At 68.4% G+C, this 57671-nt stretch carries 45 protein-coding genes and 2 tRNA genes (1 of these 47 running past the window's edge); 30 read left to right on the forward strand and 17 right to left on the reverse strand.

Annotation, left to right across the window (positions count from 1 at the left end):
* Together AC1MFL_RS15175 and hemL are read left to right on the forward strand one after the other, a co-directional pair.
* Positions 1 to 497, forward strand: the final stretch of a protein-coding gene (locus AC1MFL_RS15175; protein WP_479810770.1) for an LLM class flavin-dependent oxidoreductase. It extends 607 nt beyond the left edge of the window; the window shows 497 of its 1104 coding nt (coding positions 608-1104); the start codon falls outside the window, past its left edge; it ends in the stop codon at positions 495 to 497.
* A 41-nt stretch (positions 498 to 538) separates the two neighbouring features.
* Positions 539 to 1870 (forward strand): glutamate-1-semialdehyde 2,1-aminomutase, encoded by a 1332-nt coding sequence (hemL, locus tag AC1MFL_RS15180; RefSeq protein ID WP_479810772.1) that lies wholly within the window; start codon positions 539 to 541, stop codon positions 1868 to 1870.
* A 105-nt stretch (positions 1871 to 1975) separates the two neighbouring features.
* Here the strand turns inward: hemL and AC1MFL_RS15185 are convergent, their stop codons facing one another.
* The 4 genes from AC1MFL_RS15185 to AC1MFL_RS15200 form a co-directional block, all read right to left on the reverse strand.
* Complete coding sequence (locus tag AC1MFL_RS15185; protein WP_479810774.1) at positions 1976 to 2713, reverse strand: amino acid ABC transporter ATP-binding protein; 738 nt, start codon at positions 2711 to 2713, stop codon at positions 1976 to 1978.
* Positions 2710 to 3474: an amino acid ABC transporter permease gene (locus AC1MFL_RS15190; RefSeq protein WP_226761739.1), complete on the reverse strand. Its 765-nt coding sequence runs from the start codon at positions 3472 to 3474 to the stop codon at positions 2710 to 2712. Before AC1MFL_RS15190 ends, AC1MFL_RS15185 begins: the two co-directional genes overlap by 4 nt.
* 3 nt (positions 3475 to 3477) lie before the next feature.
* Positions 3478 to 4413 carry an ABC transporter substrate-binding protein gene (locus AC1MFL_RS15195; protein ID WP_479815494.1) on the reverse strand — a complete coding sequence of 312 codons (936 nt, stop codon included), beginning with the start codon at positions 4411 to 4413 and terminating at the stop codon, positions 3478 to 3480.
* A gap of 369 nt (positions 4414 to 4782) precedes the next feature.
* Entirely contained in the window at positions 4783 to 5493 is a 711-nt protein-coding gene (locus AC1MFL_RS15200; protein ID WP_301230736.1) for a 3'-5' exonuclease, read from the reverse strand.
* A gap of 216 nt (positions 5494 to 5709) precedes the next feature.
* On the opposite strand from AC1MFL_RS15200, the gene AC1MFL_RS15205 reads away from it, so the two are divergent.
* From AC1MFL_RS15205 to AC1MFL_RS15215, 3 genes are all read left to right on the forward strand, one after another.
* The gene (locus AC1MFL_RS15205) at positions 5710 to 6126 is read left to right on the forward strand and encodes an MGMT family protein (protein ID WP_479810777.1); all 417 of its coding nucleotides are present in this window, start codon (positions 5710 to 5712) and stop codon (positions 6124 to 6126) included.
* Positions 6123 to 9509, forward strand: a complete 3387-nt coding sequence (locus AC1MFL_RS15210; RefSeq protein WP_479810779.1) for an ATP-dependent helicase — start codon at positions 6123 to 6125, stop codon at positions 9507 to 9509. Before AC1MFL_RS15205 ends, AC1MFL_RS15210 begins: the two co-directional genes overlap by 4 nt.
* Positions 9510 to 9643: 134 nt before the next feature.
* Positions 9644 to 13078: an ATP-dependent helicase gene (locus AC1MFL_RS15215; RefSeq protein ID WP_479815496.1), complete on the forward strand. Its 3435-nt coding sequence runs from the start codon at positions 9644 to 9646 to the stop codon at positions 13076 to 13078.
* Here AC1MFL_RS15215 and AC1MFL_RS15220 read toward each other — a convergent pair.
* Positions 13075 to 14493, reverse strand: a complete 1419-nt coding sequence (locus AC1MFL_RS15220) for a macrolide 2'-phosphotransferase (RefSeq protein WP_479810781.1) — start codon at positions 14491 to 14493, stop codon at positions 13075 to 13077. The two genes, AC1MFL_RS15215 and AC1MFL_RS15220, sit on opposite strands and share 4 nt — an antisense overlap.
* A 308-nt stretch (positions 14494 to 14801) precedes the next feature.
* Between AC1MFL_RS15220 and nudC the strand changes: the two genes are divergently transcribed.
* The 3 genes from nudC (at position 14802) to AC1MFL_RS15235 (ending at position 18755) form a co-directional block, all read left to right on the forward strand.
* Positions 14802 to 15821, forward strand: coding sequence for an NAD(+) diphosphatase (gene nudC / locus AC1MFL_RS15225; RefSeq protein WP_479810783.1), 1020 nt, complete (start codon positions 14802 to 14804; stop codon positions 15819 to 15821).
* A gap of 199 nt (positions 15822 to 16020) precedes the next feature.
* Entirely contained in the window at positions 16021 to 18111 is a 2091-nt protein-coding gene (locus AC1MFL_RS15230) for an ATP-dependent DNA helicase UvrD2 (RefSeq protein ID WP_479815498.1), read from the forward strand.
* The gene (locus AC1MFL_RS15235) at positions 18111 to 18755 is read left to right on the forward strand and encodes a M48 metallopeptidase family protein (protein WP_479810785.1); all 645 of its coding nucleotides are present in this window, start codon (positions 18111 to 18113) and stop codon (positions 18753 to 18755) included. The genes AC1MFL_RS15230 and AC1MFL_RS15235 overlap by 1 nt, the downstream gene beginning before the upstream one ends.
* 54 nt (positions 18756 to 18809) lie before the next feature.
* Here AC1MFL_RS15235 and AC1MFL_RS15240 read toward each other — a convergent pair whose 3' ends face one another.
* The gene (locus AC1MFL_RS15240) at positions 18810 to 20285 is read right to left on the reverse strand and encodes a zinc-dependent metalloprotease (protein WP_479810787.1); all 1476 of its coding nucleotides are present in this window, start codon (positions 20283 to 20285) and stop codon (positions 18810 to 18812) included.
* 237 nt (positions 20286 to 20522) lie between these two features.
* Between AC1MFL_RS15240 and AC1MFL_RS15245 the strand changes: the two genes are divergently transcribed.
* The 4 genes from AC1MFL_RS15245 to AC1MFL_RS15260 all read left to right on the forward strand — a co-directional run bounded on the left by AC1MFL_RS15245 (position 20523) and on the right by AC1MFL_RS15260 (position 25334).
* Positions 20523 to 21671: a YlbL family protein gene (locus tag AC1MFL_RS15245; RefSeq protein WP_479810789.1), complete on the forward strand. Its 1149-nt coding sequence runs from the start codon at positions 20523 to 20525 to the stop codon at positions 21669 to 21671.
* 171 nt (positions 21672 to 21842) lie between these two features.
* Positions 21843 to 24848, forward strand: a complete 3006-nt coding sequence (locus AC1MFL_RS15250; protein ID WP_479810791.1) for a UPF0182 family membrane protein — start codon at positions 21843 to 21845, stop codon at positions 24846 to 24848.
* A 191-nt stretch (positions 24849 to 25039) separates the two neighbouring features.
* A tRNA-Met gene (locus tag AC1MFL_RS15255) sits at positions 25040 to 25113 on the forward strand.
* 147 nt (positions 25114 to 25260) lie between these two features.
* Positions 25261 to 25334: transfer RNA gene (locus AC1MFL_RS15260), tRNA-Met, on the forward strand.
* Between the two features lie 154 nt (positions 25335 to 25488).
* On the opposite strand, the gene AC1MFL_RS15265 is transcribed toward AC1MFL_RS15260, so the two are convergent.
* The 3 genes from AC1MFL_RS15265 to AC1MFL_RS15275 all read right to left on the reverse strand — a co-directional run bounded on the left by AC1MFL_RS15265 (position 25489) and on the right by AC1MFL_RS15275 (position 30064).
* Entirely contained in the window at positions 25489 to 26928 is a 1440-nt protein-coding gene (locus tag AC1MFL_RS15265) for a cryptochrome/photolyase family protein (RefSeq protein WP_479810793.1), read from the reverse strand.
* A gap of 155 nt (positions 26929 to 27083) precedes the next feature.
* Positions 27084 to 27869, reverse strand: a complete 786-nt coding sequence (locus tag AC1MFL_RS15270; protein WP_479810795.1) for a PspA/IM30 family protein — start codon at positions 27867 to 27869, stop codon at positions 27084 to 27086.
* Between the two features lie 140 nt (positions 27870 to 28009).
* On the reverse strand, positions 28010 to 30064 hold the full coding sequence (locus AC1MFL_RS15275) for a TPM domain-containing protein (protein WP_479810797.1): 2055 nt from the start codon (positions 30062 to 30064) through the stop codon (positions 28010 to 28012).
* 296 nt (positions 30065 to 30360) lie between these two features.
* On the opposite strand from AC1MFL_RS15275, the gene AC1MFL_RS15280 reads away from it, so the two are divergent.
* From AC1MFL_RS15280 to AC1MFL_RS15305, 6 genes are all read left to right on the forward strand, one after another.
* Positions 30361 to 31947, forward strand: coding sequence for a S1C family serine protease (locus AC1MFL_RS15280; RefSeq protein ID WP_479810799.1), 1587 nt, complete (start codon positions 30361 to 30363; stop codon positions 31945 to 31947).
* Positions 31948 to 32240: 293 nt separating this feature from the next.
* Positions 32241 to 33041, forward strand: a complete 801-nt coding sequence (locus tag AC1MFL_RS15285; protein ID WP_479815500.1) for an electron transfer flavoprotein subunit beta/FixA family protein — start codon at positions 32241 to 32243, stop codon at positions 33039 to 33041.
* Between the two features lie 14 nt (positions 33042 to 33055).
* Complete coding sequence (locus tag AC1MFL_RS15290) at positions 33056 to 34027, forward strand: electron transfer flavoprotein subunit alpha/FixB family protein (protein ID WP_479810801.1); 972 nt, start codon at positions 33056 to 33058, stop codon at positions 34025 to 34027.
* A 4-nt stretch (positions 34028 to 34031) separates the two neighbouring features.
* On the forward strand, positions 34032 to 34811 hold the full coding sequence (locus AC1MFL_RS15295; RefSeq protein WP_479810803.1) for a PIG-L deacetylase family protein: 780 nt from the start codon (positions 34032 to 34034) through the stop codon (positions 34809 to 34811).
* Positions 34812 to 34885: 74 nt separating this feature from the next.
* Positions 34886 to 35416 (forward strand): gluconokinase, encoded by a 531-nt coding sequence (locus AC1MFL_RS15300; RefSeq protein ID WP_479810804.1) that lies wholly within the window; start codon positions 34886 to 34888, stop codon positions 35414 to 35416.
* Between the two features lie 64 nt (positions 35417 to 35480).
* The gene (locus AC1MFL_RS15305) at positions 35481 to 36875 is read left to right on the forward strand and encodes a GntT/GntP/DsdX family permease (RefSeq protein WP_479815501.1); all 1395 of its coding nucleotides are present in this window, start codon (positions 35481 to 35483) and stop codon (positions 36873 to 36875) included.
* A 129-nt stretch (positions 36876 to 37004) separates the two neighbouring features.
* Here AC1MFL_RS15305 and AC1MFL_RS15310 read toward each other — a convergent pair whose 3' ends face one another.
* The 4 genes from AC1MFL_RS15310 to AC1MFL_RS15325 all read right to left on the reverse strand — a co-directional run bounded on the left by AC1MFL_RS15310 (position 37005) and on the right by AC1MFL_RS15325 (position 40178).
* Positions 37005 to 37886 carry an anti-sigma factor gene (locus AC1MFL_RS15310; RefSeq protein ID WP_479810806.1) on the reverse strand — a complete coding sequence of 294 codons (882 nt, stop codon included), beginning with the start codon at positions 37884 to 37886 and terminating at the stop codon, positions 37005 to 37007.
* A gap of 10 nt (positions 37887 to 37896) precedes the next feature.
* On the reverse strand, positions 37897 to 38502 hold the full coding sequence (gene sigK / locus AC1MFL_RS15315; RefSeq protein ID WP_479810807.1) for an ECF RNA polymerase sigma factor SigK: 606 nt from the start codon (positions 38500 to 38502) through the stop codon (positions 37897 to 37899).
* A 230-nt stretch (positions 38503 to 38732) separates the two neighbouring features.
* Entirely contained in the window at positions 38733 to 39200 is a 468-nt protein-coding gene (locus AC1MFL_RS15320; RefSeq protein ID WP_479810809.1) for a tRNA (cytidine(34)-2'-O)-methyltransferase, read from the reverse strand.
* A 21-nt stretch (positions 39201 to 39221) separates the two neighbouring features.
* Positions 39222 to 40178: a J domain-containing protein gene (locus tag AC1MFL_RS15325; protein WP_479810811.1), complete on the reverse strand. Its 957-nt coding sequence runs from the start codon at positions 40176 to 40178 to the stop codon at positions 39222 to 39224.
* Positions 40179 to 40303: 125 nt separating this feature from the next.
* Between AC1MFL_RS15325 and AC1MFL_RS15330 the strand changes: the two genes are divergently transcribed.
* Together AC1MFL_RS15330 and AC1MFL_RS15335 are read left to right on the forward strand one after the other, a co-directional pair.
* Entirely contained in the window at positions 40304 to 41206 is a 903-nt protein-coding gene (locus tag AC1MFL_RS15330) for a diacylglycerol/lipid kinase family protein (protein ID WP_479810813.1), read from the forward strand.
* Positions 41207 to 41433: 227 nt separating this feature from the next.
* The gene (locus AC1MFL_RS15335) at positions 41434 to 42099 is read left to right on the forward strand and encodes a hypothetical protein (protein WP_479810815.1); all 666 of its coding nucleotides are present in this window, start codon (positions 41434 to 41436) and stop codon (positions 42097 to 42099) included.
* Between the two features lie 125 nt (positions 42100 to 42224).
* On the opposite strand, the gene AC1MFL_RS15340 is transcribed toward AC1MFL_RS15335, so the two are convergent.
* A complete protein-coding gene (locus AC1MFL_RS15340) occupies positions 42225 to 42638 on the reverse strand; it encodes a hypothetical protein (RefSeq protein WP_479810817.1) in 414 nt (137 codons plus the stop codon).
* Positions 42639 to 42727: 89 nt separating this feature from the next.
* Here AC1MFL_RS15340 and AC1MFL_RS15345 point away from each other — a divergent pair, with 89 nt between their 5' ends.
* Entirely contained in the window at positions 42728 to 43477 is a 750-nt protein-coding gene (locus tag AC1MFL_RS15345) for a helix-turn-helix transcriptional regulator (protein WP_479810819.1), read from the forward strand.
* 90 nt (positions 43478 to 43567) lie between these two features.
* On the opposite strand, the gene AC1MFL_RS15350 is transcribed toward AC1MFL_RS15345, so the two are convergent.
* Positions 43568 to 44464: a DMT family transporter gene (locus AC1MFL_RS15350; protein WP_479810821.1), complete on the reverse strand. Its 897-nt coding sequence runs from the start codon at positions 44462 to 44464 to the stop codon at positions 43568 to 43570.
* Between the two features lie 50 nt (positions 44465 to 44514).
* Here AC1MFL_RS15350 and AC1MFL_RS15355 point away from each other — a divergent pair, with 50 nt between their 5' ends.
* Positions 44515 to 45747 carry a cysteine desulfurase family protein gene (locus tag AC1MFL_RS15355; RefSeq protein WP_479810823.1) on the forward strand — a complete coding sequence of 411 codons (1233 nt, stop codon included), beginning with the start codon at positions 44515 to 44517 and terminating at the stop codon, positions 45745 to 45747.
* A gap of 21 nt (positions 45748 to 45768) precedes the next feature.
* On the opposite strand, the gene AC1MFL_RS15360 is transcribed toward AC1MFL_RS15355, so the two are convergent.
* Complete coding sequence (locus tag AC1MFL_RS15360) at positions 45769 to 47013, reverse strand: NAD(P)/FAD-dependent oxidoreductase (RefSeq protein ID WP_479810825.1); 1245 nt, start codon at positions 47011 to 47013, stop codon at positions 45769 to 45771.
* Positions 47014 to 47267: 254 nt separating this feature from the next.
* Here AC1MFL_RS15360 and mnmA point away from each other — a divergent pair, with 254 nt between their 5' ends.
* The 7 genes from mnmA (at position 47268) to AC1MFL_RS15395 (ending at position 55987) form a co-directional block, all read left to right on the forward strand.
* Complete coding sequence (mnmA, locus tag AC1MFL_RS15365) at positions 47268 to 48416, forward strand: tRNA 2-thiouridine(34) synthase MnmA (RefSeq protein ID WP_479815503.1); 1149 nt, start codon at positions 47268 to 47270, stop codon at positions 48414 to 48416.
* A 321-nt stretch (positions 48417 to 48737) separates the two neighbouring features.
* Complete coding sequence (locus tag AC1MFL_RS15370) at positions 48738 to 50366, forward strand: ABC transporter substrate-binding protein (RefSeq protein ID WP_479810827.1); 1629 nt, start codon at positions 48738 to 48740, stop codon at positions 50364 to 50366.
* A gap of 133 nt (positions 50367 to 50499) precedes the next feature.
* A complete protein-coding gene (locus tag AC1MFL_RS15375; protein ID WP_479810829.1) occupies positions 50500 to 51591 on the forward strand; it encodes an ABC transporter permease in 1092 nt (363 codons plus the stop codon).
* 2 nt (positions 51592 to 51593) lie between these two features.
* Positions 51594 to 52616 (forward strand): ABC transporter permease, encoded by a 1023-nt coding sequence (locus tag AC1MFL_RS15380; RefSeq protein WP_479810831.1) that lies wholly within the window; start codon positions 51594 to 51596, stop codon positions 52614 to 52616.
* A complete protein-coding gene (locus tag AC1MFL_RS15385) occupies positions 52613 to 54328 on the forward strand; it encodes an ABC transporter ATP-binding protein (RefSeq protein ID WP_479810833.1) in 1716 nt (571 codons plus the stop codon). Before AC1MFL_RS15380 ends, AC1MFL_RS15385 begins: the two co-directional genes overlap by 4 nt.
* A gap of 151 nt (positions 54329 to 54479) precedes the next feature.
* Complete coding sequence (locus tag AC1MFL_RS15390) at positions 54480 to 54941, forward strand: chorismate mutase (RefSeq protein ID WP_479810835.1); 462 nt, start codon at positions 54480 to 54482, stop codon at positions 54939 to 54941.
* A gap of 2 nt (positions 54942 to 54943) precedes the next feature.
* Positions 54944 to 55987 carry a uroporphyrinogen decarboxylase/cobalamine-independent methonine synthase family protein gene (locus AC1MFL_RS15395; RefSeq protein ID WP_479810837.1) on the forward strand — a complete coding sequence of 348 codons (1044 nt, stop codon included), beginning with the start codon at positions 54944 to 54946 and terminating at the stop codon, positions 55985 to 55987.
* A 44-nt stretch (positions 55988 to 56031) separates the two neighbouring features.
* Here the strand turns inward: AC1MFL_RS15395 and AC1MFL_RS15400 are convergent, their stop codons facing one another.
* A complete protein-coding gene (locus tag AC1MFL_RS15400) occupies positions 56032 to 56745 on the reverse strand; it encodes a DUF4166 domain-containing protein (protein ID WP_479810839.1) in 714 nt (237 codons plus the stop codon).
* 184 nt (positions 56746 to 56929) lie between these two features.
* On the opposite strand from AC1MFL_RS15400, the gene mtrA reads away from it, so the two are divergent.
* Positions 56930 to 57604, forward strand: coding sequence for an MtrAB system response regulator MtrA (gene mtrA, locus AC1MFL_RS15405; RefSeq protein ID WP_479810841.1), 675 nt, complete (start codon positions 56930 to 56932; stop codon positions 57602 to 57604).
* Positions 57605 to 57671 lie beyond the last annotated feature (67 nt).

Genomic DNA, 57671 nt, shown 5'->3' on the forward strand with positions numbered 1-57671 from the left:
CGGAGTCGGTGCTGCGCTGCGCCGAATACGGCTACCCGATTATCTTCGCCATCATCGGCGGACAGCCGCGGTCCTTTGGCCCGCTCGCGAACCTCTACCGTGAGGCGATGGCAAAATACGGCCACCCGATGCAGCAGATGGCCACGCATTCACCGGGCCACATTGCCGGCACTGACGAGGAGGCGCGGGAGGAGTTCTTCCCGCACTGGCTCGGCCAGCGGAACCTCATCGGCGCGGAGCGCGGCTGGGGCCCGGGCAACCGCGCCGAGTTCGACGCCATGTGCAGCCCCGAGGGTGCCCTCTACGTCGGATCCCCGGACACCGTTGCCGCGAAGATCGCCCTGCTGAAGCGGCACCTCGGCGTGGACCGCTTTGACCTGAAGTACAGCAACGGCACCCTGCCGCACAAGGCCATGATGCGTTCGATTGAGCTGTTCGGCACCGAGGTGGCCCCCCGGGTTGCCAGCCTGCTGGCCGGGGCTGCGCCGCTCCGTTGAAGGCGACTGACCCATTGAATGCGACTGAAAGAATAGGAACCATGACTTCCAGCCACCCTCGCAACGAGGAACTCTTCGACCGTGCCCGCATGCTGATGCCGGGCGGGGTCAACTCGCCGGTCCGTGCGTTCGGCTCCGTCGGCGGGACCCCGCGTTTTATGGTCTCCGCGAAAGGCCCCTACCTGACCGACGCCGACGGCGCCGAGTACGTCGACCTCGTCTGCTCCTGGGGCCCGGCGCTGCTGGGGCATGCCCATCCGGCGGTCCTCGCCGCCGTTCACGCCGCCGTCGACCGCGGGCTCTCCTTTGGCGCCTCGACGCCGGATGAGGCCAACCTCGCGGCGATCGTCCAGGAGCGGGTCCCCGCCGCCGAACGCGTCCGGATGGTCTCCACCGGCACCGAGGCGACCATGACCGCGGTCCGGCTGGCCCGCGGTTTCACCGGCCGGAACCTCATCATCAAGTTCGCCGGCTGCTACCACGGCCACCTCGACGGCCTCCTCGCCGCCGCAGGCTCCGGCCTGGCGACCCTGGCGCTGCCCGGCTCGGCCGGCGTCACCGCCGCGACGGCCGCCGAGACCCTCGTGCTGCCCTACAACGACCTCGCCGCCGTCGAGGCCGCCTTCGCCAAGCACGGAGCGAACATCGCCGCCGTCATCACCGAGGCCGCCCCCGCCAACATGGGTGTGGTGACCCCGGGAGAAGGCTTCAACGCCGGCCTGTCGCGCATCACCCGGGAGCACGGCGCCCTGCTGATCCTCGACGAGGTCCTCACCGGCTTCCGTACCGGGTACTCAGGCTACTGGGGACTCACCGGCGGGGCGGCCGACGCTGCCCAGCCGTGGACCCCGGACCTGCTGACGTTCGGCAAGGTCATCGGCGGCGGGATGCCGACGGCGGCCCTCGCCGGCCGGGCGGAGGTCATGGACTACCTCGCGCCGCTGGGCCCGGTCTACCAGGCGGGCACGCTGTCCGGCAACCCGGTGGCGATGGCCGCCGGCGTCGCGACGCTGACCCACGCCACTCCCGAGGTCTACTCCTTCGTGGATGCCCGGGCACTGGAGCTCTCCACGGCCCTGTCCTCCGCGCTGGAGGCGGAGGGGGTGGACCACTCGATCCAGCGTGCCGGAAACCTGTTCTCGGTCGCGTTCGGTACCTCCGTCCGGGGCGTGCACAACTACGACGACGCCCAGGGCCAGGAAGTCTTCCGCTACGCGCCGTTCTTCCACTCCATGCTGGACTCCGGCGTCTACCTGCCGCCGTCGGTCTTTGAAGCCTGGTTCCTGTCCGCCGCGCATGACGACGCCGCAATGAACCGGATCTTCGACGCCCTGCCCGCCGCCGCGAAGGCCGCAGCCGCCGCGACGGCCTAGCGCCGGACGCCGCAACTGCACGCCGGCCGTTCCGGCGTCGTTGTTAAACACTTGGGGCACCCGCCGCGGCGGGTGCCCCAAGTGTTTAAGCTGCAGGTCTGAAGACTAGAGGACGTCCGAGAGGAAACCCCGGAGCCGTTCCGTCTGCGGATTCGTGAAGAGCTGTTCCGGCGGGCCGGACTCCACGACGACGCCGGCGTCCATGAACGTCACGGTGTCCGAGACGTTGCGGGAGAAGCCCATCTCGTGCGTCACCACCACCATGGTCATGCCGCCCTTGGCGAGGTCGGCCATCAGCGCAAGCACACCCTTGACGAGCTCCGGATCGAGGGCCGAGGTGGCCTCGTCGAAGAACATCACTTCCGGCTTCATGGCCAGCGCCCGCGCAATCGCCACGCGCTGCTGCTGCCCGCCGGAGAGGTTGGCCGGGCGGGCGTCCGCCTTGTGTTTGAGCCCGACGAGGTCGAGCTGCTCCAGGGCTTCGGCCCGGGCCTGCTCGGCCGGGAGTTTGCGCAGCTTGCGCAGCGCGAGGGAGACGTTGTCCACCACGGTCTTGTGCGGGAACAGGTTGAACTGCTGGAACACCATGCCGATGCGCTGGCGCAGCTCATCCGGGTTGTCTTTCAGCACCGAGCGGCCATCCAGCAGGATGTCTCCCTGGTCCGGTTCGATCAGGCGGTTCATCACGCGCAACAGCGTGGACTTGCCGGAGCCGGAGGGGCCGATCACCGAGGCGGTGGTGCCCTTCTCGACGTGGAGGTCGATGCCGCGGAGGACGTGATTGGTGCCGAAGGACAGGTGCAGGTTTTTGCCGGTCAGCGAGCCGGAGGCGAAGTCGCTCATGGCTGGGCTCCCTTCCCGATCAGGGCTGCGGCGTCGTCCGGCTGCTTCTTCTCCGGACGGCCGGTGCGCAGGCGGTTGTCGATGTAGTTGACCAGGTGCGTGAGGGGGACCGTCAGCACGAGGTACATTGCTGCGGCAGCGATCAGCGGGGAGAGGTTTCCCGTGTTGGCTGCAGCGTCGTTGCCGATGCGGAAGATCTCCCGCTGGCTGGCGAGCAGGCCCAGCAGGTAGATCAGGGACGAGTCCTTGATCAGCGAGATGAACTGGTTGACCAGGGCCGGGAGCACCCGGCGGATGCCCTGCGGGATCACCACAAGGCGCATGGAGGAGTTGTAGCTGAAGCCCAGGGCCCGGGAGGCCTCGAGCTGTCCCTTTTCCACGCTCTGGATGCCTGACCGGAAGATCTCCCCGATGTACGCCGACGCCATAAGCGTCAGCGCCAGGATGCCGAGCGGGAACGGGTTCGTGGATCCGGTCAGTTGCCGGATCACGGGTCCGAGGCCGATCCCGATCAGCAGGATGACAACGATCGCGGGGACGCCGCGGAAAATATCCGTGTAGATCCTGGACAGCACCCGGAGCGGGGTGCTGCGGGACGTGCCCATGATGGCCAGGACCATGCCCAGGATGCACCCGAGCACGCCGGAGGAGACCGCAAGGATCAGCGTATTGGGCAGGCCGACCGTGAGCATGTTCGGGATGACAGCTGCCATCGCCTCCCAGTCAAAGAAGGTCTTTGCGAGTTGATCGAGTGCATCCATGGACTAGGACTTCGGGACGGTGACAGCCTTGGAACCCGGGGACCACGTGGCCGGGGTTTCGCGGTCCGGGTACCATTCCTTGGTCAGCTTGGACCAGGTGCCGTCGGCAATTACGGCGTCCAGGCCGGAGTTCAGCGCGTCAATGAGCGGCTGGTTTTCCTTGTTGACGGCGTAGGCGGTGAAGTTCTGGGTGTTGACTACGGACTCGGCGATGACCGTGCCGTCGCCTTCCTTGACCTGGCCGGTGGCCTGCTGGGACGGAGCGACCCAGGCGTCGACCTGGCCGTTCTTCAGGTTCGCGTAGGCCGTGTTGTAGTCCTCAAAGCGGACAGGCTCGATCTGCAGCGTGTTGGTGACGTAGTCGTCCTGCACGGTGCCCTGGACGACCGCGATGCGGGTGTCCTTGGTCAGGTCCTTGAAGCCCTTGATCTTGTCGTCCTTCTTGGCGACAACCGCCATGAAGCCGAAGTCATAGCCGTTGGTGAATCCCACGGTCTTGCGGCGGGCGTCCGTGGTGGAGATCGAGGAAGATCCCAGGTCGAACTGCTTGTTCTGGACCTGGGAGAGCAGGGAAGCGAAGCCGGTCGATTTGAACTCAACCTTGAGGCCCAGCTTGTCCGCGACGGCGCGCAGGAGCTCGTTGTCGTAGCCGGTGAACTTGCCCGACGGGTCGATGAAAATGTTCGGCGGGGCGTCCGAGAGGGTTCCGACGGTGAGGGTGCCGTCGCTCAGCAGGCCAAGCTTGGACTTGTCGATCTTGTCCAAGGGGGTGACGTCCTTGGTCGTGTACTTGTCCAGCGAGGTCTGGTCGCTGCCGGCGAGGGCGTCGGTGGCGGACGCGGACGATTGCGCTGAACCGCCGCCGCAGGCGGCCAGGGAGACGGCAACGGCGATCGCCACAGGAACAGTGGTCAGCCACTTCAAGGCTTTGGATTTCATCACGCAAACACTTTCGTCGGAAGTTCGTGGGTCGCGGGGGGAGAACATCGTGCCCCGCCTCAGGGCTTGGGCGCCCGGGGGGCAGGCAAGCCGCAAAATATTATTGTGTCACCTGTCCCGGCAGGCGCTTCAAATCGAATTAGTGCACGGCGGGACGAGCCGGGACCGAATTTGTTTCACGGGTGCAGCGCGCAGGCCGGTATCTGAGTAGCCGAGCCCGGGTGCGGCGGAACGAATGGCTGGGGCAGCCGGGGCCGCCGGGCTGCCCTCGTAGTGTGAGTTCCGTCGCAATCGCTGGAAATGAGGCTCCCGGAGGTCTATTTACCGGCGCCCTGTTGCCTAAGTTTCGTTTTAAGAAGTCCTGGCGGCCTAGAAGTCGCCGCGGCTGGCGTCCTCGGGCGGCAGGACCGGCCAGTCGCCTTCAATCACGGCAGCGGGCTTGGTCTTGCGCAGATAACTCTGGAAATCGGAGGCCTGGGCGGAGGCCCATTCGATCTGCAGCTGGTGCAGGTGGCTGGCCGGCATCCGCAGCTTCGGGAACTTCCCTGCCATGGCGTCGAGCATGCGAGAGGTGGCCAGGGCGTCCGCCGCCGAGGTGTGGGCGTTGTCCAGGTCCACGCCGTATTCCTCGCAAAGGGCGGTGAGGGTGCGCTTGCCCTTGCGGTACCGGTCCACCTGTTTGTTCATGATGTAGGGGTCCAGCACCGGGAATCGGCTCAGCTGCGGCACGCCGTACCGGGCCGACTCGGCCGCGAGGACGGTGAAGTCGTAGCTGGCGTTGAAGGCGATGACCGGAACGCCGGTGTCGAAGAGCTCCTGGAGCACCGCGGCGACCTCCCGCGTCACCTCCGCGGCGGGGCGGCCTTCGCTGCGGGCCCGCTCAGTCGTGACGCCGTGGATGTCGCTGGCCTCCGTGGGAATTTCGACGCCCGGATCGGCGAGCCATTCGTGTTCCTTGATGACCCCGCCCTCGGCGTCCACCACGGTGATGGACGCCGTGACAATCCGCGCGGCACGGGAGTTCCTGCCGGTGGTTTCAAGGTCGAAGGCTGCGCGGGGGAGGGTGTTCCAAGTGCTCATGCTTCAACGCTACCTGCTGCCACCGACGGTAAGACGCCACCGCCCACGGCCGGTTCCGGCGTGGCGCCTGCCGCGCCACAGCGCGGCCGGACACCGCGGCCGGACACCGCGGCCGGACACCGCGGCCGGACACCGCGGCCGGACAGCGCGGCCGGACAGCGCGGCCGGACACCGCCGCCGGCGCCCCGTATCGGAGCCGGCCGCTAGGCTTGTGCCATGCGGATGGAGTATGTGGAAGCAGTGCTGGACGTGGTGGCATTGATCCCCGCAGGTACCGCGGTGGCGTACGGGGACGTGGCCGAACTCCTCGGCGCCGGCGGTGCCCGGCAGGTTGGTTCCGTGATGAGCCGCCACGGCAGCGCAGTGCCCTGGTGGCGGGTCCTCAGGGCCAATGGTGACGCGCCTCCCGGGCACGAGCGTGAGGCCCTGGCCCGGTACGTCCTGGAAGGAACCCCGCTGCTGGGAAGACATGCCGAATACCTCCGCACCGGCGAGGGACGGTGGCGCGTGGACCTGACGGCCGCCCGCTGGGCACCCAGCGACGGCGAGTTCGACAGGATCGACGCCGTTGCCGAGCGGCTGGAACGCTCCGTGCGCAAACTGTCGGCCCCCGATGATGAAATGACCGTGTGAGCATTCCCCGCAAGAACCCCGAGTCCCGTCCGCCCACATCAACGCTTCGGCTGCTCCCGCCCCGGAAGCTGCACAGCGCGGTGCCCGTGCTCTCCGCGGACCAGCTCGCCGCCGTCGACGTCCCGCATGGCTCCGGCCCGGTCCTGATCCCCGGCGCACCGGGCACCGGCAAATCCACCGTTCTCGTGGAGGCCGCCGTCCGGCGTGCGCAGCGGGACGGCCTCGATCCGGAACGGATGCTCATCCTTGCCCCCGGACGCCTCGCCGCCGATTCGCTCCGTGACCGGTTTACGGCACGTCTGGACCGCAGCTTGAGTACGACGCCGGCCCGCACCTGGGCGTCGTATGCTTTCGACCTGATCCGGCGTGCCAAGGCGGAAGGCATCCTGCCGCTGCCGCGCCCGCCGAAGCTGCTGTCCGGCCCGGAACAGGACCTGATCATCAAGGAACTCCTCGAGGGCCACGCCCAGCCCGGACTTGAGCTGCCGTGGCCGGAGGATTTGGGCGCGGCACTGCAGACCCGCGGTTTCCGGCAGGAGGTCCGCCAGCTCTTTGACCGGATCATCGAATCCGGCCGGACCGCCGAGGACCTCGTGGTCCTCGCCCGGCGCTGCCACCGGCCGGACTGGGTCGCCGCCGCCGGCCTGTATGCGGAGTACCGCGACGTGCTCGACCTGCGCATGCCGGAATCCTTCGACCCGGCCGGCATCATCACGGCCGCGCGACAGATTTTCCAGGACGAACCCGACTTCCTGGCCGCCGAACGCAGCAGGCTCCAGCTGGTCCTGGTGGACGACATGCAGGAAGCCAACCCTGCCGTGTTCGAACTGCTCGCGGATATTGCCGCAGGCAAGGAGGCCCTCATCACGTTCTCCCCGGACACCGTGGTCCAGGGCTTCCGGGGCGCCCGCCCGGACCTCGTGGCCGAGCTTCCGCAGTTGCTTGCCCCCGCCGGCGGGACCGTCCTCGAGCGGCCGCTCTGGACCGCCCACCGCCACACCCCGGCGGTCGCCGAGGCGTGGCTCGCCGTTGCCGGACGGATCTCCCGCCGCGCCGGCGGGCAGTCCGCGCGCCGGCTCGAACAGCCTCAAATGGAGGCGCAGCCGGACGAGCCGACCCGCCACGGGGACCCGGCGGGGCCTGGCGTCCCTGCACAGACGGGGGCTGCGGGCCCCGTTGCCGATGCCTCCCACGGAACGGTGGAGGCGCACCTGCTGCCGTCCCCGGTGCACGAACTGCGCTACGTGGCCCAGCGGATCCTGGAAGCCCAGCTCAACGACGGCCGCGAACTCGGTGACATCGCCGTGATCGTGCGCAACGGCGGCCAGCTCAGCCAGCTTCAGCGCTACCTCGCCGGCCAGGGCATCCCCGTCCGGATCCCGGTGGCCGAATCCGCCGTCCGTGACGAGGTCGCCGTCCGGCCCTTGCTGGACGCCTACGCCGTGGCCCTGGACCCGGCTGTGCTGAGCCCCGAGGCAGCCGTGGCGTTGCTGACCTCGCGGATCGGCGGCGCCACCGCGATCGAGCTTCGCCGCCTGCGTCAGTCGCTGCGCCGGGAGGAGCTCCTGGGCGGCGGCGGCCGCACCAGCGACGTGCTCCTCGTCGAGGCCCTGCTCGAACATGGCGCACTGGCGACCCTCGGCATCGAGGGGCACTCCGCACGCAGGATCGCCCGGATGATCCAGGCCGGACGGGACGCCGCCCAGGCTCCCAGCGGCAACGCCGAAACGGTGCTGTGGGCACTGTGGAACTCCACCGGACTCGCCTCGCGCTGGACCGAAGCGGCGCTGGCCGGGGGAGCAGCCGGGGCCCGGGCGGACCGGGACCTCGATGCCATGATGGCCCTCTTCCACACTGCCGAGCGCTTTGTGGACCAGCTCCCCGGTTCGGGCCCCGAGCAGTTCCTTGAATACCTGCTCAGCCAGGAACTCCCGATGGACACCCTCGCCGCGCGGGCCCAGCTGGAAGACGCCGTGGAACTCATGACTCCGGCCAGCGCCGCCGGCCGGGAATGGCCCGTGGTCATTATCCCCGGGCTGCAGGAAGGGGTGTGGCCCAACACCAGGCTCCGCGGCGAACTGCTCGGCAGCACCCTGTTCGCGGACGCCGTCGAGCACGGCGTGGAGTACGCGCTGCAACTCGATCCCCTCAGCCGGCTGCGCGAAATCCGCTACGACGAGCTGCGGAGCTTCTCCACCGCGGTGTCGCGGGCCCAGCAGGTGCTGATCTGCACCGCCGTGTCTTCGGAGGACGAACAGCCCTCCTCGTTCCTGGATTACGTGGCGCCGCTGGGCCCGGACCGGGAGCGGCGCGGTTTCACTCAGGTGGAGCGGCCGCTCACCCTGCGGGCGCTCGTGGCCGAGCTGCGCCAGTACGCCCAGCTCGACGCCGGAGCCCCCGAAGCCCTGGAAGCCAGTGCCGTTCTGGGTGCCCTGGCGGCCGCCGAGCCGCCCGTGCCCGGCGCCCACCCTGCGAGCTGGTGGGGCCTTGCGCCGCTGTCCACGGACGAGCCCGTCGTGCCGCCGGGCGGCACCGTTTACGTCTCGCCATCGAAGGTGGAGACCGTGCAGAAATCGCCCCTGGACTGGTTTGTCCAGGCGGCCGGCGGCGAGGCCGCCACCGACTTTGCCCGCAGCCTGGGCACCCTCGTCCACGTCATCGCGCAGGACCTGCCGGACGCCTCCGGCAGCGAATACCTCGCCGAGCTCGTCCGCCGCTGGCCGGCGCTTGGGATGAAGGACAACTGGGAGGGCAAGCTGGACTTCCAGCGCGCCGAGACGATGGTCCGCAAGCTCGCCCAGTACGTGCTGGTGATGCGCAGCGAAGGCCGGTCGCTGGTCGGCGTCGAGCAGGACTTCGAGGTCAAACTCCCGGACGTGGTCGCAACGGCCGGAAGCACCGGCGCTGCCGCGGGCGGCGATATCGACGGCGGCCCCTGGCCCGCCCGCCCGGCCGTACTGCGCGGCCAGGTCGACCGGCTGGAGATCGACGCCGAGGGCCGGCTCGTCGTCGTGGACCTCAAAACCGGCAAACGGCAGCCTGGCAAGGCCGACCTTGCCAGGCACCCTCAGCTGGGCGCCTACCAGGCGGCGGTGCTGGCCGGAGGGTTCCCCGGTCCCGACGACGGGCCACCCCCGCTGCCCGGCGGGGCCGTCCTCGCCCAGCTCGGCACCACCACCAAAAGCCCCGGCATCCAGGCCCAGACGCCGCTGGACCCGGCGGACAACTGGGCACTGGACATGGTGGGTGACGCTGCCCGGGTCATGTCCGGGAATACTTTCGAGGCCCGCCACGATCCGTCCAAGGGCGGCCACGGTGGCCACGGCTGCCGCCTTCCCGAAGTCTGCCCGCTGTGCCTGCGGGGAAAGCAGGTTACCGAATGAGCACCGACGCAACACCTCCCGTTGGCAGGGAGCCCGCCCCCGCAGCCGTTCCCGTGGCTCTTCCCGTAAACCTTCCGCGGACTATTCCCGCAGGTCTTCCCGCACCGAGGTTTACCCCCGAGGAGCTCTCCGCGATGCTGGGGGAGAAGAACAGCCCCACCGCCGAGCAGTCGCACATCATTTCCTCGCCGCTGTCGCCGCGGCTGGTGATTGCCGGTGCCGGCTCGGGCAAGACCGCCACGATGGCCGACCGTGTGGTGTGGCTTGTCGCCAACGGCTGGGTCCGGCCGGAGGAAGTGCTCGGCGTGACCTTCACCCGGAAGGCCGCCGGGGAGCTGGCCACCCGCATCCGCGCCAAGCTCTCAGCGCTGCAGCGCATCGCCGCGGCAGACACGCAGCACCAGGTGTTCCCCGCCGGGCTGCTCAGCACCGACGCGCTCGAACCCAAGGTCTCCACCTACCACTCCTACGCCAGCGGCATCGTGTCCGACTACGGCCTCCGGCTCGGCGTCGAACGCGACGTCGTGCTGCTCGGCGGCGCCCAGTCCTTCCAGCTCGCCAGCGAGGTGGTGGAAGCCTTCGATGGCGAGTACGAGCACTTCCGCGCCGCCAAATCAACCCTGGTCAAGGCGGTCATCCAGCTCGCCGGCGAGTGCGCCGAGCATCTCCAGGACCCGGCCGGGGTCCGCGGGTGGCTGCTGGACCGGGTGGCCGAGTTCGAGGCGCTGCCCTACCTCGCCACCGCCAAAAAGAACCCGAGCCAGGCCGTGGGCGAGCTCAGCGGACTGCTCCGCACCCGGGCCAGCGTCGCAGAGATGGTGGGACGCTACACGGACGCCAAGCGGGCCCGCGGCGCCCTCGACTTCGGCGACCTCGTCGCCCTCGCCGCCCGCGTCGCCAACGAGGTCCCGGTCGCGGCGGAAACCGAACGCCAGCGCTACAAAGTGGTGCTGCTCGACGAGTTCCAGGACACCTCGCACGCCCAGCTGGTCCTCTTCTCGCGGCTGTTCGGCGACGGCCACGCGGTCACCGCAGTGGGGGACCCCAACCAGTCCATCTATGGTTTCCGCGGCGCCTCCGCCGGCCAGCTCTTCCACTTCGTCCGCGAATTTCCGGTGCGGCTCCCCGCCGACGACGGTGCTCCCGATGCCGCCGACGCCGGGAACACTGCGCGCTTCGCCGTGGCGCCGACGTCGTACCTGACCACCGCGTGGCGCAACGGCCGGAACATCCTGTCCGCCGCCAACGTCATTTCGGCACCCCTCAGCAGGGCCGCTGCCCTGACCGGCCCGGCCGGCGCGCGGGACACGGCCGGGGGCGTCGAGGTTCCGCCGCTGCAGCCCAGCCCGGCCGCGGCCCAGGGCCGCGTGGTGATGGGCCGCTTCGGCACCGATGAGGACGAGGCCGCGGCGATCGCCGGTGACGTACTGAAGTTTCGGGTGACCGACTTTGACGGCTCGGCAGCGGAGCCCGAGCCTCCCGCCATGGCGGTGCTGTGCCGCCGCCGCGCCCAGATGGAATGCATCCGGCGCGAGTTCGAGGTGCGCGGGATCCCCTACGAGATCGTCGGCCTCGGCGGTCTCCTGGACACCCCCGAGATTGTAGACCTGGTCGCGACCCTCCGGGTGCTGGCCGATCCGGGCCGCTCGGATTCACTGATGCGCCTGCTCTGCGGGGCGCGGTGGCGGATCGGCCCGGCGGACCTGATGGCCCTGCGGGACTGGTCCAGCTTCCTGGCCCGGCGCCGCGGCCGCCCCGGCGCCACGGATGACGACGCCGACGACGCGGGGGAGGCCGCGGTGATCGAGAGTGACCTGACAGACGCCGCCAGCCTGGTCGAGGCCCTCGACTGGCTGCCGCGGGAAGGCTGGACCTCCGCGCACGGCCGCCAGCTCAGCCCCGAGGGGCTGGAACGGCTCCACCGGCTCTCGGCGGAACTCCGTCAACTGCGCGGCTACATGGGCGATGACCTCACCACCTTGCTCGGCGAGGTGGAGCGGGCCATGCTTCTCGACATCGAAGTCGCCGCACGGCCAGGGATCAGCATCCATCAGGCCCGCCGCAACCTGGACGCCTTCCAGGACGCCGCCGCAGGGTTCCTGCACACCTCCCAGCGGGTGGACGTCCTCGCCTTCCTGGCCTGGCTGGAAGCCGCGGCCGCCGAGGAGAACGGCCTGGACGCCGCAGCGCCGGACGTGAACCATGAAGCGGTGCAGCTCCTGACCGTGCACGCCTCCAAGGGCCTGGAATGGGATGTCGTGTTCGTGCCCGGGCTCAACGCCGGGGCGTTCCCCAGCAGCCGGGATTCACGCTGGAGCAGCGGCAGCGCCGCACTGCCCTGGCCGCTGCGCGGGGACCGCGCGGACCTGCCGCAATGGGACCTCGAACACCCGGACCAAAAAGGCTGGCTCGACGCCGAAAAGGAATTCAAGTCCGCCGTCCAGGCCCATGGCGAGGCCGAAGAACGGCGGCTGGCCTACGTGGCCTACACCCGGGCCAAACACGTGCTCTGGGTTTCCAGCGCCGCCTGGGTGGGCTCGCGCGCCGGTCTGGCCGACATGTCGCCGTTCCTGGCCGAACTGGAAGTCCTCGCCGCCGACGGCGCAGCCGGGATCCACCCGCTGTCCGTCGATGAGGAGTCCCTGCCGGAGGAGAGCCCGCTGACCGCGGACCTTGAGGTCGCCGGATGGCCGTACGACCCGCTCGAGGGGCCAATCGATCCGCGGACGGGAGGCCGGCTGCGGCTCGTCCCCGGCCGGCGGGCGGCCATGCAGGCCGCCGCGGCACGGGTGCTGCAATCCCTGGACTCCAGGGTGCTGCTGGATGCGGCCGGGCCGGGCGCATTCCCCGGTGCGGGCGCCACTGAATCGGGAAAGCGCCGGCCCCTGCGTGGCCCGGCCGGCGGCTGGGCGCACGAAGCCGCGACCCTGCTGGAACGCCGCTCCCGCCGGACCGCGGTGCACGAAGTGCACCTGCCCGGCCACATTTCCGCGTCCACTCTGGTGGATCTGGAGGAAGACGCCGGCTCCGTCGTTGCCCGGCTGCGGCGTCCCGTTCCGCGTGAACCCGGGATGTCCGCCCGCAAAGGCACCGCATTCCATGCTTGGGTGGAGGAGTACTTCGGCACCGCCGGAATGCTGGACCTTGGCGAGGCGGCGGGCTCCGACGACCACATCGACGAGGCCTACGGCCTGGACACGATGGTGGAAACCTTCCGCCGGTCCGAGTGGGCCAACCGCGCCCCGGCCCACGTTGAAGTGCCGGTGGAGACCCGGATCGGTGACGTCGTGGTCCGCGGCCGGATCGATGCCGTCTTCCGCGACGCCGACGGCGGCTGGGACCTGGTGGACTGGAAAACCGGCCGCCGGCCGTCCGCCGCGCAGCTGAAGACCAAGGCCGTCCAGCTCGCCGTCTACCGGCTGGCCTGGTCCCGGCTCAAGGACATCCCGGTGGACCAGGTGCGGGCGGCGTTCTACTACGTCGCGGACAACCAGGTGGTCCGGCCGCACGATCTGGGTTCAGCGGAGCGGCTCGAACAGATTGTCGCCGCGGCCCTCGGGGCCGGCTAGCGGGTTTTCGCCTCGACTACCGTGAGTGCTGTCGTCGAAGTGTCTTCTGCGGGCGTGTCCGCCTGGGCGGCAGCGTCTGCCGGTGCTGCCCCTTGGGTCTGGATCACGGCAAATGACTGGGTTGAGGTGTCCTCCTCGGAGGAACCCCCTGCGGCCGGTTCGCCGGCGGGGATCGCTGTCACGGAGACGCCGGAAACTTTGTTGCCAGCAGGCCCGGTGCGTTCAGCGCCGGCCATGCTGTGGTCGCCGATCTCCCGGTTGCCACCCGTTCGGTCGGCCCGGACCGCGTCGAGGGGAATCGGCGTCACCTGTACGGCCGGCATCGCGGTGCTGGAGGGTACGGCGGAAAGTCCGGAGACCGAATCCGGGGCCAGCAGGGAGACCCTGCTGACGGCTGGCACCGGCTGATGGTGCGGTCCCGCGGCCGGCTGGGCCCGGCCGGATGCGGGACCGGATGCAGGAGCCGGCTGGGGGAGCGGTTCCACGCTGATCGGCTGGCCGCCGTGTTCCGCGACGTCCTCGGCGAGCGCGGTGAGCATGGACTCGGCCTCGACGATCATGTCCTGGTTCCCGGCGGCGAGGCCCTTGACGAGGTACTGCGCGAGGGCGAATTCGGCGGAGAGCGCGGCGCGGCGGAGCAGGTGGGCGTCGGGCACGTCGCGCCGGGCAGACGTGTAGTGCTCCAGCACGGCGTCCACGAAGTCCTGGTCGTTGGACGCGACCAGCCAGGCCATGTCGTCGGCGGGGTCGCCGATGCGCAGATCGGTCCAGCCGGTCACGGCGGTCACGCGGTCGGCGTCGACCAGGATGTTGTCCTCGTGCAGGTCACCGTGGACCACGCACGGGTTGAAGCGCCACAGGGAGACGTCCTCAAGGGCGTGTTCCCAGCGGCGAAGCAGCAGCGGCGGGATCATGCCGGTGGTGGCGGCCTGGTCCAGTTCGTTGAGGCGGCGCTGGCGGAACTCGTTGGGGGTGTAGCTCGGCAGGTCAGCGTTGCTGACCAGCGAATGTGGCAGGTCATGGATGGCGGCCAGGGCCGCACCGATCTCGCGGGCCACGGCGGGGGAAGCGGACCCAAGTTCCTCGACCGACCGGGTGGAACCGGCCAAGTGGGAGTAAACGAACGTGCTCAGTGCCCCCTGCCGGACGGTGCCGGCCACGGTGGGCATCAGGAAGGGAAGTTCGGCCCGGATGGCGGGGACAAAAGCTCGCAGCACCAGGAATTCCGTTTCCAGCCGTGCGCTGGCCTCCGGATGGCGCGGCGAGCGGACCCGCCAGCGCTTCCCCTCGGAATCCAAAAGGAGAGCCGAATCGAAGTCTGCCGGATCGTCGGGCGCAGAGCTGACGGCAGTCGGGGTCAGTCCGGGGACTGCCGCGGTTGCCACAGCTGCCAGTTCGATTGGTTTTCTTCTCACGCTTCCACGGTAGGTTGAGCGGCGCCCAAGACTGCGATGCACCACGGCGAGTCTGAAAGATCAGGAATAAATTCCGGCCGGGGACTCCGATACGGCGCGGCCCGGACAGCGCCCCTCCGCCTCACGCCGGGGCACGTGCGGATGCCCACATACGCCGGGGAAAAATGTCATTTGTCAGCGGGAGTCAGTACGGTGGGTACATGAGTCTTGCGGAGTCACCGGCATCAAAGAGCCACGCCCAGCAGAGCCAAACATCGACAAGCCAAACACCGACAAGCCAAGCACCGGACAGCCGAGCCCGGCATGGCATGGCAACAGCCCCGCACCCCGGCCTGGCCGCCAGCCTGCTCACCGACACCGTCCTTCCGGTGCGGCCGGCGCTCATTGACCGCGGATCCGCCGCACGGCTGAGGCCCGGAATGCTCGGGGAGCTCATGGCCCCCGGCGGCGCCCGGGCGATGGTGCTGTCCGGCCGGCAGGCCCTCATCAACGGCACCGGCCTGGTACTGCTCGACGCGGCCGAACTGGCCCGGCACCTGCAGGACACCGCCTACGCCCCGGACCAGCTGATCTACCTGGGCACGGCCCTGCCGGGTTCGGACCTGGCCGCCGGCACCCCCCTGATTCTCTTCCTCCTGCCGCAGCAGTTCGAGGTCCGGGCCGAGGAGTTCGAAGCCCACATCGCCGGCATCCCCGAAGCCGCCCGGTGGGCGGGGTTCCGTGATGTCGCCGCCACTCTGAACCCCACCGACACCGCCATCTTCGTCGAGGCCAGCGCCATCGCCAACTGGCACGCCACCCACACCCACTGCCCGCGCTGCGGCACCGCCACCGAGCCGGAGGCAGGCGGCTGGGTGCGCCGCTGCCCCTCGGACGGTTCGGAGCATTACCCGCGCACCGATCCGGCCATCATCGTCACGGTCGTGGGCCCGGACGGCCGTCTGCTGCTCGGCGGCGGCGGCCCGCTCGACGCCCGGAACTACTCCACCCTCGCCGGGTTCGTCGAACCGGGGGAGTCACTGGAACAAGCCGTGGTCCGGGAAATCGGCGAGGAGGTCGGCGTGCGGGTCACCGCCTGCCAGTACCTCGGTTCCCAGTCCTGGCCCTTCCCGGCCTCGCTCATGCTCGGCTTTACGGCCACGACCGCGGACGCTGAAGCCACCCCCGACGGCGTCGAAGTCACCCGGGCGCGCTGGTTCAGCCGGAGTGAGCTGCAGGAGGCGGTGCTCAGCGGCGAAATTGTCATCTCCAGCAGGCTGTCCATCGCCCGGGCCCTCATCGAGCACTGGTACGGCGGCACGATCCAGGACCGCCCGGACAGCGCATGAGGTCTGATTGACAACCCGGCGGCACCGCCGCGGCGCGGGTCCACCAGCGCGGAACATCCACCGGACACCCTCAAACGACTGAGCAGCAATAGTGAACACTGATATTTTCCAGCCCAGCGCTTTCCCGGCCGGCCAGTCCAACGACCCAGAGCCGGAGACTGAACCTCCGGCGCCGGACAACCGTTCCCTCGAGGAGCGGATCCTGGGCGGCCTGGACGCCGAACAGCGCGACGTCGCCAGCACCCTGCAGGGACCCATGTGTGTCCTTGCCGGCGCCGGCACCGGCAAGACCCGCGCCATCACCCACCGGATCGCCTACGGCGTGCACTCCGGCGTGTACAACCCGCAACGGCTGCTGGCTGTCACCTTCACGTCGCGGGCAGCGGCCGAAATGCGCAGCCGGCTCCGCGACCTCGGCGTCGGCAACGTCCAGGCACGCACCTTCCACGCAGCTGCGCTGCGCCAGCTTCAGTTCTTCTGGCCCCAGGCCGTCGGCGGAGTCCTGCCCAACCTGCTGGACCACAAGGCGCAGATGATTGCCGAAGCGGCCCGGCGGCTGCGGCTCAGCACGGACCGGGCCTCGATCCGCGATCTGGCCTCCGAAATCGAGTGGGCCAAGGTGTCCATGCTGACCCCGGCCAACTACCTGGAAAAAGCCCAGGGCCGCGGCGCCCCGGGCGGCTTCGACCTGACCACCGTCGCCCGGGTTTTCCAGTCCTACGAGGACGTCAAGACGGACCGGAACGTCATCGACTTCGAGGACGTACTGCTGATCACTGTGGGCATTCTCCAGGAGGACCCGAAGGTTGCCGCCACGGTCCGTGAGCAGTACCGTCACTTCGTCGTCGACGAGTACCAGGACGTTTCACCGCTGCAGCAGCGGCTGCTGGAACTGTGGCTCGGCGGGCGGGACGAGCTCTGCGTCGTCGGCGACGCCAGCCAGACCATTTACTCATTCACCGGTGCCTCGCCGAAGCACCTCCTCGGCTTCAAGGCCCAGTACCCCGGGGCCACCGTGGTCAAGCTGATCCGCGACTACCGCTCCACCCCGCAGGTGGTGAAACTGGCCAACGAACTGCTGGGCGGCCGGCGCAGCGGCGGGCCTGCCGCGGACGCCGCCTGGGCCACGCCCCTGCAACTCGTGGCGCAACGCCCGTCCGGTCCGGTCCCGCAGTTCACCGAATGCTCCGATGATGAGGCCGAGGCCGCAACAGTGGCGGTCAAGGTCCGCGGGCTCCTCGATGCCGGCACTCCGGCCAGCCAGGTCGCCGTGCTGTTCCGCACCAATGGCCAGTCCGAGGCCTACGAGCAGGCCCTGGCCTCCGCGGGGATCGGCTACCAGCTGCGCGGCGGGGAACGGTTCTTTGCCCGCAAGGAAGTCCGCGACGCCATCCTGCAGCTTCGGGCGGCCACCCGCGCCGTCGCAGAAACCGCCAGCCCCGAACCGCTGGGCCAGCTGGTCCGCGACATCGTTGCCTCGCTGGGCTACACGGAAGCCGCCCCGCATAGCGGCGGCGCGCTCCGGGAACGCTGGGAATCGCTCGCGGCGCTCGTCGCGCTGGCCGACGAACTCGTGATCAGCCGGGGCGGACAGTTCACCCTCTCGGACTTCGTCAACGAACTCCAGGAACGCTCCCTGGCCCAGCACGCCCCGACCGTCCAGGGCGTCACCCTCGCGTCGCTGCACGCGGCCAAGGGTCTCGAATGGGACGCCGTCTTCCTCGTCGGGCTCAGCGAAGGGCTCATGCCGATTTCGTTCGCCGACAGCCCCGAATCCGTCGACGAGGAACGCCGGCTGCTGTACGTGGGGATCACCCGGGCCAGGGAACACCTGTTCCTGTCCTGGTCCACCGCACGCACCCCGGGCGGGCGCGCCAACCGGAAACCCTCGCGTTTCCTCGACGGGCTGCGCCCCGACTCCGTGGTCAGCTCCTCGGTCCGCGGCAAGGGGGCGGCGCCGCGCCGCAAGGCCGCCGTGCCGGCCACCTGCCGGGTATGCGGGACCATGCTCTCCTCCGGTGCCGAACGGAAGGTGGGCCGCTGCAACCAGTGCCCGCCCAGCTACGAGGAGCAGACCTTCGACGCGCTCCGGCAGTGGCGCAAGGACATAGCGCTTGAAGCCGACGTTCCCGCCTTTGTGGTCTTCACGGACGCCACCCTGACCGCCATTGCCGAAGCCCGGCCCGACTCCCTCGAACAGCTCGCCACACTCCCCGGGGTGGGCCCGTCCAAACTGGAGAAGTACGGCGAAGCAGTGCTGGCTGTGCTGGTCGAAAGCACCACGCTCTGATGGCCGGCAGCAGCCCCCCGCGGCCAAGCACGCCGGCAGCCACGCCGCTGACCACTGCCGACGGCGCCCCGGTGGAAGTGCGGCGCTCCGCCCGCCGCCGCCGGACCGTCGCGGCCTTCTGGGAAAACGGCACCGCCGTGGTCGCCATCCCTGCCTCCTTCAGCCGCGCCCAGGAGCGGGAGTGGGTGCACCGGATGCTGGAGAAGCTGCGGCGCCAGGGGGAGCGGGGGAGCCGCGGTGCCGGAGGGCGCCGCCCGCGCAGCGACTCCGCCCTGGCTGCGCACGCCGCCGAGCTCTCCGCTAAGTACTTCGGCGGCCGGGCGGTGCCGTCGTCGGTCCGCTGGGTGGGCAACCAGAATTCCCGCTGGGGGTCCGCGACGCCGTCGGACGGGACCATCCGGCTCTCGGACAAGCTTCAGCCCATGCCGCAGTGGGTCATCGATTATGTGCTGCTGCACGAACTGGCGCACCTGCTCGTGGCCGGACATAACGCAGCGTTCTGGCGTCTGCTCGAGGCCTATCCTGACACGGCCCGGGCGAAGGCCTTCCTCGAGGGCGTCTCCTTCGCCACCTCCCGCGGCATCACGCCCGAGGGCACCGTCGACGACATGGCCGACGTCGACACAGCCGGGTTCTCCGACTAATAACGCCGGCCCCGGCCGGAACCGCAGTTCCGGCCGGGGCCGCTGGTTCCTCCGCTAGGGCTTCGGGCGTTCGCCTTCGTCGGGAGCGTCGCCGTCAGGTGCTCTCTTTTCTTCGGTACCGCCGGATTGTTCGGTTCCGCCGGATCCGCCCGTGCCCTCCACGGTGTCCTGACCTTCCCCGGGCTCGTCGAATCCACCGCTCAGCAGCTTCTGCAGGGCGTCGTCAACCTCGGAGTCGCTGGCTTCGGCCAGCTTGCGGCGTTCGCTGAAGCCTTTCGGATCCTCGAGATCTTCGGCGGTGGGCAGCAGATCGGGGTGCTGCCAGATCGCGTCGCGGCCGTCGGTGCCGCGTTCGTCCTTGAGCGAGGCCCACAATGCGGCGGCCTCCCGGAGCCGGCGCGGCCGCAGTTCCAGTCCCACCAGTGAGGAGAAAGCGTGTTCGGCCGGGCCTCCGGTGGCGCGGCGGCGCCGCACCGTCTCGCGCAGCGCCGCGGCCGAGGGCAGCAGCTTCTCGGTGGCGGCCCAGCTCAGTTCATCGACCCAGCCCTCCACGAGCGCGAGGGCGGTTTCCAGCTTCTCCAGCGCCTGCTCCTGGGCGGGGGTGCGCTGGGGCATGAATACCCCCTGCGACAGGGCCTCCTGGATGCCCTCCGGGTTGCTGGGATCCAGCTCGCGGGCGAGCTCCTCGATCTTTGAGGTGTCGATGTGAATGCCGCGGGCGTACGCCTCGATCGCGCCCAGGAGGTGCCCGCGCAACCAGGGAACCTGGACGAACAGCCTGGCGTGGGCTGCTTCGCGGACAGCCAGGAACAGGCGGATGTCGTTTTCCGGCAGGCTGAGGCCCTCGCCGAACTTCGCCACGTTGGAGGGCAGGAGGGCCATTTCGAGGTCGGCGAGCGGGACGCCGATGTCCGTGGAACTGACCACCTCGGCGGACAGGGCGCCGATGGCCTGGCCCAGCTGCATGCCGAAGATCGCTCCGCCCATGTTCTGCAGCATCGAGGACGCGCCGCCCATCATGGTCTTCATTTCCTCCGGCATCTGCTCGGTCATGGCGGCAGAGAGCGCATTGGCGATGCTGTTGGCCACGGGCTCCGTGAGGCGTTTCCAGGTGCCGAGGGTTTCTTCAACCCATTCCGCCCGGGACCAGGCCCGGCCAATCAGCCCGGTGGCCGGCAGTCCGGTGACCTGGTCAAGCCACAGTTCGGCCAGACGCAGCGCCTCGTCGACCTCGCGCGACTGCTGGGCCGTGACGGACGGGTCGGAGCCGCTCGCGGCCACCCGCCGGGCGTTCTCATGCGCCAGCTGCCAGTTGACGGGGCCCTCCGAGGAAGAGCTCATCATGGCCTGGACCTGGGAGAACATCTGGGCGAGGAGATTCGGGTCGTCCGGAAGTCCTGCGGCCTTCGCCAGTTCGGCAGGGTCGATGTTCCCCATGCCCTGGCCGCCCATCAGGTTCTTCAGCATTTCAGCCAGTGGGTCCTGGGGTTCCTCGTCGCCATTGGATGGATTAACTGGGTTGGAGGTCATGGTCCCGCCGATCGTCGGTGTGGCTGCTTCTCACGTTCACGGTACCGCGCGGCCAGCGGGCTGTCTGCTGAAACCCCGCGACGTTCGCTGTAGGCAAAGAGCCCAGCCGGCAGCTGAGCGCGTAGTGTTAGAAACTGGAATATTGGCAGGCGGCAGCCGCGGCGGAGGCTGCGGACGCGGTGCGCTGATCAGGGGGTCCGCAGGGTCCCCCGGGCGCCGGCACGGAGAGGTCCTTCATTGACTATTACGCAGGGCGAACAGCCCGCCAGCGAGCCGGCGGCCAGCCAGTTCCGGGGCCGGGGGTCCTTCCTCGCCGGGCCGCGTTCCGGGCGCAAGCGGGACAACCGGTCTTCAGCCATGCTGGTGTCGGGAGTTCTCGCGCTGGCGCTTGGGATCACCGCCCTGAGCCTGCCCGTCCCGTACGTCGTGGAATCACCGGGTCCGACCTTCAACACCGTGGGCACGGACAACGGCAAGCCGGTCATCAGCGTCACCGGCCACGAGACCTTTCCGGCGAAGGGCAGCCTGGACCTCACCACGGTCTACGTCGACGGCGGCCCCAACGGGCCGGTGACGGTCGTCGAGGCACTCTCGGCCTGGCTCAACGGCGCCAAGGCCGTCTACCCGGAGGAACTGATCTTCCCCACCGGGGTGACGAAGGAACAGTCCCAGCAGGAAAGCGCCGTCGCGATGACCACCTCGCAGGAGAACGCCGTCGCTGCCGCCCTCAAGGAACTGGGCATCCCGTTCGAGCAGAAGATGCAGCTCGCCGGCATCCCGGAGGGCTCCGCCTCCGCCGGCAAGCTCCAGGAAAACGATGTGCTGGTCTCCGTGAACGGCAAGCCGGCGACCGCCCTGAGTGTCGTCCAGGCCGAACTCGCGGCAGGCAACGGCGCCACGGTGGACGTCGTTGTCGACCGTGGAGGCAGCAACGTGGCCGCAAGCATCACCCCGTCCAAGACCTCGGCCGGGCGGTTCATCCTCGGGGTCATGCTGCAGTACAAATTCAAGTTCCCCTTCGACGTCAAGATCTCCCTCGACAAGGTCGGCGGGCCCAGCGCCGGGATGATGTTTGCGCTGGGCATCATGGACACTCTCACCCCCGGGGACCTGACCGGCGGCAAACACGTCGCGGGAACCGGAACCATCACCCCCGACGGCGCCGTTGGCCCGATTGGCGGCATCGGCCAGAAGATGCAGGGTGCCCGGGCCGGCGGGGCCACACTGTTCCTTGCCCCGGCAGCGAACTGCGACGACGTCGTCGGCCATGTCCCGGACGGTTTGCAGGTGGTTCGGGTCGAGAATCTGGCCGATGCACGGAAAGCTGTCGAACTTGCCGCGTCAGGGGCCGACACATCCGGGCTCCCGGTTTGCTCCAGCAACTAGACTGGCCGCGGAACTAAGATTCACCGCCACTCGTGGCACCTATGACGGCCTTGCCGCCCAGCCGGGGCGGGGCCGACGGACGCTTCAAGGCAGCAACGCAGTTGCGGCGACGAAGCGCCGCAACTGATAACTAAAAACCAGTAACTGTCGACCAGCTATGAGGTACCGAGTTTGTCCCGTCCAGCCAGCACAGTCCCGCCCGGAAGACCCCAGCAACGACGAGGCGCCCTGACGCCGACGTTGATTGTTGTGGCCTTGATCGTGGTCGGCTTCATCTTCTTTGCCAATGTCTGGACGGACGTCCTGTGGTACCAGCAGTTGGGCTTCTTCGAAGTCTTCCTGACCGAGAACCTGGCACGCATCGTCATCTTCCTGGTGGGCTTCGCGTTGATGTTTTCCGCCGTCTTCTTCGCCATCCGGATCGCGTACCAGGCACGCCCCGTGTACGCGCCGGATTCGGACGTCCGGGACAACCTCAACCGCTACCAGGTCCAGCTTGAACCGATCCGCCGGGTCGTCATGATCGGCTTGCCGGTCCTCTTCGGCCTGTTCGCCGGCAGCGCCGCGGCCAGCCAGTGGCAGAAGGTGCTCCTGTTCCTGCACCAGGAACCTTTTGGCCAGAACGACCCCCAGTTCGGACTCGACATCAGCTTCTACCTGATGACCCTGCCGTTCCTGGGCTTCGTCACCGGATTCCTGATCAGCGTCACCATCGTCGCCGGCGTCGCCGGCATCCTGACGCATTACCTCTACGGCAGCGTCCGGATCATGGAACGCGGCATCTTCACCAGCCGTGCGGCGCAGATCCATATCGCCGTCACGGGTGCAGCGTTCCTGCTGCTGCTGGGCATCAACTTCTGGCTGGACCGCTACAGCTCCGTGCAGAACAGCGGCGGCCGCTGGGCCGGTGCACTGTACACGGACGTCAACGCCGTCATCCCCACGAAATCCATCCTGGCCGTGGCTGCGGCCCTCGTCGCGGTGCTGTTCGTCGTCGCCGCCGTGATCGGCAAATGGCGGCTGCCCGTCATCGGCACCGCCATGCTCGTCATCACCTCCATCCTCGCCGGCGGCGTCTACCCCTGGGTGATCCAGCAGTTCCAGGTCCGGCCCTCGGAGCAGACGCTCGAGAAGCCGTTCATCGAACGCAACATCAACCTGACCCGCTCTGCGTACGGCCTGGACAAGATCCAGGAAACCCGTTACAACGCCACCACCAACGCCACCACGGGCGCCTTGGCCCCCGACGCGCAGACCACCGCCAACATCCGGCTGCTGGACCCCAACCTGATCTCGGACGCGTTCTCCCAGCTTGAGCAGTACCGGCCGTACTACCAGTTCCCCAAGGCGCTGAACGTGGACCGCTACGAGATCGACGGCAAGATCCAGGACACCGTCATTGCGGTCCGTGAACTCAATCCCGACGGGCTGAGCGCCAACCAGCAGTCCTGGCTGAACCGCCACGTGGTGTACACCCACGGTTACGGTGTCGTTGCCGCCAAGGGCAACAAGTTCACCGTCGACGGCAAGCCTGATTTCCTGCAGTCCGGAATCCCGTCCACCGGCGTGCTCGGCAATGACTCGACCTACCAGCCGCGGGTCTATTTCGGCGAGAACTCGGCCGACTACTCGATCGTCGGAGCCCCCGACGGCGCCCCGCACCGCGAGCAGGATAGGCCCGCCGGCAAGGAAGGCGACGGCGAAACGCAGTACACCTTCACCGGCGACGGCGGCCCGAACGTCGGCAGCTTCTTCAACAAGGTGCTCTACGCCATCAAGTTCCAGTCCTCGGACCTGCTGCTCTCTGACGGCGTGAACGCAGACTCCCAGATCCTCTACGACCGCGACCCCCGGGAGCGCGTCCAGAAGGTTGCCCCGTACCTCACCGTGGACGGCAACGCCTACCCCGCAGTCGTCGACGGCCGCGTGAAGTGGATCGTGGACGGCTACACCACCAGCCAGTACTACCCGTACTCCCAGCAGGAGCAGCTCTCCGCGGCCACCACCGACTCGCAGACCACCGCGGGCCGGGCCGCCTCCCTGCCGAACACCTCCGTCAACTACATCCGCAACTCGGTCAAGGCCACCGTGGATGCCTACGACGGAAAAGTGACGCTCTACGCCTGGGACGACCAGGACCCGGTCCTGAAGGCGTGGCAGAACATCTTCCCGACCTCGCTGAAGCCGTTCTCGGAAATGTCCGGGGCCCTGATGAGCCACGTCCGCTACCCCGAGGACCTGTTCAAGGTCCAGCGCGAACTCCTGGGCCGCTACCACGTCACCCAGGCGGACAACTTCTACACCAACAATGACGCCTGGAGCGTCCCGAACGACCCGACCGTCCAGGACGAGGTCAAGCAGCCCCCGTACTACATGTCACTGAAGATGCCGGACCAGGACAAACCGGCCTTCCAGCTGACGTCCTCCTTCATCCCGCAGGTGGTCAACGGCAACGCCCGCAACGTGCTCTACGGCTATCTGGCGGCGGACTCGGACGCGGGCAACCAGAAGGGTGTGAAGGCGGACAGCTACGGCCAGCTCAGGCTCCTGCAGATCCCGCCGGAGACCAACATCCCCGGCCCCGGCCAGGCGCAGAACAAGTTCAACTCCGACCCCACCGTGTCCCAGGCGCTGAACCTGCTGCGCCAGGGCGCATCGGCGGTGCTGAACGGCAACCTGCTGACGCTGCCCGTGGGCGGCGGCATGGCGTATGTCCAGCCCGTCTACCTGCGCTCCACGGGTGAAACCTCCTACCCCACGCTGCAACGTGTGCTGGTGGCCTTCGGCGACAAAATCGGTTTCGCGCCGACCCTCGATGAGGCCCTGAACCAGCTCTTCGGCGGCGCATCGGGTGCCAGTGCCGGCGACTCGGCCAATAACGGGCAGACGCCCGCCACGCCGCCCGGCACCACTGCTCCGGGAAGCACCGACGCCAAAGCAGAGCTGAAGGCCGCATTGGAGGACGCGACCGCCGCCATCAAGGCCGGCCAGGACGCCCTGGCGAAGGGCGACTTCGCAGCCTACGGCGAGCAGCAGAAGAAGCTCTCCGCGGCCCTGCAGCGGGCCATCGACGCGGAGGCCAAGATCGCGGCGGCGCCGGTTCCGGCCCCCGCGGCCACCCCGGCCCCGGAGGCCACCACACCGGCCGCCACCCCGGCCCCGACGCCGAGCAGCTAACGCCCGGCAAGCGGTGCACCGCCAACTGGTGCACTACTCGAAGGCCGGGTTCCCGCTCCACCGGAGCGGGAACCCGGCCTTTTTCGGCAGCAGCCGGCGCGGGCCCCATCAGGTGCACAGGGCCGGGAGACGCACATCACGCCACCTCGATTTGGCCTCCAGTTCACCGGCAGGTAGAGTTGATATTGCGACGCGGGGTGGAGCAGTTCGGTAGCTCGCTGGGCTCATAACCCAGAGGTCACAGGTTCAAATCCTGTCCCCGCAACTGAAGGGAAGGTCCGGAGCACTGGAAACAGTGTTCCGGACCTTTTGCTTTAAGCCACCCGAACTTTGTCCCGCTGCGGTGGTCCCGGACCGCCTGGCGGCCGGTGGTCAGGGCGGCGCCAAAAGTAGGGTATTGTTGATCAAGCGACGCGGGGTGGAGCAGTTCGGTAGCTCGCTGGGCTCATAACCCAGAGGTCACAGGTTCAAATCCTGTCCCCGCAACTGAAGAAGAAGAGAAAGGCCCGGATCTTGTTGATCCGGGCCTTTCTTGTTGCCCCGGTCCGGGGGTTCCCCTCCTGGGGCCCGCAGGGGTTAGCCCCCGCCGGGGCCCTCAGGGGTTAGCCCCCGCCGGGCCCGGGGAGGGGCTGAGCCGGCCCTAGCCGTCCTTGAGCCGCTGGTAGGTCTCCAGCGCCCTCGCACGGGACTCCGGCAGCCCGACGACCGGTTCCGGGTAGCCCGCCGCGGGGCCGCCGGCCTTCCACGGTTCGTGGATGGCCTTGTCGTCCAGCCCGGACAGCTCCGGAAGATACTCGCGCAGGTAGCGGGCGCCTGCGTCGAACTTCTTGCTCTGGGTGACCGGGTTGAAGATCCTGAAGTACGGCGAGGCGTCGGCGCCGGATCCGGCCACCCACTGCCAGTTCGCCGGGTTGCTCGCGGCGTCGGCGTCCACCAGCGTGTCCCAGAACCATGCCTCGCCGAGCCTCCAGTCGGCCAGCAGGTTCTTGACCAGGAAGCTCGCCGCGGCCATCCGGACACGGTTGTGCATCCAGCCGGTCCGCCAGAGCTGGCGCATTCCGGCATCGACAAGGGGATAGCCGGTGCGGCCCTGCTGCCAGGCCGTGAGCTCGGCGTCGGAGGGCGTCTGCCAGGCGAAGCGGTCAAACTCGGGCCGGTAGTTCCGGGTGGCCAGCTCCGGGTTCTCGTAGAGCAGCTGCCAGCAGAACTCCCGCCAGCCGAGTTCGGCGCGGAAGATCCCGACATCGGCCGGGGCTGCCTGCGGAAAGCGTTCCCGCAGTGCGTGCCAGATCCGGAAGGGGCTGATTTCGCCGAACCGCAGATGGGCGGAGAGCCGGCTGGTTCCCTCGACCCCCGGGACGTTCCGGCCGGTGCCGTACTCTGCTGCCGGGCCGTCCAGGAAGTCCTCGAGACGTTCCCGGGCGCCGGCCTCACCGGGCTGCCAGGTGTCGGCGAGGCCGGCGCTCCAGTCCGGCCTGCGGGGGAGCAGCCTCCAGCCCTCGAGCGGGTCGCCGGCCGGAAGGACTCCCGCCGCGTCGGTGGCCGGGGCTGGGAGGCGCTCGGGGGCGTCCAGGGGGAGCCGGGGCTCAGGAGCCTCCAGGCAGGCCCGCCAGAAGGGCGTGAAGACTTTGTAGGGACCGCCGGCTCCGGTCCGCACCGTCCACGGCTCAAACATCAGGTTCGCCTGGAAGCTTGCGGCCTTGCGGCCCTGGTTTGCGGCCCAGGCTTTGAGCCCGGCGTCCACCTCGCGTTCGGGGCCGCCGTAGCGGCGGTTCCAGAGCAGCGTTGAGGCGCCGGTTTCCCCGGCGAGGTCCTGAATGATCTCAGCGGCCGGGCCGCGGCGCAGCAGCAGGCGTGATCCCGTGGCCTCAAGTCCTGCGGCGAGATCCGCCAGCGAATGGTGCAGCCACCATTTGGCGGCGCCCCCGAGGGGCCGCACGCCGGGGGAGGACTCGTCGAGGACATAGACGACGGTCAGCGGCTGGCCCAGCGACGCCGCTTCGCTCAGGGCCGGGTTGTCGTCCAGCCGGAGGTCGTCGCGGAGCCAGACAAGGGTCGAAGACAGGGTTCCCGAAGACATGGATCAACGGTACACGCGGAGCTGCGGGCAAGCCCCACGTCAGTCCCCCCGCAGGGCACAACAGAGGCCGGGCCCCGCAGACCGTCGGAGGACGGTCCGGGCCCGGCCTCGGCCGATCCGGTGCGAGAACGTCCGGCGGAACCCGCCAGACGCGGTTAAAGCTTGTCGAAGTCCGCTTCGTCGACGGTGGAACCGGCAGGGCGGCTGTCGCCGGCGCCAATGGCGGCGGGGGAGCCGCCGGACTTCAGCGCGGCGAGCCGGGCCTCGATCTCGGTCTGCTCGCCGAGGTCCTCAAGGGAGTTGAACTGTGCGTCCAGGCTGGACGCGGCGAGTTCCTGCTGGCCGCGGACCTTGGCTTCTTCGCGGCGGATCTTCTCTTCGAAGCGGCCCACCTCGGACGTGGGATCCATGAAGTCGATGCTCTTCATGGCATCGTGCACCTGGGTCTGGGCCGCGGCCGTCTTGGAGCGGGCGACGAGTTCGTTGCGCTTGCTGGTGAGCTCGTTGAGCTTGCCCTTCATCTGCTCCAGGCCGTGCTTGAGCTTGTCCACGACCTCGGACTGGGATGCGATGCTCGGCTCGGCGGACTTTGCCTCGTTCTCCGCGGACATCTGGCGCTGCAGGGCCACCTTGGCGAGGTTGTCGAATTTCTCGGCGTCGGCGACGTCGCCCTGGGCCCGGTACTCGTCAGCCTTGCGGGACGCGGCGAGGGCCTTCTTGCCCCAGTCCTGGGCGTTCTTGATGTCCTCGTTGTAGTCGTCCTGGAGCATCCGCAGGTTGCCGATGGTCTGGGCCACGGCGGACTCGGCCTCGGCGATGTTGTTGGTGTAGTCCCGGACCATCTGGTCCAGCATCTTCTGCGGGTCCTCAGCCTGGTCCAGCAGGGAATTGATGTTGGCCTTCGCCAGCTGCGCCATGCGGCCGAAAATGGACTGCTTCATGGTGTTACCTTTCGTCCTGCTCAGTGGTTCCCACTGAATTTCGGTGAACAGTGAAATGTACCGCTTCTATCCGCCGGCCGGAGCGTTCCCGCCGGCGCCTAGTCTGTGTGGGGCCGGCCGCAGCCAGGCTCCCGGGCCGGCTAGAAACTGCCCGAGTCGCCGCCGCCGAAGTCGCCGCCGCCGAAGTCCCCTCCGCCGCCGCCGCCAAAGTCTCCGCCGCCCCAGCCACCGCCGGAGTCACCCCCGCCGCCCCAGCCGCCGCCTCCGCCGCCGCCGTGCAGGATGGAGTTGATCAGGATGCCGCCCAGGATGGCGCCGCCCAGGCCGCCACCGCCGCCGCCGCCGAACATTCCGCCTCGGCCGTAGCCCTGGTTGGAGTACCCGCCGAAGTGGTCGACGTCGGACTGGGCCAGTTGTGCGGCCTGTGCCGCCAGCGAGTGCGCCTGCTGGGCGTACTGCAGGGCGGTCACGGGATCCGTGCGCGAGATGGACAGTGCATAGTCCAGGTTGCGCTGGGCCTCGGCCAGGCGCGTCCGCGCTTCGGTGCCCACGCCGCCGCGGCGGGCGGTGATGTAGTCCGAGGTTGCGCTGATCTGCGCCTGCGCGGACATGATGGTCTGCTGCAGCGAGGCCTGCGCCCGGCGGGCCTGCTCCTGCTGGTCGCGGATTCCGGAGAGGGACGCATCCAGTGACTGGTGTGCCGTCTCGACCCGCTCGAGGGTGGAGACCGGGTCGATCTTGCCGCCTTGGATTTCGGCCTTGACCTGCGCCAGTGCGGCTTCCACCGCGGCGACCGGTCCGGCAAGTTCGGGATGTGTCCCGGCCTGGAGCAGGGCCCTGGCCTGGGCGAGGTCCTGGGAGGTGTCAACGACGGCGGACTCAAGCCCGCTGCGCGCCTCATCGAGGGTTGCGGCCACCTTGGTGATGGCGCCGATCAGCACGTTCGTCTGGTGCAGGCTCTCTTCCGCCGCCCGGACGGCGACGGCGGCGAGGCTGCTTTCGCCGGCGCTGAGCTTCTCCTGGGCCGTGACGGAGGCGTTCTGCACGAAGGCGAGCCGCTCCTTGGCCTGGTTGATGTTGTCGCCGACCTGCACGAGGGCACTTTCGGCATACTTGGCGCGCAGCTCGGAGAGCGACTGCTCGGCGCTGGCGATTTTTGCTTCCGCCTCGGCAGCGCCGGCGCTGACCGCGGCCAGCGCCTGGGGGGCGTTCTTCTCCAGCTCGCGCAGTGAATCGAAATCGGCCTTCTGCTCCTGGAGCGAGGCAAGCGCGGCTTCGGAGCGTCGGATGATCTCGCCGAGCCAGGTCCGCTGCTGCTCTTCGGTGTCGGGGATGTGGTCGTCGAGCTGCTGCTGCAGTTTGAAGGACTCGGACATGTGGCCCTTGGCGTCCTGCAACGCCTTCGTGAAGTTCCCGACGGCGGCGTCGCCGTATTGTGCCTGCGCGAAGCCAAGCTCCTGCTCGCTGGACTTGATGGCGTCGTCCGCCTCGATCAGCAGCGAACCGCTCTTGCGGCGCAGTTCCTCGACGGTGAGCCCGGCGAGCGGATCCAGTTCGGCGCCCTGCGGTCCGCTGCCGGTACCGGCGCCTGCTGCGGCTTTCTTCCGGCGGTTCCGGAGATAAAGATAGGCGCCTGCACCGCCTGCCGCGACGACGCCCACGCCGACGAGCACGGCGTTGCCTGCGGTACCTCCCGAGGATACCGCGCCGCTGCCACCGCCGGCCGCGTCCCCGACCGCGGTGGCGGTGTCGATGGCCGCCTGGGCAAAGTCCCGCTTGCCGCCGCCCAGATTGGGCACAATGGCGTTCTGGGTGATGTTGCTTGTCTTGGGGTAGATGGCGCTGGCGGAGCTGGGCGAGAAATAGTACTTGCCGTCATCGGACATCGTGAGGATGACATCGGCTTTGCCCATGCCCTTGGTCTTGGCTACGGCCTGGGCCCAGGCTTTAGGATCCGCAGGGTTCTCGAAGGTCTTTGCCGTAACCACATAGAGGTTGTACTTGTGATCCTTGAGGAGCTTCTGGATAGCGTCCTGGACCTCTCCCTTGCGGTTTCCGAGCACGTTACCGCTGTCCACGATGTTCTGGCCGGACGGTATGGTCACCGGATCTTCGGCGAGGGCCGGAGCGGCGGGAAGCGCCAGCAGCCCGGCGACGCCAAGAACGGCGAGGAGACGTTTATACGTAGACCGCATGTGCAACCCTTCAGCACTTCTGCGACCAGTTCGGGCCGAACCGGTCGTCACAGAATGCAGCAGCGCCCCCACGCAGATGTAAAGCCGCAGGTCGCTGTGGCAATTCCATTTGATTCTATGGTGCACCCAAGTGACCGTCCACAGAGGGGAATATGCCACCAGCGAAAAGCGCTGAACCGGTGACGGCACCGCCGGAAGCAGCACTTTCCGGCGTTCAGCAACCTCCCAGCAAACGTCCGCTCTAGTATCAGTGAGAGCGTCCATAGTTAATGCAGACGAGGATGAAAGGAAGTCTTATGACTGAGAACCCAGCGCAGGGCGCGTCACCAGAGAACCGGGAGCCGGCCACGCCGAACGAGGGCACTTCAGGACACCCGCAGGCTGCCCCCGCGCCGGACTCAGCGCACGAGAATCCCACCCTCCGGCTGGACCCGGCCGCGGACGATGCCCCGCAGCCGGTCTATCCCGCGCGTCAGCCGTCCTACGGCCGTCCCCCGGCAGCGCAGACGCAGCAGTTCGGGGCCCCGCAGCAGTACGCCCAGCAGGCGTCCGGCCAGCACCCCCAGGCACCCGGCCAGTACCCCCAGGCGCCATACAGCCAGCCGCAGCACGGCGGCTATGGCGGCAATCCGCCCGGCTCGCCGTATGCAGCCAACCCGGCCCACGCCCCCAAGCGGAAGGCTGCCTTTGGTGTCCCCACCCTGGTGGCGAGCATCCTTGCCGCCGGACTGGTCGGCGGCGGCGTGGTTGCGGGCACCACCCAGCTGCTGGGCGGCCGGGCGCTCACGTCCGCGGGATCCAGCAGCAGCAGCAGCCAGGCCGGCCCTGTCATCGTGAACAACAGGGATGACGTGAATGCCATCACCGCGGCGGCGGTGAAGGCCACCCCCAGCGTCGTGACCATCAAGGCTACGAGCGGCGGTGAGGGCGGCACCGGCTCCGGCATCATCCTGGACGGTGAAGGACATGTCCTCACCAACACCCACGTCGTCACCCTCGACGGGACCGCGGCGAACGCCGCGATCGAAGTCCGACTGAGTGACGGCAAGGTCTACAGTGCCAAGATCGTCGGCACGGATCCGCTCTCCGACCTCGCGGTGGTGCAGATCCAAAATGCCACCGGACTGGTCCCGGCAGTCCTGGGCGACTCCGGCAAGCTGAACGTCGGCGATACCGCCGTCGCGATCGGTTCGCCCCTGGGCCTCACGGGAACCGTGACCGACGGCATCGTGTCGACCCTGAACCGCACCATCAGTGTTGCCTCCTCGGCAGCTCCCAAGCAGAGCGAGGACAACCCGCAGGGCGGCGGCCAGGGCTTCCAGTTCGCACCGCCGGACGGCGGGCAGGGCCAGAGCCCCACCAACCAGGGAAGCATCTCGATCAACGTGATCCAGACCGATGCCGCCATCAACCCGGGCAACTCCGGCGGCGCACTGGTCAACACCAAGGGCGAGATCATTGGCGTGAACGTCGCGATCGCCTCCGCCGGCGGTGACTCCGCGGGCAGCGGCAATATCGGCGTTGGCTTCAGCATCCCCATCAACAACGCCAAGCGCGTCGCCCAGGAGATCATCAGCAACGGCAAGGCCACGCACGGCCAGTTCGGCGTGAGCGTCAAGCAGAAGAGCGCGACTTCCTCGGCGTCCGGCTTCTCCGTCGGTGCAGAGGTCGCCACGGTGGAGGCAGGCTCCGCCGCCGACAAGGCCGGCATCAAGGTCGGCGACGTCGTGACGAAGTTCCAGGATCTCGCCATCAGTGATCCGAACCAGCTGACGGCCGCGGTGCGCGAGCAGCCCGCCGGTGCCTCGGTCAAGGTCACCGTCCTCCGCAACGGCAAGGAACAGCAGCTGGACGTGACGCTCGGCGCGGCCGCCGAGCAGTAGCAGCAGCCCGCAAGCGACGCCACGGGAAGGCCGGGCAGCACCCTCAGGTGCCGTCCGGCCTTCCCCGCGCCGCGGGCCTGCCGCGGAGCCCGCCGTGCAGAGCACCTGCCTGCCGTGTGCGTGTGCCGTGGGCGTGCCGGGCACGGACACAGGCCTTAACTCAAGCGGCAGCGGCGCCCCCCGATATGGTTAGCTAGGAGAAACCCGGCACCCGGGTGTTCCCGTGGCCACGACCCCACCCGGCTGGCTGTCCACCCGCATGGAAGGCTGCTGTAAACACAGTGGAAGAGAAATTGAAGATCATCGTGCTGGTCAAGCACGTCCCTGACGCTCAGTTCGACCGACACCTCACCGGCGAGGGCAACACAACGGACCGCTCCGAGAGCATCCTGTCCGAACTGGATGAGTATGCCCTGGAAGCCGCGCTCCAGCTGATCGAGGCCCGCGGCGGGGAGGCGGCAGGACACCGGGTGATCGCCCTGAGCATGGGTCCCGCCGGCGCTGTCAACGCGGTGAAGAAGTCCCTGCAGATTGGCGCCAGCGAAGGCGTCCACCTCAGCGATGACGCGCTGGCCGGATCCGATGCCGCCGCCACCTCGCTGGCACTCGCCGCTGCCATCCGCCACCTCGGCGCGGACACCCCGGCCGACCTCATCATCACCGGCATGGCCTCCACCGACGGCGAAACCTCCCTCGTCCCGGCCCAGCTCGCCGAACGCCTGGACCTGCCGCAGGTCACCTTCGCGTCCGCCCTGGAACTCGACGGCGGCAAGCTCACCGCCCGCCGCGACGGCGACACCCACGCAGACACCGTCGAGGCCGCACTGCCCGCCCTTGTCTCGGTCACAGATCAGATCAACGACCCCCGCTACCCGAATTTCAAGGGCATCATGGCGGCCAAGAAGAAGACCATCACCACGCTGAGCCTTGCCGACATCGGCGTTGACCCGGCGCAGGTCGGACGCTCCGGTTCCTGGACCGCCGTCGAAACCGCCGAGCCGCGCCCGGCGCGCACCGCGGGCACCATCATCACCGACGAGGGCGACGCCGGCATCAAGCTGGTTGAGTTCCTGGCCGCCCAGAAGCTGCTCTAAGGGGATCCTCAAACATGGCAAAAGTACTGGTATTCATTGACAACCCCGGCCAGGCCCTGAAGAAGGCCAGCCTGGAGCTGCTCACCATTGCCCGGTCCCTGGGCGAGCCCGCGGTCGCCTTCAACGGCGAACTGTACGACGGCGTCGCGGAAACCCTGGCTGCCTACGGCGCCCAGGCGCTGTACCGGCCCTCCGCAGCGGACCTCGACGACTACCTCGTCGGCCCCAAGGCCGCCTACCTGGCCGCCGCCGTGCAGGCCGCCGGCGCCACCATCGTGCTGACCGAGAACTCGGCGGAGGCCAAGGAAATCGCCGCCAGGCTCGGCATCAGGCTCGGTGCCGGCGTCATCACCGACGTCGTCGGCGTGGAACCGGGCGGCACAGCGCACAAGTCCGTGCTGGCCGGTTCCTACACCACCACGGCGAAGGCCACGACACCGGTCGCGGTCCTCACCGTCAAGCCCAACAGCATCACGCCGGAACCCGCCGTGACCGGCACCGCGCCGGCGACCGGCACCGCGCCGGCGACCGTCACCGTGGACGTGCCGGAAACGGCCGCCGCGGCTTCGGCCAGGATCACGTCCCGCACTGAAAAGGCCGCCAGCGGCCGCCCGGACCTCGGCGAGGCGCGGATCGTGGTGGCCGGCGGCCGCGGCGTCGACGGCGACTTCGGCCCGCTGGAAGACCTCGCCGACGCCCTCGGAGCAGCCGTCGGCGCCTCCCGCGCCGCAACAGACGCAGGCTGGATCGGTCACGACGCCCAGATCGGCCAGACCGGCAAGACCGTTGCGCCCCAGCTGTACATCTCGGCGGGCATCTCGGGAGCCATCCAGCAGAAGGCCGGCATGCAGACCGCCAAGGTGATCGTCGCGGTGAACAAGGATGCCGAGTCGCCCATCTTCGAGATCGCCGACTTCGGCATTGTGGGGGACCTCTTCAAGGTCCTGCCGCAGGCCACCGAGGAAATCAAGAAGCGCAGGGGCTGATCCTTTGAACACCTTCGCCGCGCAGGCGCAAAGCCCGTTCGATCCGGAGCACCACCGGATCGAACGGGTGCTTTGTTTCACCGCACACCCGGACGACATCGATTTCGGCGCCGCCGGCACCATCGCCGCCTGGACCGCCGCCGGGATCCAGGTCAGCTACTGCATCATGACCGACGGCGACGCCGGCGGCTTCGACCCCGGGCGACGGGACGAGATCGTCCGGCTGCGCAACGAGGAGCAGCGCCGTGCCGCCGCCCTCGTCGGGGTCACCGACATCCACTACCTGCACGAGCGCGACGGCTACCTCGAGCCCTCGCACGGCGTGATCCGCGAAGTGGTGCGGCTGATCCGGCAGCTCCGGCCCGATGTCGTGCTCTCGATGCACCCGGAACGGAACTGGACCCGGATCCAGAAGAGCCATCCCGACCACCTGGCGGTGGGGGAGGCCGTGACCCGCGCGGTGTACCCGGCGCTGGAGAACCCGTTTGCCTACCCGGAGCTGGCGGCGGCGGGGCTGGAGGCCTACAAGCTGCCGTGGCTGTGGTTCATCGCCGGGCCGGAGGAACGCGAAAACCACTTCGTCGACGTCACGGAACACGTCGAGGACAAACTCGCCGCGATCCACATCCACGTCAGCCAACACCCCGACATCGCGGCGATGGAACGGACCGTCCGCGGCGGGATGCTGCGGACCGCGGAGCGCGGCGGCCTCCCGGCCGGGCGCAGTGCCGAGGCATTCCACGTCGTCGCAGTCAACGGCCCGGGGACAATCGCCGGATTCTAGTGTTGCCCCACGCCGTCCGCTCCCATAAGCTGGCCTCTGTTTAAATCATATTTAATTGAGGAAGGCAGGCTTTAATGGCGAAGACTGCGCAGCACCCCGTGCTCGTGATCATGGGCGTCTCGGGATCAGGAAAGTCAACCGTGGCCGGCCTGCTGGCCGGCCGGCTGGGCTGGGATTTTGCCGAAGGCGACGATCTGCACCCCGAAGCCAACGTGGCCAAGATGCACGCCGGCCAACCCCTGACGGACGAGGACCGCTGGCCGTGGCTGGAGAGCATCGCCGGGTGGATCCGGCAACACACCGAGTCCGGGACGCCGGGCGTGGTCACCTGCTCGGCGCTGAAGAAGCGCTACCGGGATGTCCTTCGGGGTGACGGTGTGGTGTTTGTCTTCCTCGACGGCAGCAAGGACCGGATCTCGGACCGACTGGCGGCGCGGCACGGGCATTTCATGCCCCCGGCCCTGCTCGAGTCGCAGTTCGAGGCGCTCGAGGCCCCCACCGGGGACGAGCACTACATCACCCTGAGCGTCAGTTCGGCACCGTCCGAGGAGGCGCAGGAAATTATCGACCGGCTCCGTCTCGACGCCGGCGCGCGCAGGCCATAGCCAGCCCGCCAGTCCTTACCCCGCTATTCCAGCTAGGAACATCTTTGTGAATTCTCTGTCAGTCATGCAGCTTCCCGCTGCCCTCGAGGCCTGGACCGGTTTTGACACCCGCCTCGTGGTGGTCGCGGGCCTGGGCATCGCACTCATCGTGGTGCTTATCACCAAGTTCAAGCTGCACCCCTTCCTGGCCCTCATTCTCGGTTCGGCCTTCGTCGGCCTCGCCGCCGGGGTGGAACCGGCCCTGGTCATCAAGAACTTCGAAGACGGAGTCGGCGGCGTCCTGAAGGAAGTCGGCCTGCTGATCGCGCTCGGAGCCATGCTCGGCAAACTGCTGGCAGACTCCGGCGGAGCCAACCGGGTCGTGGACACCTTGCTGGCCAAAGCCACCGGCCAGAAGCTCGTGTGGTCCATCACCCTCGTGGCGGTGATCATCGGCCTGCCGATGTTCTTCGAAATCGGTCTCGTGCTGCTGCTGCCCGTCATCGTACTGGTGACCCAGCGCTCCAAAATGCCCCTCATGCGCATTGCCATTCCGGCGCTGGCCGGGTTGTCCGTGCTGCACGGTCTGGTGCCTCCGCACCCGGGACCACTGATCGCGATCAGCGCCGTCAAGGCTGAGCTCGGCACCACGCTGGCGCTGGGCCTCCTCGTCGCCATCCCCACGGTCATCATCTGCGGTCCGCTGTTCTCCCGGCTGGCCGCGAAATGGGTTCCCGTCGGCGCCCCTGCCGTCGCGGGTGGCATCGACACCGTGCACGGCGCGGACCTGGAAGGCGTCAAGCGCCGGCCGAGCTTCCTCGTCACGCTGCTGACCATCATCTTCCCGGTGGTGCTGATGCTCCTCAAAGCGGTCATGGACATCATCTGGCCCGACGCCGCGACCGCCCCGGGGATCCGGACCTTCTTCGATTTCGTCGGCCAGCCGCTCGTCGCCATGACGCTGGCTGTGCTGCTCGCCATGTTCACCTTCGGCTACGCCGTCGGCTTCACGGGCAGCAAGATCACGTCCAAGATCGGCGCGAGTCTGGGCCCCATCGCCGGGATCATGCTGATCGTGGGCGCCGGAGGAGGCTTCAAGCAGACCCTGATCGGTGCCGGCGTCGGCGATTCGGTCAAGAAGTGGGCCGAGGGCAGCAACATGTCCGTCCTGCTGCTGGGCTTCATCGTGGCCGTCGCGCTGCGCCTGGCCACCGGGTCCGCCACCGTGGCGACGGTGACGGCCGCGGGAATCGTCGCACCGCTGGCCAGTTCGCTCAGCCCGACCCACGCTGCGCTGCTGGCCCTCGCGATCGGCGCCGGCTCGCTGTTCCTCTCGCATGTGAATGACGCCGGGTTCTGGCTGGTCAAGGAATTGTTCGGATTGACGGTCGGCCAGACGTTCAAGACCTGGTCGGTGATGGAGACGCTGATTTCCGTGGTCAGCTTCGGCTTCATCATGCTGTTGTCGCTCGTCATCTGACCGGGCCCGGGTCCGACCGGTGCCCCGCCGCTACGGCGTCAGCCCGGGCCTTAAACCACAAGCCGCGCAGGCCTTGAACCTTCTGGGGGTTCAAGGCCTGCGCGGCTTCGTTGCTTCGCGGTTCCGGCGCTAGGCGCCCAGCGGGGCCTCGGCTACGGCCGGCGTGGTCGGCGACGCCGAGCCCCCGGTGGGCTCCACCGTGATGCCCAGGGCTGCGGCGGTGCTGACGCCCTTGACCACAGCCGGCTTGGACAGCGCTTCGGCGTCCATCAGGCCCTGGGACACCGGGGCTGAGCCGTCCTTGGGGATCAGCCACATCTGGTAGACCTTGCCGGGCGGCGGTGCCGGGACGTCATTCATCTTGACGACTATCGCGTCCCTGGAGGTTGAGAGGGACACGGTGGCCGTGCCGCCGCCGGCAACATTGACTGTCGCCTGCTTCACGTCGCCGGCCTGCAGCACCTGGTTCAGCGGATCGTTCTGGTTTGCCACGTAGGCGCCGACGCCGACTCCGCCCAGGGCAATGATGGCAGCGGCAGCGACGCCGACCAGCCAGTTGCGCATTCCCTGCGGCCGGCGTCGTTCGTCCCGGCGCTTGCGGGCAGCGCTCAGGTCGTCGGTGACGGAGAGCCCGGAGGGCTCACGGACAGGCCGGGCCACGACGGGCGGGACCGCCGCCGGCGCCTGTCCCGGGTGCACTCCCGGCCCGGCGGCCGACTCCTGGGCCGGCAGGGACGCCATGATCCGGTCCAGCAGGCCTGCCGGCGGTTCCTCCTCGGCGGTGAAACTGGTGGCGAGCGTCTCGCGGGCCTGGCGGACGCGGACGTCAAAGGCGGCGTGTTCTGCCGCCGGAGCCGAGGCGAGGTACGCGTCGATGGCGGCCCGCTCGGCGTCGTCCACGGCGTTCAGGGCATAGACCTCGGCGAGGTCAGCAGCGCGTCCCGAGGCCAGGTCGGTGGCGATGTCGGCCGCAAAGCCGCCGGGGACACGGGAGTTGTTCTGTGCGTTCATGTCGGTCATCTCAACTCACCCCCAGGCAGGTCTTCAGTCGGATCAGTCCGTCGCGGATGCGGGACTTGATGGTGGGTACCGCAGCATTGAGCTTCTCTGCGACTTCCCGGTAGGTGAGGCCGCCGTAGTAGGCAAGGCGCACGGATTCCTGCTGTGTGTCGGTCAGCGTCTCCAGGCACCGCACCACCGCCTCGGCCTCAAGCCGGCTGCCGACCTCGTCGGAGACGGAGTCATGGTCGATGTCCTGGCTGCTGGCACCGTACTTCGCTTCCCGGTCCGTGGAGGACTGCGAGGAGCGGACCTTGTCCACGGCCCGGCGGTGCGAGATGGTCATAAGCCAGGCGAGCGGGCTGCCGGCTTCGGGGTTGAACTTGGAGGCGTTCTGCCAGACCTGGAGGAAGACTTCCTGGGTGGTGTCCTCGCTGAGTTCCACGTCGATCAGGACCCGCCGGGCCATGCCGAAGACACGCCGCGACGTGAGTTCATAGAATTCCGCGAAGGCCGCCTGGTCGCCGCGGGCAATCTGTTCGAGCAGCGCGCCGAGCCGGCGGTTTACGTCGGCTGGGGTGCCTGGGGGAGCAGCGGCCTCGGGGTTCGGGGCGTTGGGAGTTTCCATCACCTTCAAGCATAAGGTGCCCGTCGCCGAACAAGGGTCAGGAACGGCTGCTCCCGGGGCGTGGCCGCCCACAATCCGACCGGCTGGACGTCGGTCCACCTGCACTGTAGTCACCTGCCGCTCCTCGCTCCTTTCCCCGTTCCCGGCGCCCGCTTCCCGCATTGGGCTTCACGAGTGATTCGGGACAGCCGGGGAACCGGATGGGCGGGCCGCGGAAAAAGTTGCGGCGGCTACAGCCTGGCGCCGGCGAATCCGTTCTGGCGCCAGGCTTCATAGACGGCGATGGAGGCGGCGTTCGCAAGGTTCAGCGAGCGAAGCGCGGGCAGCATGGGCAGCCGGACCCGGGACGTGACGTGGGGGTCGTGTTTGAGTGCCTCGGGCAGGCCGTCGGACTCGCGGCCGAACAGCAGCACGTCGCCGGGCCGGTAGCTGATGTCCGTGTAGGAGGTTTCGCCGTCGGACGTGAACGCGAAGACCCGCTCCGGGGCCAGGGCAGCCCACGCTGCGTCGATGTCGCGGTGCACGGTGACTACCGCGAGGTCGTGGTAGTCAAGGCCGGCCCGGCGCAGCTTGGCGTCGGAGAAATCGAAGCCCAGGGGCTCGACCAGGTGCAGCTCGGCGCCGGTGATGGCAGCCAGCCGGATGGCATTGCCGGTATTGCCGGGGATTTCTGGGGTGTGGAAGAGGATGCGGAACACTGTTCCATCCTAGCCAGCCGGCTAGTGCATCCCGCGCAGCAGCCGGGCGAGTACGGGAACAATGACGGTGTTGGGGGCCGGGCCGGAACTCAGGAACTGCTTGAGTCCGCGCGCCAGCCCGGCGGCGTTGACCACCTGGACGGTCTCGTGCCCGCCGGAGCGGCGGTGCCGGTCGATCACCGGTTCGTGCAGGTTCCCGTCGGTGCTGTGGACCACGGTCCAGCCGGTGACGTTGAGTTCCGGGAAGATGTCCTGCATGCGGCGGACGACGTGGGCCAGCTGGGGCGGGGCGATTGAACGGCCGCCGTGGGTCAGGGCGCTGCCGTTCCAGGCGTAGGCGCCGGGCGGCAGGAGCATGGAGCCGATGATTGCCATGCGGTAGCCGGAGAGCACCACATGGTCGATGTGGCTGTTGTCTGCCGGAGACTGCAGGCCGTTGATGAGCCGCGCCGCCGGAATGGCGGGCAGGATCTGCCTGCTGATGAGCTGAACTGTCCGCATCTCCCGCTGGATCCTGGCCTCCGCCCCGAAGATTCCCCGCTTGCGGGGCAGGCCGTGGACCTGCTGGCGGGCCAGGTCCTCCGGGATCAGCGGCACCTCGCCCGTCCGGGCGTACTGCTCGAAGGGTGGGACGTAGACAGGGGCATCGGCCGCGGTATTGCGGGGCGTATTCGGTCGCCGGACGTTGGCGGACGCGCGGCTGCCGGCCGCCGGGGCATCAAAGTGGGCCCCCTCGCCGGCATCCGGAGCGGTGAAGGCGCCGCGTCCGCTGCCGTACGACCGGTCGTAGTCCGCCCGGCTTTTGGCGTCGATCAGCGTCTCGTAGGCGAGCGTGACGCGGCGGAAGGCGGCGGGGTCGCCGCCGTGGTCGGGGTGCGCGGTGCGGGCGGCCTTGCGGTAGGCCACCTTGATTTCCTTGTCCGTCGCCGTCACCGGGATCCGGAGGACCTGGTAATGCGAGCTGCTGCCCTGCGTCAAGCAAGAATCCTTTGCGTAGATGGTGCCAGCCCATCCTGGACGTCCGGCGTGGCCAGTTTAACCGGCTAGGGGAACAACGAGCGCACCGGCACTGATTGTTCCCGATGGCTGGCATAATTCAGCGCATGATTATCGCCGTTGCCGTCAATCCGCGGGCCTCCTTTGGCCGCGGGCGGCATGCCGGCGATGAGGCCGCGGACTTGTTCCGGGCGGCCGGCGCGGACGTTGTCCTGCTCTGCGAGGAAAGCTATGCCGCGCTGGCGCGGGCAGCGGACAAGGCACTGGCCTCCGGGGTGGATGCCCTCGTCATGGTGGGCGGTGACGGAATGGTCCACCTTGGCGTCAACGCGCTCGCCGGATCGGGCATGCCCTACGGTGCGGTCCCGCTGGGGATTGTCCCGACCGGCACAGGAAACGACATGGCCCGGGCGCTCGGCGTGCCGGCGCACGATCTGCCCGGCGCCTGTGCCGGGGTGCTCAAGGCCCTGGCCGCCGGCGGCAGGCTGATCGACGCCGGACGTGTCTCAGCCGAGGGGATGTCCTGCTGGTTTGCCGGAGTGCTGTCCGCCGGGTTCGACGCGGCTGTCAATGAACGGGCCAACGCCTGGCGGTGGCCCCGGGGCAAGGCCCGCTACAACCTCGCCATGCTCCGCGAACTCGCCTCGTTCCGGCCGATCAGCTACACCGTGACGGCCGACGGCGAGAGCTGGCGGCAGGGGGCCATGCTCATTTCCGTCGCCAACGGCCAATCGATCGGCGGCGGCATGAAGGTCACGCCTGACGCCGTGCTGGACGACGGCTACCTGGACCTTTTCATTGTCGGCCCGCTGTCCCGGGTGGGCTTGCTGAAAGTCTTTCCGAAGGTCTTTTCCGGCGGCCACCTCGGGCATCCGGCCGTGCAGATCCGGCGGGTCCGCAAGGTCGAACTGTCGGCGGACAAGGTGGTGGCCTACGCCGACGGTGAACGGATCGGTCCGCTGCCCCTCACCATCGAGGTGGTTCCCGGGGCGGTCCGTGTCCTGGCCTGACCCGCGGGCCGGCAGGGTATGGCCGGCAGGGCGCGGCCGGATTTGGCCCGGTGAGAAGGCGGCATTGGGCGATGCCTTCACGGCGGGAGTCTAGAATCGTGCGGAGGCCCGGGCGGGAACGCGGAACGGCATGGCGGATTGGGGCGGAGCGGGGCATGGGAAGCAAACGGGAAACCGGCGCGACGCCAACGGCGGGTCCTTGCTGCCGTTCCCGCCAAGCCTGCCGTGTGCACCCGGCGGGCAGCGCGTTCCTGGCGCTCACGCTTGCCCTCGCGCTGGCCGGGTGCAGCGTCGGCATTCCGGACCCCGCCGCCGCACCCGCTGCAGCTCCGGCGACTCCGACGCTTGCTTCCCCGACCGTCACCCCGGGCCACGACTCCGCGGCGGTCGCGGCGAAGGACATGCCCTTCGCCGCCGGCGACACCCTGGCGGACGGCGTGCCCGTCCAGCTCTCCGACGGGCTCCGCGAGTCCCCTGGGTGGAAGGCCGGCCAACAGGATGTTGCCGGCGGAAGCGAATACGTCAAAGCAGACGGCTGCCTTGCCTGGGGCAGGGTCCGGACGAACCAGGGTGCGCTCGCTGTCCGCGGGGATGACAGCGCCTCGACTGCGGCGCTGTTGCAGTACCTGGACCCGAGCATCCTGCCCTCCTACCTCACGACGGATACCCTGCGCTGGGGCGGCGCGGCCGACCAGCCCGGCCCGCGCGTCGAGGTGCTGGTGCTCGTGAATCGAGCTTCTGCGGGAGCACGGGCAACAGCCATCTACGCCCGGATGTTCAGCAAGGCAGGCTCCTCCGTCTACATCTCCGTCTCCTGCCCGGACGCCGCCACACTCGCGGAGGCACGGGCCGACGTCGGGGCCCGCCTCGCCGCCGTACCGCCGGCGGACTGACTTCACCGGCCGACTTCACCGGCTGGAGCCGCCGGCGGACTGACTTCACCGGCGGCTCCAGCGGTTCGAACCGCTGTCTCACGGCAACCGTTGCCGGGCCCCGGGCTGCGGCTGATCCTCCCGGCTCAGCGGGCTTTCGCCGGCGAGAGCCGATTCAGCGCCAGCGCAGCGACCAGCAGGCCGAAATCGCGCAGGGCCACGTCGAAGAAGCTGCCCAGGATGAGGAGGTTCAGGATGATGCCAAGGAGCCATACGGCCACGAGCAGCGAGCCGAACCGCGGCCTCACCGCCACCGCCACACCGGCGACGATCTCCACCACACCGACCACGTACATGAGCGTCTGCGCGGGCAGCGGCACAACGGCGGTGACCGCGGGCGCCAGATACATGGTCCAGTCGGTGAGCAGGTTGGTGAACTTATCCAGGCCAAAGATCACCGGTGCGACGGTGAAGACGGTCCGCAGCAGCAGGAAGGCCTGCCGCTGGGGAGCCGAGGCAAGGGAGCTGGCTGGGGTGCCGAGGACTGCAGAGGATTTCATGATGACTCCTTCTAAAAGTTGATATCTTGATTTTAGAAGGCTTCGGCCACTTAAGCAACGAATCTTGTTTTTAGAGATAAGCTAAATTCATGATCCGAGCCCCATGGAACCGCAGGATGGCGGCCGTCGCCTCACTGGGGGATGAGAGCCGCCGGAAGCTGTTCGATTTCGTCGCCGCCTCCGGGTCCGCCGTCAGCCGTGACGATGCCGCGGGTGCCCTTGGGCTTCCCCGGAGTACGGCGTCCTTCCATCTGGACCGGATGGTGCAGGACGGGCTCCTGGCCGTGGAATTCCGGAAACTTGGCGGCAGGAGCGGGCCGGGTTCGGGCCGCCCGGCCAAGCTGTATCTGGCCGCCGTCAGGGAGGTCGCCGCGTCGGTGCCGGACCGGAACTACGACCTCGCCGCCGAGCTGCTGGTTTCGGCCATCGAGGAGTCAGCGGCCGACGGTGGTTCCGCCCGTGATGCGCTGTTGCGCACCGCCCATGCCCGGGGGCAGGCGCAGGCCCGGGCCCTGCAGAAAGCGCCGGGGCGGGCAGGCGCCCGGTCGGCAGCGGCGGGCGGCGGATTTGAGGAGTTCCTCGCCGCGGAGGGTTACCGCCCGGAAGCCGATGCCGAGGGAGGCCTCGTGCTGCTCAACTGCCCGTTCCACCGGATCGCTGAGGGCCACGCCGATGTGGTTTGCGCCATGAACGGCGCCTTCCTCGCGGGGGCCGCGGCCGGCTGCGGCATCGATCCGGACCGGGTCCAGGCTCTCGCCATCGAGGACCTGCGCTCGCAGGGGGCCGCACGGCCGGCGCAGTGCTGCGCGAGGATCGGCCCGCAGGGGCCCGGCGCCTAAGGGGCCTGGCGCCTAAGGGGCCAGGTCCGGCAGACGGGTCCGGCAGACGGGTCCGGCAGACTGGCACGGCGGACGGGTCCGGCGGCCTACCTAGGGGACCCGGCCCGGGGCTGCGGGCTCCTGGGCCTTGACCCGAATTTTCGTCCCGGTCAGCAGCACGCCTGCGATCACCAGGGCGCCGCCCACGATCTGGACGAGGGTGAGCGGGGTGCCCAGGGTCACCGTGATGACTGCGGTGAAGACGACGATCAGGTTCAGGTAGTTCCCTGCGGTTCCCGGCGGGGTGGTTTTCAGAGCCAGATTCCAGAACAGGTAGGCGCCCAGGGAGGGGAAGACCACGATGTACGCCAGTGACCAGCCCTCGGCCGGAGTCTCGGGCAGGCGCACATCCAGGGCGAGGGCGAACGGCGTCAGCGTGACGGACGCAATCAGGACCTGCATGGCGGTGGAGGTGATGGCAGGGATGTCGAGCCTGCGGGCGATGATCGTGTAGCAGCCCCAGACGAAGATCGCGCCGATCATCATGAGCTCGCCGGTGTTAATCGACAGGCTGAAGACGCGCTGCAGTTCGCCCCGGGTCAGCACCAGCAGCACTCCGAGCAGGCCGAGGCAGATGCCCGCCCAGCCCAGGCGTGTGGACTTTTCCCCGAGCAGGACGATCGCCATCACCACGATCAGGGCCGGGCTGGCCGCGGTGATCAGGGAGGCGTTGACGGCGGAGGTGTGGCCGAGCGCCGCGTACAGCAGGAGAGTGTAGGCGCTCATGCCCAGCGCGCTCAGGAGCAGCAGCGCCGGCCAGCGGCTCAGCACCGCCCGCCAGTCCGGCTTTTCGGCGAAGTGGGCCAGCAGCAGCAGCGGCACGGCCGCGAAAGTCCAGCGCCAGTACGTCAGGTCCAGCGGGGACATCGAGGTGAGAGCGGCCCGGCCGACGACGAAATTGCCGGACCAGAAGAGGGTGGCCAGGACCAGGTACAGGGGCGCTTTCACCGCTCGAATCTACACCAGTGCCGCGGCACGCCCGCAGGTAGAATTGCCCTGTGCCCGTATACCTTGACCATGCCGCAACGACCACCCTTGCCCCGGAGGCCCTGGCCGCGCTGACCCGCGAACTGGGCCGGACCGGCAACCCCTCCTCGCTGCACGGATCGGGCCGGAGCGCCCGGCGCTCGGTCGAGGACGCCCGCGAGTCGCTGGCAGCGGCCGCGGGGGCGCACCCCTCCGAGGTCATTTTTACTTCGGGCGGAACCGAAGCCGACAACCTCGCCGTCAAGGGCCTGTACTGGGCCCGTCGGGCCGGGGACCCTGCCCGCACGCGCATCCTGTGTTCCGCCGTCGAACACCATGCCGTGCTGGACACCGCGGAGTGGCTCGAGCGGCACGAAGGCGCCGAGGTCTGCTGGCTTCCGGTGGACGCAGACGGCGTCGTGGACCTGGCAGTGCTGGAGGCGGAGCTCTCCCGTGACCCGGCGTCGATCGCCCTGGTCACGGTGATGTGGGCCAACAACGAAGTGGGCAGCATCCAGCCCATCGCGCATATCGTCGAACTGGCGCACCGGGCCGGCGTCCCGGTGCATTCCGATGCCGTCCAGGCGTTCGGCTCGGTGCCCGTGGATTTCCGGGCCAGCGGGCTCGACGCCATGTCCATTTCCGGGCACAAGATCGGCGGCCCGGTCGGCGTTGGCGCCCTGCTGCTGGGACGCGCCGTGAAACTGACCCCGGTCCAGCATGGCGGGGGACAGGAACGGGACGTCCGCTCCGGAACCCTGGACACCGCCTCCATCGCCGCCTTTGCCGCTGCGGCCGAAGCCGTCGCGGCCAAACTTCCGCAGGAGGCTGCGCGCATCACCGCGCTTCGGGACCGGCTGATCGACGGCGTGCTGGCGGCGGTGCCCGACGCCGTGCTGCGCGGCGCTCCCGGGGCCGGACGGCTGCCCGGCAACGCGCACTTCACCTTTCCCGGCTGCGAAGGCGATTCGCTGCTCTTCCTGCTGGATCTGGCCGGGGTGGAATCCTCCACCGGTTCCGCCTGCACGGCCGGAGTTCCGCGGCCCTCCCACGTGCTGCTGGCAATGGGACTGGACGAGGCTACGGCCCGCGGCGCCCAGCGCTTCAGCCTCGGGCATGCCTCCACCGGGGCCGACGTCGACGCGCTCCTGGCAGCCCTGCCCGGCGCCTACACCCGCGCACGGCAGGCCGGCATGGCCGGGCACGAGTCCAGCATCCAGACTGCCGGAACCGTCGCCCGCCACGCTGCCGGCGGCACAAACTAGGCACGGGCCCGCCGGCAACAGTTACCCGGCCGGCAGGAGCTGATCCAGCGGGACATCCCGGTCGGCCAGGGCGCGGGAGTCCACCACGGTCTTCGCGGAGATGAGCTGCTTAATGGTCTTTTGGGGCCTGCCGGAGCCCGGCCAGTTGACGCTCATCCCCGCGACCACCCGGCCGTCGCGCTGCCAGAACGCAAGGAATTCCTTTCCCTCCAGCGAGCCGCGAATCGTGGGCGGCCCCGCGACGAGTGACGGGAAGCCGGAATACTCCATGCTGACATCGAACTGGTCGGTGTAGAAGTAGGGGACCGCGTCCAGCGCCGCGTCCAGGCCGAGCATCGCCCGGGCCGCCACCTTCCCGCCGTTGAGGGCATTGGACCAGTGCTCGCTGCGGTGGTGCGCGCCGGTAAAGGGATGCAGGGCGTTGGCGACGTCCCCTGCCGCATAGATGCCGGCTGTGGAGGTCCGCAGCGACGCGTCCGTGAGAATGCCATTCCGCAGAGCGATGCCCGCCGCTTCGGCCAGCGACACCTCGGGGACCACGCCCACGGCGATGATCACGATATCCGCAGGCAGGACCTCCCCGGAATCCGTCACCACACCGGTGACCCGGCCAGACTGGCCCCTGATCTCTGCAGCCGAGGCCGGAAGCCGGAACCGGACGCCGTGGGATTCGTGCAGCGAACGGAAGAAGCCCCCCAGCTCGGGCCCGACCGCGGCGGTCAGCGGCACGTCCTCCAGCCCCAACAGCGTGACGGAATTTCCATAGGCGCTCGCCGCCGCGGCCAGCTCCATCCCGATCCAGCCCGAACCGATCATGACGAGGTTCCTGCCGCCGCCAGCCAAAGCCTCGCGAAGGCGCCGGCTGTCGTCCACCGTGCGGAAGGTGCCCACCCCCGCCAGCTCGCTGCCGGGCAGCGGAAGCTGCCGGGGGCGTGCCCCGGTGGCCAGCAGCAGCGAGGCATACTCCAGCCCCGGGCCATCCCCAGCCGCCACGGTGCGGGCGGCAGGATCTATCCCCGTCACGGGGGCGCCCAGCCGTACTTCGACGCCGTTTGCCGCCCACCAGTCGGCCGGAACCACGGGCAGGTCCTCCTCGGGGGCCTTGCCCAGCAGGTAGTCCTTGGACAGGGGCGGGCGCAGGTAGGGATGGTGCCGCTCGGCTGCCAGCAGGATCACCGGCCCGCCGTAGCCCTGCGCCCGGAGCGTCTTGGCGGCGGTGGCGCCGGCAAGTCCGCCGCCCACGATCACGATGTTTTCGCTGGCCATGCTCTGCTCGATTCCTCGGGCTGCCGCCCCATCCGGACCCGCCTGCCACGGCAGCCAATCTAAAACCATTACTTTTGACTTTAGAATTTCCGTGCCGGGCGGTCAAGGTCTTTTGGGTGTGGAATCGGCGTGGCGATAGAATGGGGCGGCAGGCATTGTGCTCTCCGCTCGTGATCTTTCCGCGGCCAGCAGCAGCCGGTGCCGGCCACAACCACCGACCCCCAACGAAAGTCAGTATGCGAGTTCTTGCAGCCATGAGCGGCGGCGTCGATTCCGCCGTTGCCGCAGCCCGCGCCGTCGAGGCGGGACACGACGTCGTCGGCGTCCACCTCGCGCTCTCCCGGATGCCCGGAACCCTGCGCACCGGCAGCCGCGGCTGCTGCACCATCGAGGACTCGCGCGACGCCTGGCGGGCCTGCGACGTGCTCGGAATTCCGTACTACGTGTGGGACTTCTCGGAGCGCTTCAAGGAAGACGTGGTCCAGGACTTCATCGACGAATACGCCGCGGGGCGCACCCCCAACCCGTGCATGCGCTGCAACGAGCGGATCAAGTTTGCCGCGCTGCTGGAAAAGGCGATCGCCCTCGGGTTCGACGCCGTCTGCACCGGCCATTACGCCAAGGTGATCACCGACGCCGAGGGCAACCCGGAACTGCACCGCGCCGCGGACTGGGCCAAGGACCAGAGCTACGTTCTGGGCGTGCTCACCCATGAGCAACTCAAGCACTCCATGTTCCCGCTCGCTGACACGCCCTCCAAGGCCGAGGTCCGCACGGAAGCCGAACGCCGCGGGCTCTCCGTCGCGAACAAGCCGGACAGCCATGACATCTGCTTCATCCCGGACGGTGACACGGCCGGCTGGCTGGCCGAGAAGATCGAGATGACCACTGGCGACATCGTGGACGAGTCCGGCGCGAAGGTCGGCGAGCACCCCGGCGCCAATGCCTTCACGGTGGGCCAGCGCCGCGGCCTGAAGCTGGGCACCCCGGCCGCCGACGGCAAACCGCGCTTTGTGCTGGAAATCCGGCCGAAGGAAAACAAAGTGGTGGTGGGGCCGGAAGCGCTCCTGGCCATCGACGAGATCCGCGGCATCAAGGTCTCCTGGGCCGGCCTGCCCATCGCCGAGGTGCACACCGGCGGGGAGTTCGACTGCTACGCCCAGGTCCGCGCCCACGGCGACCCCGTGCCCGCCACGGCACGCATGGAAGGCCCGGACGCAGGCGACGGCGGCAGTGGCGGCGCCGGTGCCGGCACCGCCGGGCACGGCAACCTTGTGGTGACCCTGAAAGAGCCGCTGCGCGGAGTGGCCCCCGGGCAGACCGTGGTGCTGTACCAGGGGAGCCGGGTGCTGGGACAGGCCACGATCGACGCGGCGCGTTCGCTGCAGCGGGCCGCGCTCTAGCCGAGCGCCACAACCGAATCGCGAGAAGGGTCCCGCCGGGAGGCGGGGCCCTTTGTCGGGTGTACGCCACAGCCGGCGGCCGTGCGCCCGATCGTCGGGCATGCGGCCGGTGGCGCTGTATCTGGCCGAAGATCCGGATGGAATGCTGAAGAAAATGGCAGAATCCTTCGGTTCGTGTAAATTTTGTGTCTCAACTCACAAAATTCAACGTTTCACCGGCCGATCGTCTGGTTGAATCTAGGAATCAGTAAAGCGTGCCGCCCGGCGAGTCACCGTTTCACCTCGGGCTGCGCTGGAACGCATCGAACAGAAAGTTCACAGATGGCAATGAACAAAAAGGCCTGGCAGGGCGTTATCGCGCTGGCCGGGGTTTCCGCCTTTGCACTGACGGCCTGCACCGGGCCGTCCGGCGGCTCTGGCGGGTCATCAGCCGCCGCAAGCGGTCCAATCGCCTATGGCACCACCGACAAGGTCACCGCCCTGGACCCGGCAGGGTCATACGACGACGGTTCGTTCATGGTGATGAACCAGATCTACTCCTTCCTGCTCAACTCCAAACCAGGCAGCGCGGAACCCGTTCCGGACCTGGCCGAGTCTGCGTCCTTCACGTCGCCGACCGAATACACGGTCAAGCTCAAGTCCGGGCTCAAGTGGGCCAACGGTCACACGCTCGACTCCAAGGACGTCAAGTTCTCCTTCGACCGGCAGACCAAGATCAACGATCCCGCCGGCCCTGCGAGCCTGCTGGCCAACGTGGACAGCGTCAGCGCCCCGGACGCCAACACCGTTGTCTTCAAACTGAAGCTTGCCAACGACCAGACCTTCGCGCAGATCCTCAGCAGCCCGGCCGCACCGATCGTGGACGATGAAGTCTTCCCGGCGGACAAGCTGCTTGATGACGACTCGATCGTTGCGGCGAAGGCCTTCTATGGCCAGTACACGATCGACTCGTACAAGAAGAACGAACTGATCAGCTTCAAGGCCTTCGCCGATTACAAGGGGGTCCTCGGCAAGCCGGCCAACGACGGCGCCACGATCAAGTACTACGCGGATCCCACGAACATGAAGCTGGACATCCAGCAGGGCAACATCGACGTGGCCAACCGCAGCCTGAGCGCCACCGACATCGATGACCTGAAGAAGGACTCCAAGGTCAAGGTGAACGTGGGCCCCGGCGGCGAAATCCGCTACATCACGTTCAACTTCGACACCATGCCGTTCGGCGCCAAGGCTGCGGACGCCGATCCGGCCAAGGCGACGGCCGTCCGGCAGGCCATCGCCAACCTCGTTGACCGCCAGGCCATCGCGGACCAGGTCTACAAGGGCACCTACCTGCCCCTGTACTCCAACGTTCCCAACGGTTTCCTCGGTGCCAACGAATCGTTCAAGGACGCTTACGGCGACGCCGGCAATCCCAGCCTGGACAAGGCCAAGAAGGTCATGACCGACGCCGGTGTCACGTCCCCCGTGTCGCTGAACCTGCAGTACAACCCGGACCACTACGGCAAGTCCTCCGGCGACGAATACGCCATGATCAAGGACCAGCTGGAGAAGTCCGGTTTGTTCAAGGTCAACCTGCAGTCCACGGAATGGGTCACCTACAGCAAGGCCAGCCGCGCCGATGAGTACCCGCTGTTCCAGTTCGGCTGGTTCCCGGACTTCAGCGACGCCGACAACTACCTGACGCCGTTCTTCCCGGAAGGCGGCTTCCTGAAGAACCACTACAACAACCCCACCGTCAACGAGCTGATCAACAAGCAGCTCACCACCGTGGACAAGACTGAGCGCGAGTCCACGATCAAGGATGCCCAGAATGCCCTCGCCAAGGACATCTCCACGCTTCCGCTGCTCCAGGGCGCGCAGGTTGCCATTTCCGGCAGCGGCGTCAAGGGTGTCGACACCACCCTCGATGCCTCCTTCAAGTTCCGTTTGGGAACTGTTTCCAAGTAAGGCTGCAGTTCTGCGGTTCTGACCAGCCTGCGAGGCGGGGCGCCCTCGAGGCGCCCCGCCTTTGCTGGTCATTGACGCACCTTGCAGTTCACGGGGCCGGCCCATGGCCGCGAAAGCACAATTTTAGGTACCAATGACAACACTGATAGAGGCGCCGCCCAGCGACGCCGACGGACTCCTTCCGTCCAAGAAAAAACCCTCGGGCGGGGGACTGGGGACCTACATCCTGGTCCGTTTCTTCCTGATCATTCCGACCATTTTCATTCTGGTGACCATGGTCTTCTTCCTGATGCGGGTCATCGGCGACCCCATCACCGCCGCCCAGGGCGGCAGGCTTCCCCCTGAAGCGCTGGCGCAGCGCATTCACGACGCCGGATACGACCGCCCGATCCTGGTGCAGTATCTGGAATACGTCGGCCAGGTGGCGACCGGCAACTTCGGCACCACCATTACCGACCGCCGGCCCGTCGTTGAAATGCTCGCCACCTTCGGCGCGGCAACCCTTGAACTGGCCGTCAACGCCCTCGTCGTGGCGTTGATCGTCGGCATCCCGCTCGGCCTCATCGCCGCCTACAAACGCGACAAGGTGCCGGACGCCGTCCTGCGGTTCTTCGCCATCCTCTGCTACGCCACCCCGGTGTTCTTCGCCGGACTGCTGATGAAGCTGACCTTTTCGATCTGGCTCGGCTGGCTGCCCGTCGCAGGACGGGCCTCCACCCGGACCGAACTGGCCTTGGGAACCCTGGCCGCGCCGACCGGGATCTACTGGCTCGATGCGCTCCGGAGCGGCAACATGGCCGCGTTCGGTGACGTCGCGGCCCATTCGGTCCTGCCGGCAGTGACCCTGGGCCTGCTGACAGCAGGTGTCTTCCTCCGGCTGGTGCGCACCAACGTCATCGGCACGCTGGGCAAAGACTACGTCGAGGCCGGCAGGTCCCGCGGCGTGAGCAACTTCCGGCTCGTGACCAAGCATGCCTACAAGCCCGCCCTCATCCCGATCATCACGGTCATGGGACTCCAGATTGCCCTCCTGCTCGGCGGCGCAGTCCTCACGGAGACCACGTTTGAGTGGAAGGGCCTCGGCTACCAGCTCGTCCAGTACCTGAACTCCCGCGACTTCGTCGCTGTCCAGGGCATCGTCGTGCTGCTGGCGGTCATCGTTGCCATCACGAACTTCATCGTGGACGTCGTCGCCGCCCTGATCGACCCGCGAGTGAGGTACTAGCCATGACTGCAACTACAACAAGCGGGCGCAAGCAGCCCCTCATGTACCGCCTGCCGGTGATCTCGCACTTCCGCAAGAGCGTCGGGCTGCAGCGCGGCATGCTCGTCACCGGCCTGGTGCTGACCGTCGCCTTCCTGCTGACGACGGCGCTGGCACCGGTGATCGCCCCCTACGGCTTTGCCCAGCTCAGCGATGCCTCCGGGACCTTCCCGGCACAGGCATACCCCAGCGCGACCCATATCTGGGGTACCACGGTAGGTGGCTACGACGTCTTTTCCCGGGTGATCTGGGGAGCCCAGACAGCGGCGGTCGTGATCGTCGTCGCCGTGGCGATGTCGATCTTCCTCGGCGTCGCACTGGGGCTGCTCAGCGGCTACTTCGGCGGCTGGCTGGACCGGACGCTCGTGGTGATCGCGGACGCGATCTACGCTTTCCCCTCACTCCTGCTGGCCATCGTGATGTCAATCGTCATCAACCACGGCCAGTCCAGTTTCTGGGGCGGGATCATTGCCTGTTCCATCTCCATCTCCGTGGTGTTCGTCCCGCAGTACTTCCGCGTGATCCGTGCCGAGACGATCCGGCTGAAGGCGGAACCATACGTCGAGGCAGCCAAGGTGGTGGGTGCCTCCAGCATCCGCATCATGGGCCGCCACATCTTCAAGAACGCAACCCGCACGCTGCCGCTGATCTTCACGCTGAATGCCTCCGAGGCGATCCTGACCCTTGCCGGACTCGGCTTCCTGGGGTTCGGCATCGAACCGTCCTCCGCCGCCGAGTGGGGTTTCGACCTCAACAAGGCCCTGGCTGACGCCTCCTCGGGCATCTGGTGGACCGGCGTCTTCCCCGGTACGGCGATCGTCCTGACCGTGCTGGGGCTGACATTGGTCGGTGAAAGCATGAACGATCTGAACGATCCACGGCTCAGGGGCCGCAAGAAGGCCGGGAGTAAAAAGGTTTCCGCCCCCGGCCCCGCCCCGACCGCCGGCGTGCAGGGCGCCCCTGAAGCAGAATCGAGCAGTTCATGAGCACCAACATCGGCTCCATTTCAGACCGTCAGGCCGGCGGCTCCGGCCCCGTCCTGGACATCGAGAACCTCAAGGTCACGTTCGCGACGGACGGCGGCGACGTCTTCGCCGTCAAGGACGTCAGCCTCGAAGTCAATCCCGGCGAGGTTGTCGCCATCGTCGGCGAATCGGGCTCCGGGAAGACCGTGACCGCAAAGACCATCCTGGGCCTGCTGCCGGAAACGGCCACCAGCCAGGGTGCCGTCCTGATCAACGGCAACAACGTCATCAGCGTCAGCGCGGCCAAACTGCGGCAGATCCGCGGCCGCGACGTCGCCATGGTGTTCCAGGAACCGTCGACGGCGCTCAACCCGGTCTACACCGTGGGCTGGCAGATTGCCGAAGGCATCCGGGCGCATGCCGACACCGGCAGCGGCAAGAAGATCTCCGCCAAGGATGCCAAGGCCCGCGCCATCGATGCCCTCCGGAAGGTCGGCATCCCGGACCCGGAAACGCGGGTCAACTACTACCCGCACCAGTTCTCCGGCGGCCAGAAGCAGCGCGTCGTGATTGCCGCCGCGCTGGCCCTGAACCCCGGTCTGATCGTGGCCGACGAGCCCACAACCGCCCTGGACGTCACCGTCCAGGCCGAGATCCTGGAGCTGCTGCGCGACCTGCGCGACAAGTACGGGACGTCCATCGTGCTGATCACGCACAATATGGGCGTTGTCGCCGACCTCGCCGACCGCGTGGTGGTCATGTACCAGGGCGACGTCGTGGAGGAAGCATCCGCCCGGGTGCTGTTCGCCCAGCCCCGGGAGGACTACACCAAGAAGCTCCTCGCCGCCGTCCCGCACCTGGGCCGAAATTCCGCCTCCGAAGGCATGACCGAACGCGCCCACCAGGGCGGGAAGGTGCTGGTCGAGGCAAAGAACCTGACCATCGAGTATCCGGGACGGCTGGGCAGTCCGGCCTTCAAAGCCGTCGACGGCGTCAGCTTCACGGTGTCCGAAGGCGAAGTCTTCGGCCTCGTGGGGGAATCGGGTTCCGGCAAGACCACCATCGGCCGGGCGATCGCCGGGCTCAACCGGACCACGGGCGGCAGCCTCAAGGTGCTGGGCTACGAAATGCTGAACTTCAAGGAGCGCACCTTCAAGCCGCTCCGCAAGGAGATCGGCTTCGTCTTCCAGGACCCGGCGGCGTCCTTCAACCCCCAGCTGACCATAGGCGACTGCGTCGCCGAGCCCCTCGTCATCCACGGCAACCCCACGCCGGCCGAGGCGCGCCAGCGCGTGCGCGAGCTGCTCGAGTCAGTGCAGCTGCCGGCGTCGTACGCTGACAGGTTCCCGCACGAACTTTCCGGCGGCCAGCGGCAGCGCGCGTCCCTGGCGCGGGCGCTCATCCTTAACCCGAAGCTGCTCATCGCTGATGAGCCGACGTCGGCGCTGGATGTTTCCGTGCAGGCCGTGGTGCTGGAGCTCTTCAAGGAGATCCAGCGGGAGTTCGGGTTCGCGGCGCTGTTCATCAGCCATGACCTCGCCGTGGTGGACATCCTCTCCACCTGGGTCGGCGTGCTCTACAAGGGCAAGATGGTGGAACAGGGGCTCGGGAACCAGGTGATGGGCAACCCGCAGCACAGCTACACGAAGAAGCTCATCGCCTCGCTGCCGGTTCCGGACCCGGACGAGCAGGCCCGACGCCGCGAGGCCTTCCGCGAGGTACTCCACAACTGACCGCCCTCGGCGCACACCGAAGGGACATGCCCACCGTTCCCGGGGAACGGTGGGCATGTCCCTTGGTGCGGCCGTGGCCTGCGGTGCGGAGGCCCCGCCGGCAGCGCTTAACAGCAGAAGTCATTAGCGCCGGTGCCCCTAGACTGGGTCCATGACCGAGCAGAACCATACTCATCCCGACGCCGATTCCTTTGACCCCGGGGCCAGCTCGCTGGCCGGTCAGGTGGATCCCGCGGTGATGGCGGAGCTGTTGTCGATCCGCTCCAGCATTGACAACATCGATGCCACCCTTGTCTACCTTCTCGCCGAGCGGTTTAAGGCGACCCAAAAGGTCGGATTCCTGAAGGCAACCCACAAGCTTCCCGCCGGTGACCCCGGCCGGGAGACGGCCCAGATTGCGAGGCTGCGCAGGCTCGCCGCCGAGGCCCACCTGGACCCGGCCTTCGCTGAGAAGTTCCTGAACTTCATCATCGGCGAGGTCATCCGGCACCACGAGGCCATAGCCGAGGACCACGAGGCGACGCTGGCCGCCGATACCCAGGCAGCAGATTCCGCCCGGACCGCCGGCCGGGTGCCCGGTCCCGCGGGCCCGGCCGTCTCAGCCTCCGCCTAGCCGTGGCCACACCACAGGCGGCCGGGCCCGACGAGGTCACCGCCACTGCCCTGGGCACCTGGCCCGGCGAGGACCCCGTCGAGGCTGCACGCATCATCCGCGGCGAGCTCGGCAGTCCGCACCTGCCCTTCCTTGCCGAGCTGCCGGACCGGGGTGTCGGCTCCGACGCGCTCGGCCGGACAGCTTCCCTGCTGGTGGACCTTTCCGTGGACGTGCAGCCGTACGGCTGGCGGATCGTGGACCGTCCGGGCAAGGACTTGCGGCGCGCCCGTTCAGCCCTGTCCACCGACATCAACATCCTCGCCGACGTGATCGGCGCCGAGGACACCCCGGCGCAGGACATCAAGATCCAGCTCCGTGGTCCGCTCAGCCTCGCTGCGGGCCTGCACCTGCACAACGGCGAGCGGGCCCTGATCGACCATGGAGCCCGCCGGGACCTTGCGGCCTCGCTGGCGGCGGGCGCCGGCAGCTACCTCAGCCGGGTGGCTTCCGCGGCCCCGGGCGCGCGGTTAGTGGTCCAGATCGACGAGCCCGAGATCGCCTCCGTACTGGCCGGCACCATTCCAACCTCCAGCGGCTACCGGACCCTGCGCTCCGTGCCGGGCAGGGAAGCCACCGACTCCTGGCAGCTGGTCATTGATGCCTTCCGGGCAGCCGGCGCGGTCGAGGTCGTGATCCGCGTCCCGGAAGTCGAGGCGCCGTTCGACCGCATTCTGGCCGCCGGGGCGGACGGGATCGCCGTTCCCCTGCGCGCCCTCACGTCCCGGCAATGGGAACAGCTCGCCGGCGCGGTGGAGTCGGGCAAACGGCTGTGGGCCGGAGCCCTCGACGTCTCCGACCCCGCAGCGGCGCTGCCCCGCGTCGCCGATGTCGTGGAAACCGTCTGGCGGCCGTGGCGCCAGCTGGGCCTGACCGCCCCGACCCTCAGCGGGTTGCGGATCACGCCGTCGGACGGGCTGGCCAGGCATTCGCCGTCGTCCGCGACGGCGGTACTGACCCGGCTGACCCAGGTGGCAGACGGCCTCAACCAGCTCGCGCTCGGCTAGCTCCGGTCAAGGCTGGCTCCGGTCAGCACGGGTCAACGCTGCCGTCAGCTGCGGGCTTCCCAGCGGTCCGGCCTGGCCCGGTCCGGAAGGTAGCCCGGGGCCGCCACACCGCCGGGGTACGGTTCCAGCCGGTAGTCGAAGTGCCCGGCGTAGACCAGGACCAGCCCGAGTTGCGGCTGGATCACCTTCACCTGGATCCGGTGCTTCCCGGCCGGGCCCTCCTCCGGCGCCCACCACTGTTCGGCGTAGGCTTTGGCATCGAGGGCTGCCGGCAGGGGAATCCGCAGCGGTCCGAGGAACAGCCTCGACGCCTCCGAGACCCCGCGGAGCCGGCCGCCGGCGGTGACGCCGAGATTGAGGTCCGTGACCAGCCGCCGGTACCGACCGACGTAATCCAGCAGCCCCGGCCGGCTGCCGGAATCATCGAAGCTCGTGGTGTCGTGGAACAACCGTGTGGTGCCCGGGAAGAAGATCTCGCGCCGGGCGGTGAGGCTGGAACGGCCGAACGGGTCCAGATGGGCGTGGTTCTCGATCCGGAACCGGATGCCCTCACCGTATTCCGGGAAGAATGCCTGCTCGCCGGTGGCTAGGCGCAGCAGTGGACGGAGCCACTTCTGCCGGCAGCCGACGACCTCAAACACCCCCTCCCCGACGCCGTAGTGGCCGGAGCCGGGAGCGAGGGAAAAGTATTCCTGCAGTTCCGGCTGCAGCCGGGCAAAGTCGGTGCCGAGGGCAAGCTGGTAGATCGGGGTGCTCACAGGATCCTCCTGGGATGCCGGGACGGTTGACGGGTTCCTGTCCACAGCATGCGGGACGGACGCGGCTTTGTCACAGTCGGCCGGCCGGCCGCGGGAGCGCCGATGTGCCGCCCGGGTGCCGGCGGCGCCATGCCGGGGCACCGCTGAATACGACAAAGCCATTGCAATAAGGGAATATATACATATGAAGGCACGGATTCTGGTAGTGGACGATGACGAGGCGCTGGCCGAGATGATCGGTATTGTTCTGCGCAATGACGGGTTCGAACCCGTTTTCTGCGCTGACGGCGGGCAGGCGCTGGAAGTCTTCCGCACCGCCAAACCTGACCTCGTGCTGCTGGACCTTATGCTTCCGGGCATAGACGGCATTGAAGTCTGCCGCCAGATCCGCGCCGAGTCCGACGTGCCCATCGTGATGCTCACCGCCAAGGCCGACACTTCGGACGTGGTCCGCGGACTTGAGTCCGGGGCCGACGACTACGTCCCCAAGCCCTTCAAACCGGCCGAACTCGTCGCCCGCGTCCGGGCCCGGCTCCGGCCCGGCGACCAGAAGGCGCCCGAGACGCTGCGCATTGCGGACGTCACAATCGACGTTGCCGGACACCTCGTCAGCCGCGGCACCGAACGCATTTCGCTGACACCGCTGGAATTCGATCTGCTGGTCGCCCTGGCACGCAAGCCGTGGCAGGTCTTTACCCGGGAACTCCTGCTGGAACAGGTCTGGGGCTACCGGCACGCCGCGGACACGCGGCTGGTCAACGTCCACGTCCAGCGGCTGAGGTCAAAGATCGAACGTGACCCGGAAGCCCCCGAAGTCGTATTGACGGTCCGTGGTGTCGGCTATAAAGCAGGTTCCTGAGCCGTCGGACGGCCGTCCCGGAACCGGTCCGGTGAGCCCCCCGCTGGAACGGGGCGCTCCGGAGCAG

The sequence above is a fragment of the Arthrobacter sp. BG3 genome (assembly GCF_056680185.1).

Bases quoted from the DNA above. Each gene is read 5' to 3' on its own strand.
- AC1MFL_RS15380 (WP_479810831.1), top strand. From the start codon at position 51,594: ATGACTGCAACTACAACAAGCGGGCGCAAGCAGCCCCTCATGTACCGC.
- nudC (WP_479810783.1), top strand. From the start codon at position 14,802: ATGGCAACAGCCCCGCACCCCGGCCTGGCCGCCAGCCTGCTCACCGAC.
- AC1MFL_RS15340 (WP_479810817.1), bottom strand. From the start codon at position 42,638: ATGAAATCCTCTGCAGTCCTCGGCACCCCAGCCAGCTCCCTTGCCTCG.
- AC1MFL_RS15270 (WP_479810795.1), bottom strand. From the start codon at position 27,869: ATGAAGCAGTCCATTTTCGGCCGCATGGCGCAGCTGGCGAAGGCCAAC.
- AC1MFL_RS15330 (WP_479810813.1), top strand. From the start codon at position 40,304: ATGATTATCGCCGTTGCCGTCAATCCGCGGGCCTCCTTTGGCCGCGGG.
- AC1MFL_RS15185 (WP_479810774.1), bottom strand. From the start codon at position 2,713: ATGAGCGACTTCGCCTCCGGCTCGCTGACCGGCAAAAACCTGCACCTG.
- AC1MFL_RS15345 (WP_479810819.1), top strand. From the start codon at position 42,728: ATGATCCGAGCCCCATGGAACCGCAGGATGGCGGCCGTCGCCTCACTG.
- AC1MFL_RS15275 (WP_479810797.1), bottom strand. From the start codon at position 30,064: ATGCGGTCTACGTATAAACGTCTCCTCGCCGTTCTTGGCGTCGCCGGG.
- AC1MFL_RS15240 (WP_479810787.1), bottom strand. From the start codon at position 20,285: ATGACCTCCAACCCAGTTAATCCATCCAATGGCGACGAGGAACCCCAG.
- AC1MFL_RS15305 (WP_479815501.1), top strand. From the start codon at position 35,481: ATGCAGCTTCCCGCTGCCCTCGAGGCCTGGACCGGTTTTGACACCCGC.
- AC1MFL_RS15200 (WP_301230736.1), bottom strand. From the start codon at position 5,493: ATGAGCACTTGGAACACCCTCCCCCGCGCAGCCTTCGACCTTGAAACC.
- AC1MFL_RS15375 (WP_479810829.1), top strand. From the start codon at position 50,500: ATGACAACACTGATAGAGGCGCCGCCCAGCGACGCCGACGGACTCCTT.
- mtrA (WP_479810841.1), top strand. From the start codon at position 56,930: ATGAAGGCACGGATTCTGGTAGTGGACGATGACGAGGCGCTGGCCGAG.
- AC1MFL_RS15215 (WP_479815496.1), top strand. From the start codon at position 9,644: ATGCTGGGGGAGAAGAACAGCCCCACCGCCGAGCAGTCGCACATCATT.
- AC1MFL_RS15190 (WP_226761739.1), bottom strand. From the start codon at position 3,474: ATGGATGCACTCGATCAACTCGCAAAGACCTTCTTTGACTGGGAGGCG.
- AC1MFL_RS15205 (WP_479810777.1), top strand. From the start codon at position 5,710: ATGCGGATGGAGTATGTGGAAGCAGTGCTGGACGTGGTGGCATTGATC.
- AC1MFL_RS15195 (WP_479815494.1), bottom strand. From the start codon at position 4,413: ATGAAATCCAAAGCCTTGAAGTGGCTGACCACTGTTCCTGTGGCGATC.
- sigK (WP_479810807.1), bottom strand. From the start codon at position 38,502: ATGGAAACTCCCAACGCCCCGAACCCCGAGGCCGCTGCTCCCCCAGGC.
- mnmA (WP_479815503.1), top strand. From the start codon at position 47,268: ATGAGCGGCGGCGTCGATTCCGCCGTTGCCGCAGCCCGCGCCGTCGAG.
- AC1MFL_RS15310 (WP_479810806.1), bottom strand. From the start codon at position 37,886: ATGAACGCACAGAACAACTCCCGTGTCCCCGGCGGCTTTGCGGCCGAC.
- AC1MFL_RS15280 (WP_479810799.1), top strand. From the start codon at position 30,361: ATGACTGAGAACCCAGCGCAGGGCGCGTCACCAGAGAACCGGGAGCCG.
- AC1MFL_RS15300 (WP_479810804.1), top strand. From the start codon at position 34,886: ATGGCGAAGACTGCGCAGCACCCCGTGCTCGTGATCATGGGCGTCTCG.
- AC1MFL_RS15360 (WP_479810825.1), bottom strand. From the start codon at position 47,013: ATGGCCAGCGAAAACATCGTGATCGTGGGCGGCGGACTTGCCGGCGCC.
- hemL (WP_479810772.1), top strand. From the start codon at position 539: ATGACTTCCAGCCACCCTCGCAACGAGGAACTCTTCGACCGTGCCCGC.
- AC1MFL_RS15235 (WP_479810785.1), top strand. From the start codon at position 18,111: ATGGCCGGCAGCAGCCCCCCGCGGCCAAGCACGCCGGCAGCCACGCCG.
- AC1MFL_RS15390 (WP_479810835.1), top strand. From the start codon at position 54,480: ATGACCGAGCAGAACCATACTCATCCCGACGCCGATTCCTTTGACCCC.
- AC1MFL_RS15385 (WP_479810833.1), top strand. From the start codon at position 52,613: ATGAGCACCAACATCGGCTCCATTTCAGACCGTCAGGCCGGCGGCTCC.
- AC1MFL_RS15265 (WP_479810793.1), bottom strand. From the start codon at position 26,928: ATGTCTTCGGGAACCCTGTCTTCGACCCTTGTCTGGCTCCGCGACGAC.
- AC1MFL_RS15370 (WP_479810827.1), top strand. From the start codon at position 48,738: ATGGCAATGAACAAAAAGGCCTGGCAGGGCGTTATCGCGCTGGCCGGG.
- AC1MFL_RS15290 (WP_479810801.1), top strand. From the start codon at position 33,056: ATGGCAAAAGTACTGGTATTCATTGACAACCCCGGCCAGGCCCTGAAG.